This window comes from Kitasatospora sp. NPDC043950 (genome assembly GCF_056435345.1).
In genome coordinates, this window is sequence record NZ_JBWKER010000004.1 from 151,728 (window position 1) to 208,544 (window position 56,817).

Sequence of the window (56,817 nt, forward strand, 5' to 3'; positions counted from 1 at the left end):
CTTCCTTCTGTTTGGTGCGGCTGCTGATGCGGTGCCGCCCGTGTGAGGCGCCGACGCCCCCCCCCCCCCCCCACGGCCCCCTCTGACTACCCCACGAAGCAGAACAAAAAAGGACTGAAGCACCATGACTGACGCACTGAAGCGCCTCAGCGACGAAGGCGTGGCGATCTGGCTGGACGACCTCAGCCGCAAGCGGCTGAACACCGGCAACCTCGCCGAGCTGGTGCAGAACAAGCACGTGGTGGGCGTTACCACCAACCCGACCATCTTCCAGAAGGCCATCGGCGGCGGCGACGACTCCTACGACGGCCAGCTGCGCGACCTCGCCGTCCGCAAGGTCACCACCGACGAGGCCGTCCGCATGATCACCACCTCGGACGTGCGCGACGCGGCCGACGTGCTGCGCCCGGTCTACGACGCCTCCAACGGCCGCGACGGCCGGGTCTCCATCGAGGTCGACCCGCGCCTGGCGCACGAGACCGCGGCCACCGTGGCCGAGGCCAAGCAGCTGTGGTGGCTGGTCGACCGCCCGAACGTCTTCATCAAGATCCCCGCCACCAAGGCCGGCCTGCCCGCGATCGCCGAGGTGATCGGCCGGGGCATCAGCGTCAACGTCACGCTGATCTTCTCGCTGGAGCGCTACAAGGCCGTCATCGACGCCTACCTGACCGGCCTGGAGGCCGCCAAGGCCAAGGGCCTGGACCTCTCCCAGATCGAGTCGGTCGCCTCCTTCTTCGTCTCCCGCGTGGACACCGAGATCGACAAGCGCCTGGAGAAGATCGGCGGCGACGCCCGGGACCTGCGCTCCAAGGCCGCCCTGGCCAACGCCCGCCTCGCCTACCAGGCGTACGAGGAGGTCTTCGGCTCGGTCGACGGCAAGTCCGCCGGCAGCGCCCGCTGGCGCTCGCTGGAGGCCGCCGGCGCCAAGCCGCAGCGCCCGCTGTGGGCCTCCACCGGTGTCAAGGACCCGGCTCTGCCGGACACCCTGTACGTCACCGAGCTGGTCGCCCCCGGCACGGTCAACACCATGCCCGAGGCCACCCTGGAGGCCACCGCCGACCACGGCGTGGTCACCGGCGGCACCATCGTCCCCAACTACGCCGACGCCAAGGCCGTGATGGACGCCATCGCCGCCGCCGGCGTGGACTACGACGACGTGGTCCAGGTGCTGGAGGACGAGGGCGTGGAGAAGTTCGAGCAGTCCTGGAACGAGCTGCTCGACACCGTCACCGCCTCGCTCGCCTCCTTCGCCGGCGAGAAGTGACCGTTCGCTCACACAGCCAGCGCACGAAAGCGGAGCCCAACAAGTGAGCACTGATTTCCCCGAGTTGACCTCGGAGTCGGACGCGGACGATCTCCCGCCGGCCCCCGTCAACCCGCTTCGTGACCCGGCCGACCGACGGCTCCCGCGCATCGCGGGGCCGTCCGGTCTGGTCATCTTCGGAGTCACCGGCGACCTGTCCCGCAAGAAGCTCATGCCGGCCATCTACGACCTGGCCAACCGCGGTCTGCTGCCGCCGGGCTTCTCTCTCGTCGGCTTCGCCCGGCGCGAGTGGGACGACGAGGACTTCGCCAAGGAGGTCCACGACGCGGTCAAGGACCACGCCCGCACCCCGTTCCGGGAGGAGGTCTGGCAGCAGCTCGCCAAGGGCATGCGCTTCGTCCACGGCACCTTCGACGACGACGACGCCTTCGACAAGCTCCGCGAGACCATCGACGAGCTGGACAAGGCGCAGGGCACCGGCGGCAACTTCGCCTTCTACCTGTCCGTCCCGCCGAAGTTCTTCCCGACCGTCGTCCAGCAGCTCAAGAAGCACGGCCTGGCCGACCCCCCGCAGGGCTCGTGGCGCCGCGCGGTCATCGAGAAGCCCTTCGGCCACGACCTGGAGAGCGCCCAGGAGCTGAACCGGATCGTCCACGAGGTCTTCCCCCGGGACGAGGTCTTCCGGATCGACCACTACCTGGGCAAGGAGACGGTCCAGAACATCCTGGCGCTGCGCTTCGCCAACCAGATGTTCGAACCGATCTGGAACCGGTCGTACGTCGACCACGTGCAGATCACCATGGCCGAGGACATCGGCATCGGCGGCCGGGCCGGCTACTACGACGGCATCGGCTCCGCCCGCGACGTCATCCAGAACCACCTGCTCCAGCTGATGGCGCTCACCGCCATCGAGGAGCCGGCGTCCTTCCACCCGAAGGCGCTGGTGGCCGAGAAGCTCAAGGTGCTCAGCGCCGTCAAGCTCCCGGCCGACCTCGGCCGGCACACCGTGCGCGGCCAGTACGCGGCCGGCTGGCAGGGCGGCGAGGAGGTGGTCGGCTACCTGGACGAGGACGGCATCGACCCGGACTCCAAGACCGACACCTTCGCGGCGATCAAGCTGGAGATCAACAACCGCCGCTGGGCGGGCGTCCCGTTCTACCTGCGCACCGGCAAGCGGCTGGGCCGCCGGGTCACCGAGATCGCGGTGGTCTTCCAGCGCGCCCCGTACCTGCCGTTCGACTCCTACGCGACCGAGGAGCTGGGGCAGAACGCCCTGGTCATCCGGGTCCAGCCGGACGAGGGCGTGACGGTGCGGTTCGGCTCCAAGGTGCCGGGCACCTCCTTCGAGGTCCGGGACGTCACGATGGACTTCGCCTACGGCGAGTCCTTCACCGAGTCCAGCCCGGAGGCGTACGAGCGGCTCATCCTCGATGTGCTGCTCGGCGACGCCAACCTGTTCCCGCGTCACCAGGAGGTCGAGCTCTCCTGGCAGATCCTCGACCCGATCGAGAAGTACTGGGACACCCACGGCAAGCCCGCCCAGTACTCCGCGGGGACCTGGGGCCCGGCCGAGGCGGACGAGATGCTCGCACGAGACGGCAGGAGCTGGCGCCGGCCATGAAGATCGACCTCACCAACACGACGTCCAGCAAGATCAACGCCGCGCTGATGGAGGCGCGCCGGGCCAGTGGCTCCACCGCCGCCGGTATGGTGCTCACCCTGGTGATCGTGACCGACGAGGGCAGCGCGTACGACGCCCTCAAGGCCGCCAACGACGCCTCCCGCGAGCACCCCTCGCGCACCCTCGCGGTGATCAAGCGCGCCGGGCGCTCGCCCCGGGCCCGCGCCGAGACCCGGCTGGACGCCGAGATCCTCGTCGGCACCGACGCCGGCTCGGGAGAGACGGTCATCCTGCGCATGCATGGCGAACTCGCCGCGCACGCGCAGTCGGTGGTCCTGCCACTGCTGCTCCCGGACGCCCCGGTCGTCGTCTGGTGGCCCGACAACGCGCCGCTGCACCCGGCGCAGGACCCGCTGGGCGCGCTCGCCCAGCGCCGGATCACCGACGCCGTCACCGCCGAGTCCCCGGTCGGCCAGCTCGCCCAGCGGGCCCAGAGCTACACCCCGGGCGACACCGACCTGGCCTGGACCCGGATCACCGGCTGGCGCTCGATGCTGGCCGCCGCGCTGGACCAGCGGCCGGTCACGATCACCTCCGCGGTGGTCGAGGGCGAGTCCTACAACCCCAGCGTCGAACTGCTCGGCCTCTGGCTGCACAACCGGCTGCACGTGCCGGTCGAGCGGATCGTCACCGGCGGCCCCGGCATCACCGCGGTGCACCTGCGCACCAAGGACGGCGACATCACCCTGGACCGCCCGGACGGCCTGATGGGCACGCTCTCCATGGTCGGTTCCCCGGACCGCCAGGTGGCGCTCAAGCGGCGCGAGACCTCGGAGCTGATCGCCGAGGAACTGCGCCGGCTCGACCCGGACGACATCTACGCGACGGCCGTGCGCACGCCCGTCGACCGGCTGCGCGAGCCGGACACCGCCGAGACGGCGGCGGCCGAGCGGGTCGCCCGCGCGGCGGTCACCGAGGCCGCGGTGGCCAACCCCGCCCGGGTGACCGCCAAGGTCGCGTCCGAGGACGTGGCCGAGGCCGAGGCCGCCGAGAAGGCTCCCGCCAAGAAGCCCGCCAAGCGCGCCGCCAAGGGGAGCGCATGACCAACGCGACCCCGCAGCTGGTCGTCCACCGGGACAAGGAGCTGATGGCCCAGGCGGCCGCGGCCCGGCTGATCACCCGGATCGTGGACGCCCAGGCCGCCCGCGGCACCGCCTCGGTGGTGCTCACGGGCGGGCGCAACGGCAACGCCCTGCTGGCCGCGATCGCCGCCTCCCCGGCGCGCGACGCGGTCGACTGGGCGCGGCTGGACCTCTGGTGGGGCGACGAGCGCTTCGTCCCCGCCGGGGACCCGGACCGCAACGCCGTCCAGGCCCGCGCCGAACTGCTGGACTCCGTCCCGCTCGACCCGGCGCGGGTGCACGAGATGCCCGCCTCGGACGGTGCGGACGGCTCGGATGTGGAGGCCGCCGCCGCCCGCTACGCGGAGGAGCTGGCGAAGGCCTCCGGCCCGGGTGACCGGCTCGGCGTCCCGGCCTTCGACGTGCTGCTGCTCGGCGTCGGCCCGGACACCCACGTCGCCTCGCTCTTCCCCGAGCACCCGGGCGTGCGGGAGACCGAGCTGACCGTGATCGGCGTGCGCGGGGCCCCCAAGCCCCCGCCGACCCGGATCTCGCTCACCCTCCCGGCGATCCGGGCGGCCCGCGAGGTCTGGCTGCTGGCGGCCGGCGCGGACAAGGCGGACGCGGTCGCGATGGCCCTGTCCGGCCCGGGCGAGCTCCAGGCGCCCGCCTCCGGCGCGTACGGCCGCAGCCGCACCCTGTGGCTGCTGGACCGGGCCGCGGCGGAGCAGATCCCGCCCCAGCTGTACCCGCCGGCCTCGGCGTAACGGGCCCGGCAACGCACAAGGGCGCCACCGTCCTCGACGGTGGCGCCCTTCGCTGTCTGTCGTCCGGGTCAGATCTCGCCGCGCAGCTTGGCCAGCGCCTCGGCGAGGATCGCCTCGCCGTCGGCGTCGGTGCGCCGCTCGCGGACGTAGGCGAGGTGGGTCTTGTACGGCTCGTTGCGCGAGGGCGCGGGCGGGTTGTGCTCGTCCTGTCCGGCCGGGAAACCGCACCGCGGGCAGTCCCAGGTGTCCGGGATGACGGCCTCGGCGGCGAAGCTCGGCCGGGTCTCGTGCTTGTTGGCACACCAGAAGGTGATCCGGTTGCGCGGGGCGGACTCGCCGCGCTCCGCCTCGCCCATCGGGCCCGCTCCGACCCTGCTGCCACGGATGGCGTTGCCACTTGCCACGGTCTGACTCCCTGCGTGCTGGTGCGCCGACCCTCCGCGGTGCGCGTCGGTGGCGAAAGTCGTCCTAGTGTAAGCAGGAGTTAAGCGTCCACCGCCATCGCCTCCGCCCCCGACCGTCCCAGGATAGGCGCTCGGGCGACGGGGCGTCAGGGTTACGTCAGCTCTTGTACTTCAGCACCAGGCCCAGCACGATGATGCAGGCGAACCAGGCGAGACCGACCACGATCGTGATGCGGTCCAGGTTGCGCTCGGCCACCGCCGAGCCGCCGCCGGTGGACATCGCGCCGCCACCGAACATGTCCGACAGGCCGCCGCCCTTCCCCTTGTGCAGCAGCACCAGCAGGATCATCAGCAGACTGAAGATGATCAGGGCAATCGAGAACCCGAGAACCACGACGGGACCAACTCTCTCGTATCTTCGGCGACGGGGCCGGACCGCTGACGGCGGTCCGGCCCCAAAGCCTACGTTGCTGCAGCGGCGTTAGCCTACTGCCTGCTCACGGTAGCGCACGATCTTGACGAACTCGTCGGCGTCCAGCGAGGCACCGCCGATCAGGCCGCCGTCGATGTCGGGCTTGGCCATCAGACCGGCCGCGCTCGACGCCTTCACCGAACCGCCGTACAGCACGCGGACCTTGTCGGCCAGCTCGGCGTCGTACAGCTCGGCGATCCGCTTGCGGATGGCGGCGCAGACCTCCTGCGCGTCCTCCGGGGTGGCCACCTCGCCGGTGCCGATCGCCCAGACCGGCTCGTAGGCGACCACGATGGACTCGGCCTGGTGGGCCGGGATGTCCGCCAGGGCGCCGTCCAGCTGGGCGAGGGTGTGCTCGACGTGGGTGCCGGCCTTGCGGACGTCCAGCGGCTCGCCGATGCACAGGATCGGGGTGATCCCGGCCCGGTAGGCGGCCTTGACCTTGGCGTTGACGATCGCCTCGTCCTCACCGTGGTACTGGCGGCGCTCCGAGTGGCCGATCACCGCGAAGGTGCACTTCAGCTTGGCCAGCATCGGGCCGGAGACCTCGCCGGTGTAGGCACCGGAGTCGTGCTGCGAGATGTCCTGCGAGCCGTACTTGATCTTCAGCTTGTCGCCGTCGACCAGGGTCTGCACCGAACGCAGGTCGGTGAACGGCACCAGGACGGCGACCTCGACGGCCTCGTAGTCCTTGTCGGCCAGCGCGAAGGCCAGCTTCTGGGTGTGCTGGATGGCCTCAAGGTGGTTGAGGTTCATCTTCCAGTTGCCCGCCATCAGCGGGAGACGCTCAGTCATTGCTTTCAGCCTTCCAGGGCGGCGAGACCGGGGAGGGTCTTGCCCTCCAGGTACTCGAGGCTGGCGCCACCGCCGGTCGAGATGTGTCCGAATGCGTTCTCGTCGAAGCCCAGGATGCGGACGGCCGCGGCGGAGTCGCCGCCACCGACCACGGTGAACGCGTCGCTGTCCAGCAGCGCCTGGGCCACGGCCTTGGTGCCGTTCGCGTAGTCCGGGTGCTCGAAGACGCCCATCGGGCCGTTCCAGAACACGGTGCCCGCGTCGGCCAGCTTCGCCGCGTACAGCTCGCGGGTCTTCGGGCCGATGTCCAGGCCCTCCTGGTCGGCCGGGATCGCGTCCGCGGCGACGAGCGAGGGGTTGGCCGGGGCCTTGGTCTTGAGGTCGGGGAAGTCCACCGACACCAGGACGTCCACCGGCAGGACGAACTCGACGCCCGTCTCCTCGGCGCGCTTCAGGTAGTCCAGGACGACCGGGATCTGGTCCTCCTGCAGCAGCGAGATGCCGACCTCGTGGCCCTTGGCCTTGAGGAAGGTGTACGCCATGCCGCCGCCGATCAGGATCCGGTCGGCCTTCTTCAGCAGGTTGTCGATCACGCCGAGCTTGTCGGAGACCTTGGCGCCGCCGAGCACGACCACGTACGGGCGCGCGACCTCCTCGGTGAGCTTCTTGAGCACACCGACCTCGGTGGCGATCAGGTCGCCGGCCGCGTGCGGCAGCAGGCCGGGCAGGTCGTAGACCGAGGCGTGCTTGCGGTGCACGGCGCCGAAGCCGTCACCGACGTACAGGTCCGCGAGGGCGGCCAGCTGCTCGGCGAAGGCCTTGCGCTCGGCGTCGTCCTTGCTGGTCTCGCCGGCGTTGAAGCGCAGGTTCTCCAGCAGCGCGACCTCGCCGTCGCCCAGCGCGGCCACGGTGGACTCGGCGCTCTCACCCACGGTGTCGGTGGCGAAGGCGACGTTCTTGCCGAGGATCTCGCCGAGGCGCGCGGCCGCCGGCGCGAGGGAGAACTGCGGGTCCGGCGCGCCCTTGGGGCGGCCGAGGTGGGAGGCGACGACGACCCGGGCGCCGCGCTCGACGAGCTTGGCGATGGTCGGGGCGACGGCGCGGATCCGGCCGTCGTCGGTGATCGTGGTGCCGTCCAGCGGGACGTTCAGGTCGGCACGGACGAACACGCGCTTGCCGGCGACGTCGAGGTCTTCGATGGTCTTCACGGGGATTGGCTCTCCTGGGGAGATGGTTGATGCGCAGAGGCGGCACGGCGCAGGGGCCGCCTGGGAAGTCCTGGTGCGCAGAGCGAGGGCCCGGTCGGCACAGTGCGCCAGCCGGGCCCTCGCCCCTACATCACGTCAGCTCCCGCTGCGTCAGAGCTGGCCGCCGACGAGGGAGGTCAGGTTGACGAGGCGGTTCGAGTAGCCCCACTCGTTGTCGTACCAGCCGAGCACCTTGACCTGGTTGCCCTGGACCATGGTGAGCTGGGAGTCGAAGATGCAGGAGGCCGGGTCATTGACGATGTCCGAGGAGACGATCGGGTCCTCGGTGTAGGTCAGGATGCCCTTGAGCGGGCCCTCCTGCGAGGCCTTCTGGAAGGCGGCGTTGACCTCGTCCTTGGTCACCTCGCGCTCCAGGGTGACGACCAGGTCGGTGATGGAGCCGGTCGGGACCGGGACGCGCAGCGAGGTGCCGTCCAGCTTGCCCTTCAGCTCCGGCAGGACCAGGGCGGTCGCCTTGGCGGCACCGGTCGAGGTCGGGATGATGTTCTGCGACGCGGCACGGGCGCGGCGCAGGTCCTTGTGCGGGAAGTCCAGGGTCACCTGGTCATTGGTGAACGCGTGGACGGTCGTCATCAGGCCCTTGACGATGCCGAAGTTCTCGTGCAGCACCTTGGCCATCGGCGCCACGCAGTTGGTGGTGCACGAGGCGTTGGAGATGATCGAGTGGTTGGCGGCGTCGTACTTGTCCTCGTTGACGCCCAGGACGATGGTGACGTCCTCGTCGCTCGCGGGCGCCGAGATGATGACCTTCTTGGCGCCGGCGGTGAGGTGCTTCTTCGCGGCCTCGGCCTTGGTGAAGATGCCGGTGGACTCGACGACGATGTCGGCGCCCAGGGCGGCCCACGGCAGGTTGGCGGGGTCACGCTCGGCGCTGACCTGGAAGGTCTTGCCGTCGACGGTGATGCTGTCCTCGGTGTGCGAGACCTCGCCCGGGAAGGTGCCCAGGGTGGTGTCGTACTTGAGCAGGTGAGCCAGGGTCTTCGTGTCAGTGAGGTCGTTGACACCGACGATCTCGATGTCCGCGCCCTGCGCCTTGACCGCGCGGAAGAAGTTGCGGCCGATGCGGCCGAATCCGTTGATGCCTACCCGGATCGTCACGAACCGATCTCCTCGTTAGGTACGCCGGAGCTAAGCCGACGGGGGTGAGATTTGGGAAGTCCCCGACCGCCTATGACCCTACCCCTCCCAGGCCTGGGAGGGCACATCGCGCCACGTGCGACGACCTGGCGTGGCGCGAAATCAGGCCGACCGTCCTTGGCCGTCAGGGCAGTTGGTCCCGGTCAGTGGTCTCTACCAATTTGCGCACACCGGGCGCGTCCGGGTATCCCCTCCGGACACGGCGGCGGCCGGTGCCCGGAATCCGGACACCGGCCGCGGAACAGCCACTCGGTGCGGCGGTCAGTTCATCGCCATCTCGTCGGTGAGGTTGGCCTCGGTGCTCGGCAGGCCGAGCTCGGAGGCGCGCTTGTCCGCCATCGCCAGCAGGCGGCGGATCCGGCCGGCCACCGCGTCCTTGGTCAGCGGCGGGTCGGCGAGCGCGCCCAGTTCCTCCAGCGAGGCCTGCTTGTGCTGCATCCGCAGCTGACCGGCCGCGGCCAGGTGCTCGGGCACCTCCTCGCCGAGGATCTCCAGCGCCCGCGCCACCCGGGCGCCGGCCGCCACCGCGGCGCGGGCCGAGCGGCGCAGGTTGGCGTCGTCGAAGTTGGCCAGGCGGTTGGCGGTGGCCCGGACCTCGCGCCGCATCCGGCGCTCCTCCCAGGCGAGCACCGACTCGTGCGCGCCGAGCCGGGTCAGCAGCGCGCCGATAGCGTCGCCGTCGCGGATCACCACCCGGTCCACGCCGCGCACCTCGCGGGCCTTGGCCGGGATGCCGAGCCGGCGGGCCGCGCCGACCAGGGCGAGGGCGGCCTCGGAGCCGGGGCAGGTGATCTCCAGCGAGGAGGAGCGGCCCGGCTCGGTGAGCGAGCCGTGCGCCAGGAAGGCCCCGCGCCAGGCCGCCTCGGCATCGCAGGTGGCCCCGGAGACGACTGCCGGGGGCAGCCCCCGGATCGGCCGGCCCCGGCCGTCCACGAGGCCGGTCTGGCGCGCGAGCAGTTCGCCGTCCTTGACCACCCGGACGACGAAGCGGCTGCCGCGCCGCAGTCCGCCGGGGGCCATCACCACGAGGTCGGAGGAGTGTCCGAAGATCTCCAGCAGGTCCTTGCGCAGCCGCCGCGCCGCCGCGCCGGTGTCCAGCTCCGCCTCGATCACGATCCGGCCGCTCACGATGTGCAGCCCGCCCGCGAACCGCAGGATCGCCGACACCTCCGCCTTGCGGCAGCAGGCCCTGGTGACCGGGAGCCGGCTGATCTCGTCCTTCACCGCTGGAGTCATCGCCATGGCCCGATCCTTCCATGTGTCCGGAAAATCCGGTCGTACGCTGCCGCCAACAGCTCCGGGTCGTGTCGCGGGGTGCCGTCGGTGCGGGCCACCCGGCCCAGGACCAGGGCGGCGCCCATCCGCTCGGCGGCCTTCTCCAGACCGGCCAGATCCGCCTGGCCGAAGGCGCCGCCGGTGACGGCGCGCTCGTCCACCAGGATCGCATCCACCGCGAGGCCCGGGGCGTGGTCGGCGATGACCTCCAGGTGGCGCTGCGGGGTGAAGCCCTCGGTCTCGCCGGGCTGGGGGGCCAGGTTCAGGGTGAGCAGGCGGCGGGCGCGGGTCTCGGTGAGCGCCTTGGCCAGCTCCGGGACCAGCAGGTGCGGCAGCACGCTGGTGAACCAGGAGCCGGGACCGAGCACCACCCAGTCCGCCTCCCGGACGGCGGTGACCGCCTCCGGGACGGCCGGCGGCCCGTCCGGCAGCAGCCGGATCGACTGCACGGTGCCGGGCGTGACCGCGACGCTGGCCTGGCCGCGGACGGCCGACAGCTCGCCGGGGCGCTCCGGGTCGTGGCCGCGCACGGTCGCCTCGATGTCCAGCGGCACCGCCGACATCGGCAGTACCCGGCCCTGGACGTTCAGCAGCCGGCCGACCCAGTCCAGGGCGGCCACCGGGTCACCGAGCTTCTCCCAGAGCGCGACGATCAGCAGGTTGCCGACCGCGTGGCCGCCCAGCTCGCCGGTGCCGGTGAAGCGCTGCTGGATCACCTCGGACCAGGTGCGCCCCCAGTCGTCGTCCCCGCACAGCGCGGCCAGCGCCTTGCGCAGGTCGCCGGGGGGCAGCACGCCCAGCTCGGTGCGGAGCCGGCCGCTGGAGCCGCCGTCGTCGGCGACAGTGACCACGGCGGTCAGGTCGCTGGTGAGCCGGCGCAGCGCGGAGAGCGAGGCGGACAGGCCCTGGCCGCCGCCGAGCGCGGTGATCCGAGGGGCCGGGTTGGCCCGGGCGGGGCTGCTGCGCGGCCGGCTCGGGACCGGCGGCCGGGCCGGGCCACCCGCCCGGTCGGCACTCCTGTTCTGCGGCTGCCGCCCGGGCACATATCCCGCCACACTCACCTCGCGTTCCTCGCCGCGGCCGCCGGCCCCGCCGGCGGCCCGGCTAGGAGGCGGCGGTCACTCCCGTCCCATGTCACGGTGGACGAGCACCGTCTCCACTCCGTCGGCGATGAGACGCTTGGTCAGGCGCTCGGACATCGCGACGCTGCGGTGCTTGCCACCGGTGCAGCCTACGGCAAGCGTCATGTAGCGCTTCCCCTCGCGGCGGTACCCCTCGGTGATGATGCGCAGGAGCTCGGCGTAGCCGTCCAGGAACTCGTTGGCGCCGGGCTGCTGGAACACGTAGTCGGCGACGTCCGCGTCGGTGCCGGTGCGGGCGCGCAGCTCGGGCACCCAGTGCGGGTTGGGCAGGAAGCGGCAGTCCACCACCAGGTCGGCGTCGACCGGCAGGCCGTACTTGAAGCCGAAGGACATCACGGTGGCGCGCAGCTCGGGCTCGTCGTGGTCGGCGAACTGGGCGTCCAGCTTGGCGCGCAGCTGGTGCACGTTGAGGTTGGAGGTGTCGATCACCAGGTCGGCCTCGCCGCGCAGGTCGCGCAGCAGGTCGCGCTCCTGGGCGATGCCGTCGACGATCCGGCCGTCGGCCTGCAGCGGGTGCGGGCGGCGCACGCTCTCGAAGCGGCGGACCAGCGCGTCGTCGGAGGAGTCCAGGAAGACCACGCTGAGCCGGACGCCGCGCTTCTCCAACTCGTCGAGCGAGGTGAGCAGGTCGTCGAAGAACTGGCGGCCCCGGACGTCCACGACCACGCCGATCCGGGCGACGTTGCCCTGGGAGCGGGCGCCCAGGTCGACCATGGTCGGGATCAGGGCCGGTGGCAGGTTGTCCACCACGAACCAGCCCAGGTCCTCCAGGCACTTCGCGGCGGTGGAGCGGCCGGCTCCGGACATGCCGGAGATGATCACCAGCTCCGGCGCGTTCTCGGCCACGTCTGACACGGTCACTTCGGTTCCCCGCTCTCGGTCTTTCTGCTGGGGAGAACGCGCACGGCGCGATCGCCCTTCCCCTGCCCGGACAGGCGGGCGGGGGCTGGGCGCGCCGTCTGACGGTCGGCGTCGACCGTCATGGCGTCTCCTGGGATGGTGCGGTCTGGGATGCTGCGACCACCGGCTCGGCGGCCGGTTCGGCCCCGTCCTCGATGATCTCGCCGGTAGCGGTGTTCACCGCTGGTGCGACGGGTGTACGGGAGGACAACGCCGCCGCAACAGTCTCCGCCGTGCGGCGTCCGATGCCGGGTACGGCGCAGAGTTCGTCGACGGTGGCGGCCCGGAGCCTCTTCAGCGAGCCGAAGTGCTTGAGCAGCGCCTGGCGGCGAGTCTCGCCGAGGCCCGGGACGGAGTCCAGTTCCCCGGCGGTGAGTCGCTTGGAACGCTTGCTGCGCTGGTAGGTGATCGCGAAGCGGTGGGCCTCGTCGCGGACCCGCTGGAGCAGGTAGAGGCCCTCGCTGGAGCGCGGCAGCACGACCGGGTCGTCCTCACCGGGCAGCCAGACCTCCTCCAGCCGCTTGGCCAGGCCGCACAGCGCGACGTCGTCGATGCCGAGTTCGTCCAGGGCGCGCTTGGCGGCGGCGACCTGCGGCTGGCCGCCGTCGACGACCAGCAGTTGGGGCGGGTAGGCGAAGCGGCGCGGACGGCCCGTCTCCGGGTCGATCGGGCCGGCCGGGGCCCCGGTGCCGTCGGCGGCGGCGCCCGGGTCGTCGGCCTCGGGGACGACCCACTCGCCGGTCTGCTCGCGCTCCTGGAGGTAGCGGCGGAAGCGCCGACCGATCACCTCGTGCATCGAGCGGACGTCGTCCTGGCCCTCGAAGCCCTTGATCTGGAAGCGCCGGTACTCGCTCTTGCGGGCCAGGCCGTCCTCGAAGACGACCATCGAGGCGACCACGTCCTCGCCCTGGAGGTGGGAGATGTCGAAGCACTCGATGCGCAGCGGCACCGAGTCCAGCTCCAGCGCGTCGGCGATCTCCTGCAGGGCGCGGCTGCGGGTGGTGAGGTCGGAGGCGCGCTTGGTCTTGTGCAGTGCCAGCGCCTGCTGGGCGTTGCGCTGCACGGTGGCCATCAGGTCCTTCTTGTCGCCGCGTTGCGGGATCCGCAGGTCGACCTGGCTGCCGCGCAGGCCGCTCAGCCAGTCCCGGACCGGACCGGCCGGCTCGGGCAGCGCGGGGACGAGCACCTCGCGCGGGACGGACTCGTTGCGCTCGTCCGGGCCGCCGGCACCACCGTAGAGCTGCTGGAGGGCGTGCTCGACCAGGCCGGCGGTGTCGACGTCCTCGACCTTGTCGGTGACCCAGCCGCGCTGGCCGCGCACCCGGCCGCCGCGGACGTGGAAGATCTGGACGGCGGCCTCCAGTTCGTCCTCGGCGACGGCCAGCAGGTCGGCGTCGGTGGCGTCGGCGAGCACGATGGCGTTCTTCTCCATCGCGCGCTTGAGGGCGCCGATGTCGTCCCGCAGCCGGGCCGCCTTCTCGTACTCCATCTCCTCGGCGGCCTCCCGCATCTGCTCTTCCAGCCGGCGCAGGTAGTTGCCGGTGCGCCCGGCCATGAAGTCGCAGAAGTCCTCGGCCAGCGCCCGGTGTTCGTCCGGCGAGACCTTGCCGACGCAGGGCGCGGCGCACTTGCCGATGTAGCCGAGCAGGCAGGGCCGGCCGACCTGCCGGGCGCGCTTGAACACGCCGTTGGAGCAGGTGCGGACGGGGAAGACGCGCAGCAGCAGGTCGACCGTCTCGCGGATCGCCCAGGCGTGCCCGTACGGGCCGAAGTATCGCACGCCCTTCTTGTGCGCCCCGCGCATCACCTGGACCCGCGGGTACTCCTCGTCGAGGGTGACGGCGAGTTCCGGATAGCTCTTGTCGTCGCGGTACTTGACGTTGAACCGCGGGTCGAACTCCTTGATCCAGGAGTACTCCAGCTGGAGCGCCTCGACCTCGGTGGCCACCACCGTCCACTCCACCGAGGCGGCGGTGGTGACCATGGTCGCGGTGCGCGGGTGCAGGCCGGCCAGGTCCTGGAAGTAGGACGACAGGCGCGGCCTCAGGCTCTTGGCCTTGCCGACGTAGATGACCCGTCCGTGGGCGTCACGGAACTTGTAGACGCCCGGTGAGGTCGGGATCGCGCCCGGCGCCGGGCGGTAGGTGCTCGGGTCAGCCATGGGTCCACCGTACCGAGTGGGGCCGGGGCCGCGAAGGAGAGATCGACGGGGCGGAGATCAACGGGGCGGGGATCGACTGGGCGGAGATCAACTGCTTCAGCTCGGGGTCACCTTGAGGTTCCCGCCGTCGACCGTGACGGCGTAGGCGGGCAGCGGCCTGGGGGCCGGGCCGTCCTGGACGGCGCCGTCGGTGATGGCGAACCGGCTGCCGTGGCAGGGGCACTGGATCTGCTGGCTCTTCACCTGGTCGACGACGCAGCCGGCGTGGGTGCAGACGGCGCTGAAGGCCTTGTACTCCCCCGCGGTCGGCTGGGTCACGACGATCTTCTGGTTGCGGAAGACCTTGCCGCCGCCCTCCGGCACCGCCGAGGCCGGGCCGAGGTCCACCGGGCTCTTGGCCGCGCTGCCGGCGCCGGAGGAGCCCGAGGAGGAACCGCAGCCGGCGACCGCCACGGTGCCGCCGGCCGCCAGTACGGCGGCGGCGCCGCAGAGCACGGTGCGGCGGGAGGTGGCGGGGCTGGTCTCGGGGGCCTCTGACATCGGTGCGCTCCTGCGGTTCGGCTTCCTACGAGGGACCACGGAAGTCTATGCGGCACCCGCTCCGCCGCCCCGGGGGGCGGGGCGGCGGAGCGGGTCGCTTCTCCCTCTTCGCTACTTCTTCGCCGCGGCGGCGCGCTTGCGCGGCGCCTTCTTCACCGGGGCGACCGGGGCGTCCGCGAACTCGCCCGGAAGGATGTCCCGGAGGAACTTGCCGGTGTGGCTCTCCGGGACGGCGGCGATCTGCTCCGGGGTGCCCTCGGCGACCACCATGCCGCCGCCGGAACCGCCCTCGGGGCCCATGTCGACGACCCAGTCGGCGGTCTTGATCACATCGAGGTTGTGCTCGATGACGATCACCGTGTTGCCCTTCTCCACCAGCCCGCTGAGCACCTTGATCAGCTTGCTGATGTCCTCGAAGTGCAGGCCGGTGGTGGGCTCGTCCAGCACGTAGACCGTCCGCCCGGTGGAGCGCTTCTGCAGCTCGGAGGCGAGCTTGACGCGCTGCGCCTCGCCGCCGGAGAGCGTCGGCGCGGACTGGCCGAGCCGGACGTAGCCGAGGCCGACGTCGTTGAGCGTCCTGAGGTGCCGGGCGATCGCCGGGACGGCCTCGAAGAAGGCCAGCGCCTCCTCGATCGGCATGTCCAGCACCTCGGAGATGGACTTGCCCTTGTAGTGGACCTCCAGCGTCTCCCGGTTGTACCGGGCGCCGTGGCAGACCTCGCACGGCACGTAGACGTCCGGCAGGAAGTTCATCTCGATCTTGATGGTGCCGTCGCCCGAGCAGTTCTCGCAGCGGCCGCCCTTGACGTTGAAGGAGAACCGGCCGGGCAGGTAGCCGCGGACCTTCGCCTCCTGCGTCTCCGCGAAGAGCCGGCGCACGTGGTCGAACACCCCGGTGTAGGTGGCCGGGTTGGAGCGCGGGGTGCGCCCGATCGGCGACTGGTCGACGTGCACCACCTTGTCCACCAGGTCGGTGCCGGTGATCCGGGTGTGCCGGCCGGGCACGCTGCGGGCGCCGTTCAGCTCCCGGGCGAGGTGGGTGTAGAGGATGTCGTTGACCAGCGTCGACTTGCCGGATCCGGAGACGCCGGTGATCGCGGTGAAGGTGCCGAGCGGGAAGCCGACCGTGACGTCCTTGAGGTTGTGCTCGCGGGCGCCGTGGACGGTCAGCTGGCGCTTCTTGTCCCGGTCGCGGCGGCCCGCCGGGATCGGGATGGACCGCTTGCCGGAGAGGTACTGGCCGGTCAGCGACTCCTTGTTGGACAGCAGCCCCTTCAACGAGCCGGAGTGCACCACCTTGCCGCCGTGCTCGCCGGCGCCCGGGCCGATGTCGACCACCCAGTCCGCCGTCTTGATGGTGTCCTCGTCGTGCTCGACCACGATCAGCGTGTTGCCGATGTCGCGCAGCCGCACCAGCGTCTCGATCAGCCGGTGGTTGTCCCGCTGGTGCAGGCCGATGGACGGCTCGTCCAGCACGTACAGCACGCCGACCAGGCCGGAGCCGATCTGGGTGGCCAGCCGGATGCGCTGGGCCTCGCCGCCGGACAGGGTGCCGGCCGCGCGGTTCAGCGAGAGGTAGTCCAGGCCGACGTCGACCAGGAAGCGCAGCCGCTCGTTGACCTCCTTCAGGACGCGCTCGGCGATCTGCTTGTCCCGGTCGTTCAGCTTCATCGCGCCCAGGAACTCGGCGCAGTCGCTGATCGACATCGCCGAGACGTCGGCGATCGACTTCTCCTCGACGGTGACCGCGAGCACCACCGGCTTGAGCCGGGTGCCCTCGCACGTCGGGCAGGGCACCTCGCGCATGTAGCCCTCGAAGCGCTCGCGGCTGCTGTCGCTCTCCGCCTCGGTGTGCCGGCGCTGGATGAACGGGACGGCGCCCTCGAAGCCGGTGCTGTACGAGCGCTCGCGCCCGAAGCGGTTGCGGTAGCTGACCTGCACCTGGTGCTTGTGCCCGTACAGCAGCGCCTTCTTGGCGCGGGCCGGCAGCCCGGCCCACGGGATGTCGGTGCGGAAGCCGAGCTCCCCGGCGAGCGCGTCGATCAGCCGCTGGAAGTACTCCTTGGCGTGGCCCGCCGACCACGGGTGGATCGCGCCCTCCTCCAGCGAGCGCTCGGGGTCCGGGACGACCAGCTCCGGGTCGACCTCCATCCGGTTACCCAGGCCCGAGCAGTCCGGGCAGGCGCCGAACGGCGAGTTGAAGGAGAACGAGCGCGGCTCCAGCTCCTCGAACGACACGTCGTCGTACGGGCAGTAGAGGTGCTCGGAGTACATCCGCTCGCGCTCCGGGTCGTCCTCCGCGAGGTCGACGAAGTCGAGCACGACCATGCCGCCGGACAGCCGCAGGGCCGTCTCCACCGAGTCGGTGAGCCGCCGCTTGGCGCTCTCCTTGACGGTCAGGCGGTCGATGACCACCTCGACGGTGTGCTTCTCCTGCTTCTTGAGCTTCGGCGGCTCGGCGAGCTGGATCGTCTCGCCGTCCACCCGGGCGCGCGAGTAGCCCTTGGACTGGAGGTCGGCGAAGAGGTCGACGAACTCGCCCTTGCGCTCGCGCACCACCGGGCTGAGCACCTGGAACCGGGTGCCCTCGGCGAGCTCCAGCACCTTGTCGACGATCGCCTGCGGCGACTGCTTGGCGATCGGGCGGCCGCAGTGCGGGCAGTGCGGCTTGCCGATCCGGGCGAACAGCAGGCGCAGGTAGTCGTAGACCTCGGTGATCGTGCCGACGGTCGAACGGGGGTTGCGGTTGGTGGACTTCTGATCGATCGAGACGGCCGGGGAGAGGCCTTCGATGAAGTCCACATCGGGCTTGTCCATCTGCCCGAGGAACTGGCGGGCGTAGGAGGACAGCGACTCGACGTAGCGGCGCTGGCCCTCGGCGAAGATCGTGTCGAAGGCGAGCGAGGACTTGCCGGAGCCGGAGAGGCCCGTGAAGACGATGAGGGAGTCGCGGGGCAGGTCGAGCGAGACGTTCTTGAGGTTGTGCTCGCGAGCACCGCGGACGATGAGGCGGTCGGCCACTGCTTCTGGCGCCTTTCTCCGGGGCGAGAGGACTTGCGGGGAGATGTGTGCTTCTTCCAGGATGCGGCAGCCAGCCTACTAGCTCAGACGTTCGAATATCGACCGTGTCCAGTGGAGTCCACCCGAACGAGTGAGAGCGCCCCTCGGACCCTCCGTACCCGGACCGAAAAAGGCCCTGCTCAGCGGTCGGATTCGGCGATAGCGTCAGCTGGTCAACGAGCGGAGCCCCCCGCGGGCAACGCGCCGTCTCCCACAGAAGGCCGATCCGATGACCGACCCGCAGACCGCCGCCGAGGCCGCCGCGCAGTACCTGGCCCTGGTCGAGGAGAGCACCCGGCACCTGCTGCACACCGTCGCCGAGCTGAAGCCCGAGGCCGTCGCCGAGCCCTCCGCCCTGCCCGGCTGGACCCGCGGTCACGTGCTGGCCCACCTCGCCCGCAACGCCGACTCCCTGGTCAACCTGCTGGACGGCGCCCGCACCGGCACCGACATCCCGCAGTACGCCAGCACCGAGGCCCGCGACCGGCAGATCGAGGAGGGCGCGCCCCGCCCGGTCGACGTCCAGCTCGCCGACCTGCGCGACTCCCGCGAGCGCTTCGCCGCGGCCGCCGCGCTGCTGCCCGCCGATGCCTGGACGGTCGAGGTCCGCCACCGCACCGGCTACGTCTTCCCCGCCCACGACCTCCCGTGGAAGCGCCTCGCCGAGGTCGAGTACCACCACGTCGACCTGGACGCCGGCCACACCCCCGCGCACTGGCCGGAGGTCTTCGCCGTCACCGAGTTCCACAAGATCGCCAACAAGCTGCACGGCGCCGCCCTGCCCGGCGTCGAGCTCGTCGCCGAGGACACCGGGGACATCGGCCTGATCGGCACCGGCGAGCCCGCCCTCACCGTCCGGGGCCCCCTCCGCTCCCTGCTCGCCTGGCTCTCCGGCCGCTCCGACGGCGCCGACCTCCGGGCCACCCCCGACACCGCCCTCCCCCAGCTTCCCCCGCTGGGCTGACGGCGCGAAGATGATCCTGAACCCCTTCACCGGACGAGGAGCGGACGGATGACGTACCACGGAGCGGTCAAGGTCGGCGGGCCGCCGGACGTGCGGGAGCTGGCGCACCTGATCATCACCAAGGTGGCCGTCGGCCCGTACGACAACAACGCCTACCTGCTGCGCTGCCGGGCCACCGACGAGCAGCTGCTGATCGACGCGGCCGCCGACGCCCCGGTGCTGCTGGAGACCATCGGCGACGAGCTGGCCACCGTGGTCACCACCCACCGGCATCACGACCACTGGGCCGCGCTCGCCGAGGTGGTCGCGGTGACGGGGGCTCGCACCGCCGCCGGCGCGCACGACGCCGAGGGCGTCGACGTGCCCACCGAGCTGCTGCTCGCGGACGGCGACAAGCTGCGGGTCGGCGACGTGGAACTCACCGTCCGGCACCTGGTCGGACACACCCCGGGCGCGATCGTGCTGGTCTACGACGACCCGCAGGGCCACCCGCACGTCTTCACCGGCGACTGCCTCTTCCCCGGTGGCGTCGGCAACACCTGGGGCGACCCGGAGGCCTTCCGCACGCTCTTGCGAGACGTCACCGAGAAGGTCTTCGACGTGCTGCCGGACGAGGCCTGGGTCTACCCCGGCCACGGCAACGACACCACCCTCGGCGCCGAGCGCCCGCACCTCGACGAGTGGCGCGAGCGCGGCTGGTGACCTCGGCCTCCGGGCACCGGGCACCGGGCACGACGAGGCCCCCGCGACCCCTTTCGGGTCGCGGGGGCCTCGGCCGTCACGCGGGGGTCAGGCGTCCAGCTTCTGGGCCTCGCGCTCGGCCCGCTCCTGCTTCTTCGAGGCGATCAGGCTGGTCACCGTGGTGACGGCCAGCACGACCACGATGACGCCCAGCGAGAGCGGGATGCCGATCTCCGGCACGTTCGCGCCCGCCTCGTGCGCCGCGTGCAGCACCAGCTTCACGCCGATGAAGCCGAGGATCACCGACAGGCCGTACGACAGGTGGACCAGCTTCTTCAGCAGGCCGCCGATCAGGAAGTACAGCTGGCGCAGGCCCATCAGGGCGAAGGCGTTGGCGGTGAAGACGATGTACGGGTCCTGGGTGAGGCCGAAGATCGCCGGGATGGAGTCCAGCGCGAACAGCACGTCCGTGGTGCCGATCGCCAGCATCACGATCAGCATCGGGGTCATCAGCCGGCGGCCGTTCTCCCGGATGAAGAGCTTGGTGCCGTGGTACGTGTCGGTGGACGGGAAGCGCCGCTCGATCGACTTGAGCAGGCGGTTCTCCTCGAACTCGTCCTCCTCCTCGCCGGCCCGGGCCTCCTTGATCAGCTTCCAGGCGGTCCAGATCAGGAAGGCGCCGAAGATGAAGAACACCCAGGAGAACTGGGTGACCAGCGCCGCGCCGCCGGCGATGAAGACCGCCCGCAGCACCAGCGCGATGATCACACCGAACATCAGCACGCGCTGCTGGTAGATCCTCGGCACCGCGAACTTGCCCATGATCAGGATGAAGACGAACAGGTTGTCGACACTGAGCGACTTCTCGGTGATGTAACCGGCGAAGAACTCACCGGCCGGCTGCGCGCCGGAGTGCCACCAGAGGAACCCGCCGAAGATCAGCGCCAGCACGATCCAGACCGCGGTCCAGATCCCGGCCTCCTTGACCGAGACCTCGTGCGGCTTGCGCCCTCCGATGAAGAAGTCCGCCACGATCAGTGCGATCAACACACCGATCGTGGTGACCCACATGGCTATGGAAACGTCCACTACTGCTCCTCCGGCAGGTAGGCGAGACAGTCATCGTCACTGCCGGAGGTCTCTTCCGCCCGTCGGGCCCGCTCTCGGGGCGTCCGCACGGACCAGCGCCCCGGGGCGCCGCTCGTGGGCGCCCGTGATGACGGGGACAACTGCGGGGGAATACTCCCCTCCGCTGCCATCGAGAGTAACAGGAAGCCCAAAGAAAGGTAAAGAAGGTAAAGAACCGTCAGAGGTACGGCTCGATCGCCGGCAGCAGGTCCTGGAAGGTCCGCCCCTTGGCCGGCGCGCCGATCGCCTGCATCTCCCAGCCGCCGGCCCCGTCACGGAACACCTTCGCCATGATCTGCCCGGTGTGCGACCCTCCCCCGGCCAGCTCGTACCGGGCCAGCTCCTCGCCCGTGGTCTCGTCCACCAGCCGGCAGTGGGCGCCCCGCACCTCCGCGAAGGTCTGCCCGGTGTACGAGCTCACCGTGAACACCACCTGGGTGATGTGCGCCGGCACGTGCAGCAGGTCCACCAGGATCGCCTCGTCGTCCTCCGTGCCCGAGCCGCCCTCCAGGTTGTCCCCGGTGTGCCGGACGGAACCGTCCGTGCTCTCCAGGTGCTGGAAGAACACCACGTCGGACGGGGTCTTCTCGGCGTACAGGAGCGCCGACGCGTCCAGGTCGATCGTCCTGGTGCGGCTGCCGAACAGGCCCCGCTTCGGCGCGGCCTGCCAGCCGAGCCCCATCCGGACCACGGTCAACGCGCCGCCCGGCCCCTTCTGGAGACTGACCCGCTGTCCCTTGGCAAGGTTCACCGACACGGCGTTGTCCTCTCTACCCGGCCACGCGGTCGCTCCCCGCGCGGCGCCACGGTGGAACACCCCGTGCCGTCCCCCGGCTGAGGCCCCCTGTTGCTGTCTGTCGCACCACCCCGTCCCGAGGTCGATGCCGCAGGCCAGCCTAGGGCCTGCGGCACCCCGCACCTCCCGGCGGTCGCCGCATTGTGGCAAGGCTGAGACACCGCCGGGCTTGACCGGTGTCACACCGGCCCGGCCCGGCGGCCGTCTCGACCCGCCTCAGACCCCCGTCGGCCCCTCGGCCCCTCGGCCCCTCGGCCCCCGCTCAGGCCACGCCGGCCTCCCTCATCTGGCGCAGCTCCCGCTTCAGCTCCTTCACCTCGTCGCGCAGCCGGGCCGCGACCTCGAACTGGAGGTCGGCGGCGGCCGCGTGCATCCGGTCCGTCATCGACTGGATCAGCTCCGCCAGCTCGGCGGCCGGCAGGCTCTCGCCCTGCTTGCGCTCCATGCCCAGGGCCGGCACCGGGGCCTTGCCCTTCCCGGCGGCCCCGCGGTAGCCGGTGGACAGCAGCTCGTCGGTGTCCACGTCCTCGCGGGCGAGGGTGTCCAGGATGTCGCCGATCTTCTTCCGCAGCGGCTGCGGATCGATCCCGTGCTTCTTGTTGTACGCCTGCTGCACGACCCGGCGGCGGTTGGTCTCGTCGATCGCCTTCTCCATCGACGGGGTGATCCGGTCCGCGTACATGTGCACCTGGCCCGAGACGTTTCGGGCGGCCCGCCCGATCGTCTGGATCAGCGAGGTGCCGGAGCGCAGGAAGCCCTCCTTGTCCGCGTCCAGGATCGCCACCAGCGACACCTCCGGCAGGTCCAGGCCCTCGCGCAGCAGGTTGATGCCGACCAGCACGTCGTACCTGCCCGCGCGCAGCTCGCGCAGCAGCTCCACCCGGCGCAGGGTGTCCACGTCGCTGTGCAGGTACCGGACCCGGATGTCCAGGCCGAGCATGTAGTCGGTGAGGTCCTCGGCCATCTTCTTGGTCAGCGTGGTCACCAGGACGCGCTCGTCCCGCTCCACCCGCTTGCGGACCTCGTGCACCAGGTCGTCGATCTGGCCCTCGGTCGGCTTGACGATCACCTCCGGGTCGATCAGACCGGTCGGGCGGATGATCTGCTCGACCTGGCCGTCGCCGCGGGACAGCTCGTACGGGCCGGGCGTCGCCGACAGGTACACCGTCTGGTCGATCCGCCCCAGGAACTCCTCCCACTTCAGCGGGCGGTTGTCCATCGCGGAGGGCAGCCGGAAGCCGTGCTCCACCAGGGTGCGCTTGCGCGAGGCGTCGCCCTCGTACATCGCGCCGATCTGCGGGACCGTGACGTGCGACTCGTCGATGACCAGGAGGAAGTCCTCCGGGAAGTAGTCGAGCAGGGTGTTCGGCGGGGAGCCGGGCTCGCGGCCGTCGAAGTGCATCGAGTAGTTCTCGACGCCCGAGCAGGTGCCGATCTGGCGCAGCATCTCGATGTCGTAGGTGGTGCGCATGCGCAGCCGCTGGGCCTCCAGCAGCTTGCCCTGCTTCTCCTGCCGGGCGAGCGTCTCCTCCAGCTCCTTCTCGATGCCGGTGATCGCCCGCTCCATGCGCTCCGGGCCGGCCACGTAGTGCGAGGCGGGGAAGACGTACACCGACTCGTCCTGGCTGATGATCTCGCCGGTGAGCGGGTGCAGGGTGTACAGCGCCTCGATCTCGTCGCCGAACATCTCGATCCGGACGGCCAGCTCCTCGTAGACCGGGAAGATCTCGATGGTGTCGCCGCGGACCCGGAAGGTGCCCCGGGTGAACGCCACGTCGTTGCGGGCGTACTGGATGTCCACGAAACGGCGCAGCAGGACGTCCCGGTCGATCTCCTCGCCGACCTTGAGCGGGACCATCCGGTCCACGTACTCCTGCGGGGTGCCGAGGCCGTAGATGCAGGACACCGACGCGACCACGATCACGTCCCGCCTGGTCAGCAGCGAGTTGGTCGCCGAGTGCCGCAGCCGCTCGACCTCCTCGTTGATCGAGGAGTCCTTCTCGATGTAGGTGTCCGTCTGCGGGACGTACGCCTCGGGCTGGTAGTAGTCGTAGTACGAGACGAAGTACTCGACCGCGTTGTTCGGCAGCAGCTCGCGGAACTCGTTCGCCAGCTGGGCGGCCAGCGTCTTGTTCGGCGCCATCACCAGGGTGGGCCGCTGCAGCCGCTCGATCATCCAGGCCGTGGTGGCCGACTTCCCGGTACCGGTGGCACCGAGCAGGACGACGTCCTTCTCCCCGCCCTTGATCCGCCGCTCCAGCTCGGCGATCGCCGCCGGCTGGTCCCCGTTCGGCTGGAAGGGACTGACGACCTCGAAGGGCGCCACTGACCGCTCAATACTCGTGATGGGTCGCACGAGTCCACCGTACGACCCACCACCGACAAGCGGTGCGGCTCCCTCAGGCCGCGTGCCCCTCGAACCTCATGGCCGGCTCGCGGGCCGGGTCGATGCGGACGACCGAGTCGAAGTCGGCGGCGAGGCGTTCGATCAGCGGCAGGGCCGGATCGACGCCGCTCTCCTCGATGCTCTCGACCGTCGCCTCGTCCAGCCCGGACCGCTCCGCGAGTTCGGCGAGCGTCCAGCCGAGAGCGGAGCGGCGGGCGTACACGGCCTCGGCCGGCGCCATCCGCCGCCCGGCCGGCCGGTACTGCTCGCTCTCCCGATGCTCCGGCGGCACGACCCACCGCGTGTGACAACCGCTGCTCACCGCTGCTCCTCCCGGTCGTAGACGTCGTGGTCGGCAGCGGGCAGATGCTCGGCCTCACGCTCTGCTCCGCCGGGCCCTGTCCGGCTGATCTTGCCGGACAGGGCCCGGGAGCAGCGCCCGGCCGGGGCGGGGGTCACGGGCTCAGGTCTTCGCGCTGTCGCGGGCGAGGGCTACCAGCCGGGAGATGGCGCGGAGGTACTTCTTGCGGTAGCCGCCGCGGAGCATGTCGTCGGGGAAGACCTGGTCGAAGGGGAGGCCGGAGGCGGTGATGGGGAGCTCGCGGTCGTACATGCGGTCGGCGAGGACGACCAGGCGCAGGGCGGTGGACTGGTCGTCGACCTGGCGGACGCCGCGCAGGCAGACGGCGGTGACGTCGTCGAGCAGCGCGCCGTAGCGGCTGGGGTGGACGGCGGAGAGGTGGGCGAGGAGGGTGTCGAAGTCGTCCAGGGAGGCGCCGGGGGTCCGGGCGGCGACGGCGTCGACGGCCGCGTCGGGGTAGGGCGGCGGGGCGTCCGGGAGGCCGCGGTGGCGGTAGTCCTGGCCGTCGATCCGCATCGGGCGGAAGTGCGCGGACAGGCCCTGGATCTCGCGCAGGAAGTCGGCGGCGGCGAAGCGGCCCTCGCCGAGCTTCTCCGGCAGGGTGTTCGAGGTGGCGCAGAGCTTGACGCCGTTGTCGACGAGGCGGCCGAGCAGCGTGGAGACGAGGACGGTGTCGCCCGGGTCGTCGAGCTCGAACTCGTCGATGCACAGCAGCGTGTGCCCGGAGAGGGTCCGGACGGCCTGCTGGAAGCCGAGCGCACCGACCAGGTTGGTCAGCTCGACGAAGGTGCCGAAGGCCTTGGGGCCGGGGGCGGCGTGCCAGAGCGAGGCGAGCAGGTGGGTCTTGCCGACGCCGTAGCCGCCGTCGAGGTACACACCGGCCGGGCCGGTGGGCGCCGGGGCGGAGCGGCGGAACCAGCTGCGCTTGGGTGCGGAACCGTTTCCCCCGCCGAGGGTGGTGGCGAACTGCTCCAGGACCTGGACGGCCTCGTACTGGCTGGGCTGGTTCGGGTCCGGAATGTACGTCCCGAAGCTCACGTCGGAGAACCGGGGCGGCGGGACCATCTCGGCGACCAGCCGCTCGGCGGGCACGACGGGGCGGCGGTCGGCGAGCGCGATCGGGGAGCCGGCCGCGCTCGCGGCGGCTATGGACTCGGTCGCGGTGTCGGGGCGGGGGGCTGCTGGCACGTTAGTAGAGGGTACGCCTGGTCCCAGGCCCCTCGGGACGGCGGCCGGTGGAAGACTGAGGGCATGCAACAGTTGATCAGCCCGCTGGGCGAGCCGGTCGTGGACCCGGCCTCGCTGGAGTCGCTCGCCGCCGTCTACGCGTACCCCGACCAGGTGAATCGGGGGCGGCCCTGGCTGCGCGCCAACATGGTGGCCGGTCTGGACGGCGGGGCGAGGCTGGAGGGCCTCTCGGAGGGCCTGTCCGGGGACGCCGACAAGCGGATCTTCGGTGTGCTGCGCGCGCTGTCGGACGTGGTGCTGGTGGGCGCGGAGACGGTCCGCGCGGAGGGCTACCGGCCGGCCCGGGCCCGGGCCGAGTTCGCGGCGGCGCGGGCGGCGGCCGGGCAGGCCCCGGCTCCGGCGATCGCGATCGTGAGCCGCTCGCTGACCCTGGACCTGACCGCGCCGCTGTTCACCGCCCCGCTGGTCAGAACGGTGGTGATCACCACCGCGGACGCGCCCGAGGAGCGCCGCCGGGCGGTCGCCGAGGTGGCCGACCTGGTGCTCGCCGGGGAGGGGGCGGTGGACCTGCGGGCGGGCGTGTCGGCGCTGGCGGAGCGGGGCTGGACGCGGTTGCTGAGCGAGGGCGGCCCGCGGCTGCTGGGGCAGCTGGCGGCGGCGGGTCTGCTGGACGAGTTGTGCCTGTCGCTGGCTCCGTTGATCACGGGCGGCGACGCGCCGCGCATCATCCGCGATGCGGAAATGCCTGACGTGCAGCGGATGCGGCTGGTCTCATTGATCGAGCAGAAAGGATTCCTCTTCACCCGCTACATGCGTCCGCCGACCCCGTGACCGACGGGTCGTGATCCCGTTAATGCGATGCCGGGGCCCGGGGGCCGGCCACTGGAAGGGACTCACGTGTTCAAGACGGTACTGATGATCGAAAAGGCTCTCTCCGACGCGGACGTGGAACTCGTCACCACGCTCCACAGCGACGAGAAGGTCTCCTTCGTCGTCCTGATGCAGCCGCGCGGCAAGCAGGACGAGCTGCTGCGGGCGCTGGACGACGTGGCGCTCGGCCACCTCGACAAGGTGGTGCACGAGCACGACGAGTCCGAGTCCGGGCCGACCGTGGCCTCCGAGTCGCTCGAACACAGCCTGCGCCACCTGCGCGCGGCCGGGGCCGAGGCGGTCGGCGAGCTGGTCGAGGAGAAGCCACTGGACCGGCTGCGGGCGGCGGTCGAGGAGCACCGCGCGGACGAGGTGGTGGTGCTCACCTCACCGCACTTCGTCGAGGAGTTCTTCCACCGCGACTGGGCCTCCCAGGCCCGGCACAAGGTGGGGGTCCCGGTGCTGCGGCTGTTCGCCAGCGACTCCTAGGGATCCCGGCCGGTGGTGCAGAATCGTCCTTGCGGTCCGCCCGCGAGGACGATTCCCCATCCCGTCCGCCCGACCATTCCGCCCCCGCCCTACGGAGCCCCGCCTTGAACGACGCCGCGCACGACCTGCACGCCCCGCACTTCATCGGCATCGGCGGCGCCGGGATGTCCGGCCTGGCGAAGATCCTCGCGGTGCGCGGCGCCAGCGTCTCCGGCAGCGACTCCAAGGAGTCCGAGACCGTCCTCGCGCTGCGCGCCCTCGGCGCGACCGTGCACGTCGGCCACGCCGCCGAGCACGTGCCGGACGGCACCAGCAGCGTGGTGGTCTCCAGCGCGATCCGCGCCGACAACCCGGAGCTGGCCGCCGCCCACGAGCGCGGCATCCCGGTGGTGCACCGCTCCGACGCGCTGGCCGCCCTGATGGGCGGCCGCCGGGCGCTGGCGGTGGCCGGCACCCACGGCAAGACCACCACCACCAGCATGCTCGCCGTCGCCCTCGGCGAACTGGGCCTGGACCCGTCCTACGCGATCGGCGGCGACCTCGACACGCCCGGCTCCAACGCCCACCACGGCGCCGGCGAGATCTTCGTCGCCGAGGCCGACGAGAGCGACCGCAGCTTCCACAAGTACGCGCCCGAGGTGGCGATCGTGCTCAACGTGGAGCTGGACCACCACGCCAACTACGCCTCGATCGAGGAGATCTACGAGTCCTTCGAGACCTTCGTCGGCCGGATCACCCCCGGCGGCACCCTGGTGGTCTCCGCCGACCACGACGGCGCCCGCGAACTGACCGCCCGGGTGGCCGGCCGCGAGGGCCTCACCGTGGTGACCGTCGGCGCCGCCGAGGACGCCGACGTCCGGGTCCGCTCGGTGGTCGCCCGCGGCATGACCAGCGAGGTCACCGTCGAGCTGGACGGCGCCGAGCTGTCCTTCACCGTCTCGGTGCCCGGCCGGCACTACGCGCACAACGCGGTCGCCGCGCTGGCCGCCGGCGTCGCACTGGGCGTCCCGGCCGCCGACCTGGCCAAGGCCCTGGGCGCCTACACCGGTGTGCGGCGCCGCCTCCAGCTCAAGGGCGAGGCCGGCGGCGTCCAGGTGATCGACTCCTACGCCCACCACCCCACCGAGATGACCGCCGACCTGGAGGCGATCCGGGAGGGCCTGGAGGGCGAGGGCCGGGTGCTGGTGGTCTTCCAGCCGCACCTGTTCAGCCGCACCCAGCAGCTCGCCGAGGAGATGGGCCGGGCCCTGGCGCTGGCCGACGCCTCGGTGGTGCTGGACATCTACCCGGCCCGCGAGGACCCGATCCCCGGCGTGACCAGCGAGCTGATCATCGACGCCGCCCACCGGGCCGGCGCCGACGTCACCGCCGAGCACTCCTTCGCCGCCGCCCCCGCCGTGCTGGCCGGCCTGGCCCGCCCCGGCGACCTGCTGCTCACCATGGGTGCCGGCGACGTCACCAACCTGGGCCCCGCCATCCTGGAGGAGATCCGGGGAAGCGTGCAGCACCTCTCGAACGTTGCCTCCAACGTCTGACGTACCCCGACCGGGAGCCGTGATGAGCTACGAGATCGAGAAGACCGAGGCCGAGTGGCGGGACGAGCTGAGCCCCGAGGAGTACCACGTGCTCCGCGAGGCCGGCACCGAGCGCCCGTTCACCGGTGAGTACACCGACACCAAGACCGTCGGCGTCTACGGCTGCCGGGCCTGCGGCGCGGAGCTGTTCAGCTCCGAGACCAAGTTCGACAGCCACTGCGGCTGGCCGTCGTACTACGCGCCGCTGGCCGGGGACCGGGTCCAGTACATCGAGGACACCACGCTCGGCATGCGCCGGGTCGAGGTGCGCTGCGCCCGCTGCGGCGGGCACCTGGGCCACGTCTTCGAGGGCGAGGGCTACGGCACGCCGACCGACCAGCGGTACTGCATCAACAGCGTCTCGCTGACGCTGAAGCCGGCCGAGTAGGGCCGGCCGGTCGCGCCGCGAGGGCCCGGGTTTCCGTACGGACGGACGCCCGGGCCCTCGTGCGTCCCGGGCCGCCGGGGCCCGGACCAGCAGGGTCCGGGCCGCCGAGGGGCGGGCCGCCGGGGCTCAGGCCGTCGGGGCTCAGGCCGTCGGGGCTCAGGCCGCCGGGGCTCAGGCCGCCGGGGCTCAGGCCGTCGGGGCTCAGGCCGTCGGGGCGAAGCGGACCGGGAGGTGGACCAGGGCCCGGTGGAACGGGCCGGGGCGCCAGAGCAGGTCCTCGGCCGGGGTGGCCAGCTCCAGGTCGCTGAGCCGGCTGGTCAGCTGCTCGATCGCGGTGATCGCGATCAGCAGCGCCGGGTCACGGGCCGGGCAGCCGTGCGGGCCGGCCGCCCAGGCCAGGTGGGCGCTCTCGCCGCTGCGCAGCTCGGTGCCGTCGGTGGGCGGCGCGGCCTGCGAGTTGGCGGCCGCGTAGGAGACCAGCACCAGCGTGCCGGCCGGGATCTCCCGGCCGTGGAAGGTGATGTCGTAGCGCGGGTAGTGGGCGGAGAGGTTGGCCAGCGGCGGCTCGTGCCAGAGCACCTCGTCGATCGCCTGGTAGGCGGTCATCGCGCCGCCGATGAGGGAGCCGGCGTAGCGGGCGTCGGTGAGCAGGCGCAGCAGGGCGTTGCCGATCAGGTTGGTGGTCGGCTCGTGCCCGGCGATCATGGTGAGGGTGATCTGCCGGATCACCTCGTCGTCCTCCAGCCCGGCCGGGTGGGTGACGAACCAGGAGGTGAGGTCGTGCCGGGGCCGCTCGCGCCGCTCGGCGACCATGGCGGTGACCACCGCGACGAGGTCCCCGTACGCGACGACGGCCTTCTCGGTGGACTCGATCATCCCGGCGATCCCGGCGACCAGCCGGGCGCTGTGCTCCTCCGGCACGCCGAACCAGGTGGTGAGGACGAAGGCCGGCAGCTGGCGGGCGTACTCGGCGATCAGGTCGGCGGTGCCGGCCGCCTCGAAGCGGTCGACCAGCTGGTGGGCGACCTCGGCGACCCGGCGCTGGAGCCGGTGCGGTTCGAGCAGGGCGAGGCCGTCGGTGATCACCGCGCGGTAGCGCGCGTGCACCTCGCCGTCACTGAACAGGGCGGTCGGGCGGTAGCCGAGCACCGGCAGCAGCGGGTTGTCGGGGGCGACGGTGCGCTGCCAGGCGCGGGAGTCCTTGGAGAAGGTGTCGGTGTCGCGCAGCAGGTCCAGGGCGGCCTGGTAGTCGGTGACCAGCAGGGCCTCGACGCCGGGCGCGATCTCCACCGGGGCGACCGCGCCGTAGCGGCGCAGCCGGTCGTAGACCAGCTGCGGGTCGGCGGCGAAGACCGGGCCGTAGATGGGGGTCGGGCGGGTGTCGGTGGTCACGGGCGCTCCTCGGCGGCGGAGGCGGCAGGGGCGGTCGCTGCCGGGACGGCGGGCTCGGTGACGTCCGCCGGGGTGGCGAGGTCGGCGGCGTCCGCGGGGGCGGCGGGCAGGCCGTCGAGGACGTGCTCGGCCAGCGCGATCAGCGCGTCCAGGCTGGCACCGCGCTCGCGGGCGTCGCAGAGCAGCAGCGGGGTGGTGGGGTGCAGGTCCAGGTGGGCGCGTAGCACCTCGATCGAGTGGACCGGCGCGTCCGGGAAGCAGTTGACGGCGACGGCGTAGGGCAGGCCCCGCTCCTCGACCATGTCCATGATCTCGAAGGAGTCGGCGAGCCGGCGGGTGTCGGCGAGCACCAGCGCGCCGAGGGCGCCGCGGGCGATGTCCTGCCAGAGCGGGAAGAAGCGGCGCTGGCCGGGGGTGCCGAACATGTAGAGCACGAGGTTGCCGGGCAGGGTCAGCCGGCCGAAGTCGACGGCGACCGTGGTGGTGGCCTTCTCGGGCAGGCCCGCCAGGTCGTCCACCGGCCGTCCGGTCTCGGTCATCGCCTCCTCGGTGTGCAGGGTGGCGATCTCGGAGAGGGTGCGGATGAGCGTCGTCTTGCCGACCCCGAACGGGCCGGCCACCACCAGCTTCATCAGCGTCTGGTCCCGGTCGGGCAGGTAGCCCACCCGGCTCGGCCGGTCGGCCGGGCTACCGGAGCGCACGGAGTCCAACGAGGAGCCTCTCGACGATGGAGCGGTCGGTCTGCTGGGCGCGCGGGATCGGCGCGCGGGCGCGCAGGCAGCCCGCCTCGACCAGATCGGCCGCGAGGAAGACGGTGGCGCTGACCGGCAGGCGCAGGTGCGCGGCGGCCTCCACCACGGTCAGCGCGCCGGGGCGCAGCAGTTCCCAGAGCCGCTGGTGTTCGGGTTCCAGCTCGCGGGGCGGTTCGACGCGGTCCGCGAACAGCACGGTGAGCCGGTCGAAGCCGGCGGTACCGGGGCGGCTGCGGCCGCCGGTGGCCAGGTAGGCGGGCACCATCCGCCTGCGGGGTACGGCGGTCATGATCGGACGGTGGTGTCCTGCTGCCGGGTCGGACTCGCGAGGGCACGGCCCAGGGCGGCGACCTGTACCTGCATCTGGTAGGCCACGTTGCCGAGTTGGGCCTCCGGGGAGGTGAACACTGCGAGCGAGGTGTTCTCCCCGGCCGGGACGACGACGGCGTAGCCGAGGTCGGACTCGACCACGGTCTGGGCCAGCCGGGGCCGTTCGGTGTCGGTGAAGGCGCTGGTGAACGCGCGGGCGGCGGCGTGCACGGTGGCGGTCATCGCGGCGACCCGCTCGGCGGAGGCGCGGTCGAGCCCGTCCGAGGCTCCCTCGACGAGGCCGTCACCGGTGGCGATGACCGCGTGCAGCACCCCCGGCAGCTCCAGCAGCGGGGTCAGCACCCACGAGATCTCGTCGGCGGTGGTCGGGCTGGGCGTGCTGGTCACTGCTCGGCTCCTTCGGGGGTCGGGGCGGTCGGGCGGACGGTGGTGCGGGCACCGGTGTCGCGGGCGGCCGCGGTCGGGCCGGTCGCGCTGGTCCCGGCGGTCGCGCTGGACTCGCCGGTCGTGCTGGTCCCGCGGGCGGCCTGTGCCACGGCGGCGCGGCCGGAGTCGGTGCCCTCCTGGAGCGCCTGCCAGTGGGCGGCGGCGCGCTCGGGCGTCCGCTCGGGGGCCCGGGCGGGCGGCTCGGCCGGTGCGGCGGACGGCCCGGCGGCGGGCTCGGGGGCTCCGGGGCCGTCGGCGGTGACCGGTCGGCGGCGTCGCCGACTGGGCAGGCCGGTGCCGTCATCGACCGGGTCGGCGGGGCCGGCCGGTGCGTCGGGCACCGCGTGGATGGCGGGCGCGGGGTGCGGGCCCGGCTGGTTGTGCCGGTCGGCGAGCGGGGGCGGCCCGTCGCCCTCGTCGGCGTCGCGCATCGGCGGGACGGCCTGGACGGTGGGCGCGGGGGCCGGGCCGGCGCCGGCCCGCAGCGGCAGCGGGGTGAGCACCGACAGCGGCTGCTCGTCGTCGACGACGGTCACCAGCGCGGCCGGGATGCGCAGGATGGTGCGCATCCCGCCGTACGGCGAGGGCTCGATGTGGCAGGAGAAGCCGTACTGGCGGGCCAGTTTGCCGATCACCGCGAAGCCGGTCTTGGGCGGGTTGCCGAGTTCGGTGAGCAGGACGTCGGGCGGGCCGGCCAGCAGTCGGCGGGCCCGGCGCAGCTGGTCGTCGTCCATGCCGATGCCGCTGTCGTCGATGATCACCAGCGCGCCGCGGCCGCCCTGCTGGACGGTGACCGGGATGTCGGTCTCCGGGTGCGAGTAGGCGGAGGCGTTGGCGAGGAGTTCGGCGACGGTGATGGCCAGCGGCTCGGCGGCCCGGGCGACCACGGCGAGCCGCTGCTCGCGCAGGTGGTTGGCGACCTTGATCCGGGCGTAGCCGGGCACCCGGGAGAGCGCGCCGACCACCACTTCGGCGAGCGGCGAGTCGGTGCGGGCCAGGCCGGGCCAGGCTTCGCAGAGCACGGCGACGGTCTGGATCCGGCGCAGCGCGACCTCGTTGCGGAAGTCGACCTCCAGCAGCCGGGGGTCGTCGTTGTCGTGCTGGAGCTGCTGGACCAGGCTCTGGATCTGGTAGAGCAGGGTCTGGATCCGGGAGGTGGCGCCGCGCATGGCGGCGCGGGCGGCGGCGTCGACGCGTTCGCGCTCGTCGGTGAGGGCCGCGGAGGCGGCGTCCAGGACGGACTGCAGCGCCCGGACGGCCTCGGGGCCGACGGCCTGCCCGTCCAGCGGGCCGACCAGCGGGGCGTTGGCGTGGCTGAGCCGGACGGCGGTGGCGGCCACCCGTTCCTGGGCGAGGTGGCCGATCTCGGCGAGCACGGCGGCGGTGTGCTCCTCGGCGGCGGTGAGCCGCCGTTCCGCCTCCCCGGCCCGGGTGTTCGCGGCGGCGGCCCGCTGGTCGGTCTCCCGGGTGGCGTCCTCGGCGGTGCGGGCCCGGCTCTCGGCCTCCCGGGTGCGCTCCTCGGCGGCCCGGTAGCGGCTCTCGGCGTGGTGGGTCTCCTCGGTGGCGCGCCGGGCGGCGTCCTGCGCCTCGCGCAGTTGCTGCTCGGCGCGGGCCAGCCGGCCTTCGGCGGCGCGGGCGCGTTCCTCGCCGTGTCCGCGGGCGGTCTCGGCGGCGACCGCCCGGGTGAGGGCCCGGGCCCGGCCGCGGGCGAGCACGCCCGCCGTCGCGGCGGCGACCAGCGCCAGGGCGATCAGCGCAATCTGCGCGATCTGCGTCATCGAAGTCCTCGGAAGTCCTCTGGGGGTCCGGTTGGTCGGCTGCTGCCGGGGCCGGGGCCGGCGGTGGTCCGGCCCGGGCGCGGCGGGCGGTCGGTCCCGGGCGGTCAGTCCCGGGCGGCGGCGCGCGGGCGCGGGCTGCGGGCGGCGTCCTCGGCCAGTTCGCGGGCCACCTGGGCGACCTGGCCCATGGCCACCAGGACGTTCGGCACCTCGGTGCCGTCCAGGTGTCGGTACTCGGCGGCGACGGTGAGCACCAGCCGCTCGGGCAGGCCGAGTTCGGGGTGGCGCTGCTCGGCTATCACCCGCCGGGCGGCGTCCAGCGCGGGGATCCCGGCGGTGTGCAGGGCGTGCGCGCGCTCCCGGACGTACGTCAGGTAAGCGATGTGGTGGCGAACCCCGTCGCGGTCGAGCACAGGGCCGTGGCCGGGGACGAAGATCTCGGCGCCGGTGGCCAGGATCCGCTCACAGGCGGTGATCACGTTCTCCAGCGGGCCGGCCCAGTGCACCGGGTGGTCGCCGGGGTACTCGGGGGTCGAGCCGAAGATCACGTCGCCGGTGAAGACGGCGCGCTGGTACGGGAGGTGGACGATCAGGTCGCCGCCGGTGTGGGCGGCGGGCAGGCCGGTCACCTGCACCGGGTACTCCCCCACCCGCAGTTCCAGCTCGCCGGTGAAGACGGTGTCGGGGTGCACGGGGTCGGTGGCGGACCAGTCGAACCGTCCGAAGTGCTCCCTGAGGTAGCCGCCGAGCGGGGAGTCCGGGTCGCCGCCGACGACGAGGGCGTGCTGCTGCTGCGGGGTGGGCTCGTAGTGGATGTGCTCCAGCGCCTCACGGGTGGAGATCACCTCGGCGTCCGGGACGACTCCGGCGCCCCACAGGTGGTCGCCGTTGGCGTGGGTGACGATCACCCGGTCGACCTCGACCCCGGCCGGCAGCAGGCGGCGGCTGGCGGCGAGGAACTTCCCGGCCAGGGTGGGGTCGTAGGGGGTGTCGATCCAGAGCGCGGTCTTCGCCGAGGCCAGCAGCCCGCAGTTGGCCAGGCCCCAGCCCCGCTTCGGGGGGAGCCACACGTACAGGTCCTCGGCAATCGCGCTCACGTTCGCACGGTTGATCGTCATGTGCGCGATTATGCCCAAAGTGTGTCAGGGGCGGGGCAAAACCTGTACGGCTGCCAGGAGTTGCTGCCCCAGACTCTCCCGAGCTGTCCGGTTTCGCCCCTCGTGGTCGAGACCAATCGTCTCAACCGTCGGGACGACCCGTGGACACCTCGCCCCGGAATCCCGACGGGACGTCGGACCGGGGCGCGGGCAGGGTGCGGCAGACCTCGACCGTGACGTCGACGGTGTCCAGGCCTATGACCCGCCCCTCCACCGCGACGAATCCTTTCTCCCCCGAGCGGAAGAGCGCCGCCAGCGGGGAGTTGCGGCTCGCCGCGGTCAACGCCTCCACCGCCATCGCGGAGCCGAAGGCGAACACCCCGCAGAGCACGATGCAGGGCGCCTGCCGGGGCGTGCGGGTCACGAAGATGAAGCCGTGGTCGCGGATCAGCTCCCCGGCTGGGTTGTACAGCGCCTCGAAGGTCATTCCGCCCCACCGGGCGCGGGCCTCGTCCGGGTACTCGATGGCGAAATCCGGGAACACCGCGTCCAGCACGCCGCCGGAATAGGAGTTGACGCTCGGGCCCCCGATCGAGAACGTCGGCATCCGGGGATCCTGCGCGCCGGCCACCACCAGTTCGATCGTCGCCTTCCGGTTGACCTTCCGCAGCAGGTCGGTGAGCCCCGCTATCGCCCTGGCCTCGGCCATCGGCATGAACAGCACGTTCTTCGGCCCGCGGCTGGTCAGCTGGCAGCCGTCCGTGGTGAAGGCGAACTCCGCGACCTCGATGCTCGGCGTGATGATCTGCACCCGGCTGTACGGCGCCAGCAGCGCCCGCAGGAAGCCGTAGCGCAGGAACAGTCTGGTCCGGGCGAGGGAGCGGGCCGCGAGGAATCCGATCACGGCCGGAACCGATGCGATGAACACCTGGAGCAGGATCTCCATATCATCCCCACGGAGGAAGACTCGACCACGAACTGTGTGCCCTGGTTAAGTCCCCTCCGTGGCCGGAAATACCCCCCTCGCGGCAATTCCCACCGTCAGGATCGCCGCACCCGGCGTCACTTCAAGCGCTTGATCCCCTTGCGTTCCCCCGCGCACCGCTCGTACCCCAGCCACGCGTTGATCGCGAGCATCGGCGCATTGGTCTCGTCGTTGGAGGTGTACGCGCGCCGGTAGCCCGCCGCGGCCGCCAGGCGCAGCGACTCCAGCTTGGCCAGCTTGCTCAGCCCTCGCCCGCGGAACTCCCGGCGGCAGGCGGTGAACGCGGACCAGTAGCGGTCCACCCCGTCGGTCTGCGCCATGCTGAACGCGGCCGGTTCGCCGTCCACCACGGCGACGACGGTCAGCGCCCGGTCCAGGTCCGGCCGGGCCCAGTCGCCCCGCAGCCAGTCCTCGTAGTCCAGGGCGTCCATCGGCACCTCGCCGGGCTCGTCCTGGATGGCGTCCGCCTCGACCAGGAACAGCGGGCGTGGGTCGGCCGCCCAGTCTCCGGCCGGGCGCAGCTCGACGCCGGCCGGCCGTACGGGCGCCTGCGGCAGCGGCAGCGCCAAGTCCCGTCCGCCGAACTGCGCCGCGCGCCCGAGCTCGTAGCCACGGGCGGCGGCGAAGGCCAGCGAGGCGGGCTCGTCGTCCAGCCAGGTGTGCAGCTCGCTCACTCCGTGCCCGGCCAGGTGCCGTTCGGCCGCGGCCAGCAGCGCGGTGGACGCGCCGCGCCGCCGGAACTGCGGCAGCACGCTGCCGTTGGCGTACCCGACGCCGGTGGTCGTCGTCCCGAGCACCACCGCGCAGCGCACCGCGCCGACCACCCGGCCGTCCAGCTCGGCGACGAAGGTGCGGAAGTGCTCGCCCGGGCTCTGCCGGCCGTTAAGCCAGAGCAGGGCCTCGGAGGTCATCACCAGGTGCTCGCGCCCGGCCCGGTGGGCGGCGGCCACGGCCTCGGCGTCGTCGGGGCGGAAGTCACGGATCGTCAAAGAAGTCATGGGTTCCCACGCTAACCCCGACGCCCGTCCGGCGCCTTCGAATTTCCCCTCGCCGGTGCGCCTCACCTGCGGCAACGGCCCCGGCTCGGGACCAAAGTCCCTCACCCCCGCAGCGGCAAGCTCAAATAATGCTCTGAGAAGACCGGGCGGGGCTTGGCAGCCGTCCCACCCGGGGACATCCTCAGCACACGGCCGCGCGGTCCTGGCGACGAAGCCCGCACCACCCGGCGGCCTCCCCACCCGGCCCTCCGAAAGGGGGCGAACCGATGACCTCCCCTGCCCTGGACCTGCCCGGCTCCGCCACCCCGGCGCGGGACGGCGCGCCCCGCCTCGGCGTCGGCCTCGGCTGGCGCAGCGAGATCGACACCGTCGTCGAACGCCAACCCGGCCTGGACTGGGTCGAGGTGGTCGCCGAGAACATCTGCGCCGACCACCTGCCCGAGTCCCTGACCGTCCTGCGCGCCCGCGGCGTCACCGTCGTCCCGCACGGCGTGGCGCTCGGCCTCGGCGGCGCCGACCTGCCCGACCCCGCCCGGCTCGCCAAGCTCGCCGAGGCGGCACTCGCCCTCGACTCCCCGTTGGTCACCGAACACCTGGCGTTCGTCCGGGCCGGCGGCCTGGAGGCCGGCCACCTGCTGCCCGTCCCCCGCACCCGGGACTCGCTGCGGGTGATCGCCGAGAACGTCCGGATCGCCCAGGACCAGCTCCCGGTGCCGCTCGCCCTGGAGAACATCGCCGCCCAGCTGGCCTGGCCCGACGAAGAGCTGACCGAGGGGCAGTTCCTCGCCGAACTGGTCGAGCGGACCGGCGTCCGGCTGCTGATCGACGTCGCCAACCTGCACACCAACCGGGTCAACCTCGGCATCGACCCGGCCGCCGAACTGGACCGCCTGCCGCTGGAGGCGCTCGCCTACGTCCACGTCGCCGGCGGCACCCTGGTCGACGGCGTCTGGCACGACACCCACGCCCACCCCGTCACCGAACCGGTGCTGGAGGTCCTGGCCGAACTCTGCGCACGGGTCGCACCACCCGGCGTCCTGCTGGAACGGGACGCCGACTTCCCGCCGCCCAGCGAGCTGGCCGGCGAACTGGACGCCGTCCGCCGGGTGCTGGAGGGGAGCACCCCGCGGACGGCCCCACCGGCCCCCCGCGCCGAGCCCCGGGGGACCGCGGCGGGAGCGTGCCCGAGCGGCACCCGCGCCCGGCTGGCGCGGCGCCAGGAGGACCTGCTCGCCGCCCTGGTGGCCGGCGGGCCCGTCCCGCCCGGCTTCGACCCGGACCAGGTCCGCGCCCAGTCCACCGGCCTGGCCACCAAACGGCGGGACACCGTCGCCAAGGTGGCCCCCGAACTGCCCCGCCTGCTCGGCCGGCCGTACGGGCCGCTGTTCCTCGACTACGCCCGCCGGCACCCGCAGACCGGCGGCTACCGCGCCGACGCCCGGGCCTTCGCCGCCTGGGCGCTCGCCGACGGCGGCCCGCTCGCCGCCGACCACCGCCGGTCCCTGGAGCAGTGGCTCCACCCGGCCGCCGAGCGGCCGCCCGGCGCGTTCGCCCGTCTGCGCCGAGCCCTGCGGCGCTGAGCACCCGCCTTCACCGCACACCTTCGGGGGGAACCCGCCCATGTGGCACAACACCTACTTCGTCATCCCCGCCGTCCTGCTGGTGGCGGCCTCGCTGTACGCGTCCCGGACCAAGCAGCGGGTCGGCCACGTCCCGCACGTCCAGGGCCTGCCGGGCCGCGGCCTGCCGCTGATGGACGCCGCCTTCCTGTCCGGCGGCCCCGGCCGGGTCTTCGACACCGCCCTGATCCGGATGCACCTCTCCGAGCGGGCCGTGATCAGCCGCGCCGGCCTGGTCACCCTCACCGGGCACAAGCCGTACGACGCCGTCGACCAGGCCGTCCTGGACGCCGTCGGCCCGGGCGGCAGCCGTGAACTCGCCCCGCTGCGCCGCGCCGTGATGCGCTCCGCCGCCGTGCAGGAGATCGGCGACCGGCTCGCCGACCGCGGCCTGATGCGCCACCCCGAGCGGCTGCGGCGGGCCCGCACCGCCCGGCGGCTGCTCTGGCTCGCGCTGCTCGGCGTCGCCGTCTCGACCGTCCTCTCCCACGTGCTGGACGAGGGCGGCGCCGGCTCCGACCGCCCCGCGCTGTGGATCCCGGTGGTGCTCCTGGTCTTCGGCGGGATCAGCCTGCTCGTCACCTGGCCGGCCAAGGGCCGGATCACCCCGGCCGGGCGGCGCCAGCTCTCCCTGATGAAGGTCGGCACGCCGTGGACGCCGAGCGCCGGCCTGTCGCCGAAGGCGACCGGCGGCGTGCTGCTGGGCGCCCTCGCGCTCGGCGGGCTGGCCACCGCCGGGCTGGAGGACGACGAGCTGCGGTCCGCGATGCTGGCCGCGTCCGCCCAGGACGAGGCGATGAAGTCGGCCGCCGCGAGCTCCTACGCCGCCTCCTCCTCGACGGGCTCCTCCACCAGCTCTCCCCCCAGCTCGTGCAGCTCGTCCGGGTCCTCCTGCGGGGGCTCCACGGCCTGGTGCGGCTCCTCCCACTCCGGCTCCTCCGGCTGCGGGGGAAGCGGCAGCAGCTGCGGATCCTCGTCCTCCAGCTGCGGCTCCGGCTCCAGCAGTTGCGGCTCCTCCTCGTCGAGCTGCGGGTCGTCCTCCTCCAGTTGCGGGTCGTCCTCGTCGAGCTGCGGTGGTGGCGGCGGCTGCGGCTCCTGACGTCACAGTTCGGTATCGCGGTCCGGGAAGCCGTTCCCCGCGCCATCGGCCCAGGCATACAACAAGCCCATGTGGTTGCTGTTCCTGATACCGGCGTGCGTCGCGGCGGTCCTCTCGTGTCTCCGGCTCGTCCGGACGACCGCCACCGCCGACGCCCTGGCCGAGGCGGACGGCCTGCGCCCGCCCGAGGCCGTCGGGATCGGGCTGTACGAGACGGCCTACCTGGCCGGCGGCCCGGACCGGGTGGTCGAACTCGCCCTCGTCCTGATGGCCGGCCGGGGCCGGCTGCACCTGGCGCACACCGGCTGGACCACGGTGGTCGACCCCCGGGGCCGCAGCCGCCTGGAGCGCGCGGTCATCGTCACCGTCGGCCCCGACGGCCAGTGCCGCACCGACGGGCTGCGCCGGGCGATGGCCGAGCACCCGACCGTCCTGGAGATCGGCGCCCGGCTCTCGCTGGCCGGCCTGGCCACCCCGGCCCTGGTCCAGCGCAGCACCGTCCTGGTGGTCCGGCAGGTGCGGCACGCACTGCTGCTGACGCTCCTCCTGCTGGCCGCCGCGCTGACCCTCACCGGCTTCACCGGCGGTGACACCGTCGCCCCGCTCGCCTGGTTCTCGCTGCCGCTGGTGCTCACCTCGGGCACCCTGCTGATGGCCCGGGTCGACGTCTACCCCTACACCCGCTGGGCGTCCCCGGTCGGCCAGGAGGTGCTGCGCGAGGTCCGACCGGCCCGCCAGCACGGCCTCGCGGACGACGAGGAGCGCGAACTGCTCACCGCCGTCGCCATGAACGGCCCCGCCGTCCTCCCCGACCCCCGCCTGCGCGCCGCCCTCCGCCCCCACCGGACGTGACACGCAAACGGGGCCCGCCGAAGCGAACCCCGTTCACCGATCCCGCGGAACTCAGGCCAGGCCGTTGAGCAGCTCGCTGACCGGCTTGCGGCGGCCGGTGAAGAACGGCACCTCCTCGCGGACGTGCAGCCGGGCCCGGGAGGGGCGCAGGTCGCGCATCAGGTCGACGATGCGGTGCAGCTCGTCCGCCTCGAAGGCGAGCAGCCACTCGTAGTCGCCGAGCGCGAACGAGGCCACCGTGTTGGCCCGCACGTCCGGGTAGCCGCGGGCCATCTGGCCGTGCTCGGCGAGCATCGCGCGCCGCTCGGCGTCCGGCAGCAGGTACCACTCGTAGGAGCGGACGAACGGGTACACGCAGACGTAGTCGCGCGCGCGCTCGTCGGCGAGGAACGCCGGGATGTGCGACTTGTTGAACTCGGCGGGGCGGTGCAGCGCCATGTTGGACCAGACCGGCTCCAGCTGACGGCCCAGACCGGTGCGGCGGAAGCGGTTGTACGCCTCCTGCAGGTCGTCCGAATCCTCGGCGTGCCACCAGACCATGAGGTCGGCGTCCGCGCGCAGACCGGACACGTCGTACGTGCCGCGCACCGTCACGTCCTTCGCGGCCAGCTGGGCGAACAGCTCGTCCACCTCGGCGGCCAGCGCCGTCCGGTCCTCGGGCAGCGTGCCCTTGAGCTTGAACACCGACCACATGGTGTAGCGGATGACCTGGTTCAGGTCGCGCGCCTTCTTCTTCTCGGGCTGCTGCTCCGGCTGCCGCTCAACGGTCTCAGTCATGCGCCCATTGTCCTCTCCGTGGAACCTTCCCCGGTTGCCGGGGTCAACAGTTTGTCGAGGGCGGCCACCGCGGCGGCCGCCGAGCCGATGCAGGCCGGAATGCCGACCCCGTCGTACGCGGCGCCGCACAGCGCCAGTCCCCCCACCCCGGCCGCCGCCGCCCGGACCCGGGCCACCCGGTCCAGGTGGCCCACCGGGTACTGCGGCAGGCCCGCCCGGAAGCGCGAGACGGCGGTGTCGTACGGCCGGGCGGTCAGGCCGATCGCCTCCCGGAGGTCCGCCAGCGACCGTGCCACCAGTTCCTCGTCCGGCAGCTCCAGTGCCTCCTCCTCGCGGTAGCGGCCCAGCGAGGTGCGCAGCAGGAACGCGTCCGGGGCGGAACGCCCCAGCCAGCCCCACTTGTTGGAGGAGAAGGTCGACGCCTTGATCCGCCGCCCGTCCACCGGCGGCACCAGGAACCCGCTGCCGGCCGGCAGCTCCGCCAGGTCGGCCCGGCGGAACGCCAGGGTCACCAGCGCCATGCCCGCGTACTCGACGGCGTCCAGCTCGGCGGCCGCCGCCGGCGCGTCCGCGCGCAGCAGCCGGGCCGCGGCCGGCGCCGGGACGGCCAGCACCACGGCGTCCGCGTGCAGCACCTCGCCGTCGCCGGTCACCACCCGCCAGCCCCCGGGGGTGCGGTGCAGCCCGTCCACCGGCGCACCAGTGCGCAGGTCCACGCCCGCCTTCCGGCAGGCGGTGGCGACGGCCTCCGGCAGGGTGCCGAGCCCGCCGCGCAGGCCCTGGAACACCGGTGTGCCGACCACCTTCGGCCGCGAGGCCAGCTCGTGCACCCCGTCGACCAGCGAGCCGCCGCCCCGCGCGATCGCCAGCAGCTGCGGCACGGCGGCGCGCAGCGAGATCTCCTCGGCCCGCCCGGCGTAGACGCCGCCCAGCAGCGGCTCGACCAGCCGGTCCACCACTTCCTGGCCCAGCCGGTCGGCGACGTAGCGGCCGATCGCCACGTCGTCCCCGACCTCGGTGGCGCCCTCGTGCCGGGCCCGCTCCAGCCCCGCGGCGGTGAGCACTCCGGAGGCCGCCAGCGCGTCCAGGTCGCCCGGGACGCCCATCACCTGCCCGCCCGGCAGCGGGCGCAGTGCGCCCCGCGTCCAGATCGAGGCCTTCGCGGTGGTCGGCGGCTCCAGTTCCTCGCCCAGCCCGACCGCCCGTGCCAGCTCCACCGCCTCCGGCCGCCGCGCGAGCATCGACTCGGCCCCCAGGTCCACCCGGACCCCGCCGACCTCGCCGCCCCGCAGCTTCCCGCCGACCCGCTCAGACGCCTCCAGCAGCGTCACCCGCGCCCGCGCCGGCCCCCCGGCGGCCCCGCTCAGAAAGGCGGCCGCAGCCAGCCCCGCGATCCCACCACCGACGACGACGACCTGTGCATCCGACATGCCTCGCAGTCTCGCAGGTCTTTACACCGGGCCCTCAATCCGCCAGCGCGTTCAGGTCGATCATGATCGGGAACGGCACCGGGCGCTCCAACGACTCCCGGAAGATCCCGGCGGGCACGTACGCCGAGGTCGCCTGGTCCAGCTCGTAGACGTGTACGGCTGGCCGACCGCCCTCTTCCTCCTCGACGATCCAGTAGTGCGGGATCCCTGCCTCGGCATACTTGCGGACCTTGACGAAACGGTCACGGTCTACGGACTCAGGCGAGACGACCTCGATGACGAGCAGGACTTCATCAGGAGTGAACTGCGTGCGCTTTCTCTCGAAATTGGCCTTGACGACGAGAACGTCCGGCTCGGGACGGTTCCGCCTGTCGAGCTTGATCGACATCTCCCGCCCGACCCTGGCCCCTTCCGGGACCTGGGGAATCAGCGCCATCTTCAGGTTGTCGACAACTTCACCGTGCCACCAGCGCTGCGGAGACATCACGAAGACCAGTGCCCCATCGATCAGTTCGGTGTGGCGCGGCGCCTGCGGCAGGTGGTCGAGGTCATCGGCAAACCAGCCCTCGTCTCTGGGCGCGTACATCCAGTCCGGCAGCTCGCTCATGCTCCCAAGATAGCGAGTTCCGAGGCCCTGCGAGCCGCTGCCTAGGCTGTGTGCTATGGAACCGATCGTGGTGAGTGCGTGTCTGGCCGGGGTGCCGTGCCGGTACGACGGGCGGGCGAAGACCTCGCCGGACGTGGTGGGGCTGGTCGAGGCGGGGCGGGCGGTGGTGGTGTGCCCGGAGGGGGCCGGCGGGCTGCCGACCCCGCGCCCTGCGGCGGAGATCGTCGGCGGGGACGGGGCGGACGTGCTGGACGGGCGGGCCCGGGTGGTGGACGCGACGGGCGCGGACTGTACGGCGGAGTTCGTGGCCGGGGCCCGGGCGGCGCTGGCGGCGGCCGAGGCCGCGGGGGCGCGGCGGGCGGTGCTGATGGCGCGCAGCCCGTCCTGCGGCTGCGGGCGGGTGTACGACGGGACGTTCACCGGGGAGCTGCGCCCCGGGGACGGGGTGACGGCGGCGCTGCTGCGGCGGGCGGGCATCGAGGTTGTCCGGTCCGCTGCCGAGCTGTGATCGAGTCGCGACCTCCCGGCGGGGTCCGCTCGGGGCGTTCCTTCGTCCAATGGGCAGATCTCACAGCGGACTTGGGGAGGGCTTCGGAATGGGGAGACGGGCAGGAACGGGGGCGCTGGCGGTAGCGACCGCGGGCGTGCTGCTGGTCGGGGCGTGCAGCGCCGGCGGTGCGGGCCGGGCGGGGGAGGCGGCGAAGGCGGACGCCGTCGCCCCGGCGGCACCGGCCGCCGCGCCGAGCGCCGCCGGGACGGCTCCGGCGGCGGGGGCGAGCGCCCAGCCGGTCGCGGACAACCGGCTGATCGCGTACACCGCGCAGTTGACGCTGCGGACCGGGGACGTCGCCCAGGTGCTGGCGAAGGCCCGGGAGTTGACGGCGGCCGCGGGTGGCTACGTCGGCACCGAGTCGGTACCCGGCGCGGTGGAGGGCGGGCCGGGGAGCACGGCGGGGGGCGAGGCGGGCGGCCAGCTGACGCTGAGGATCCCCTCCGCCGCCTACCAGCAGACGCTGGACCAGCTGGCCGCGCTGGGCCAGGTGGTGTCCCGCAGGAGCCAGGCGGACGATCTGACCCAGCAGGTCGCGGATGTGGCGAGCCGGGTGCAGACCCAGCAGGCGAGCGTGGAGCGGGTGCGGGCGCTGATGGGGCAGGCGAAGTCGCTGAGCGAGGTGACCACGCTGGAGGCCGAGTTGAGCCGCTGGGAGGCCGACCTGGAGTCGCTCCAGAAGCAGCAGAAGGAGCTGGCCGGCAAGACCTCGTTCTCGACCGTCACGCTGGACGTGCGCCGTGCGGCCGCCTCGCCGACGCCCACCCCGGCACCGCCGAAGGGCGGCGGCGAGGACTTCGGGGCGTCGGTCGGCTCCGCGCTGGGCGGCGGCTGGCACGTGCTGGTGGCGATCGTGCGCGCCCTGGCGGTGGGGCTCGCGGCGGTGGCGCCGTTCCTGCTGGTGCTGGGCGTCCCGGCGGCGCTGGTGTACCGGCTGCGGCGCCGGCGCCGCCCGGCGACCGCGCTGCCCCCGGAGTCCGGCCCGCGGGAAGGGCCCGCGGAGGACTGAGCGAGGACTGAGCACGGCGTGCCCCCGCCCGGTCGGGAGGGGGCACGCCGCCGGGGTCAGCGGGCGCTGGCCTCGTGGACGAAGGCGACGAGGCGGGAGAGGGCGTCCGGGTCCATGGACGGCAGGACGCCGTGGCCGAGGTTGAAGATGTGGCCGCTGGTGCCGAGGGCCTGGGCGGCGTGCAGCACCTCGCGGGCCTTGGTCTCGACGACCTTGGTGGGGGCGAACAGCACGGCCGGGTCGAGGTTGCCCTGGAGGCCCTTGCCGGGGCCGACGCGCTCGGCCGCGACGTTCAGCGGCACCCGCCAGTCGACGCCGACGATGTCCGCGCCGGCCTGGCCCATCAGGCCGAGGAGTTCGCCGGTGCCGACGCCGAAGTGGATCCGCGGCACGCCGTAGGAGGCGACGGCGTCGAAGACCTTGGTGCTGGACGGCATGACCGAGCGGCGGTAGTCGTCGGGGGCCAGCGAGCCGACCCAGGAGTCGAAGAGCTGGACGGCCGAGGCGCCGGCCTCGATCTGCACCTTCAGGAAGGTGGAGGTGATGTCGGCGAGCCGGTCGACCAGGGCGGCCCACAGCTCGGGCTGGCCGTACATCATGGCCTTGGTGTGCTCGTGGTTCTTGGACGGGCCGCCCTCGACCAGGTAGCTGGCCAGCGTGTAGGGGGCGCCGGCGAAGCCGATCAGCGGGGTCTCGCCGAGTTCGTCCACCAGCAGGCCGACGGCCTCGGTGATGTAGGGGACGTCGTCGGGCTCCAGCGGGCGCAGCCGCTTGAGGTCCTCGGCGGTGCGGATCGGGTCCGCGATGACCGGGCCGACGTTGGGCTTGATCTCGACGTCGATGCCGACGGCCTTGAGCGGCACCACGATGTCGCTGAAGAAGATCGCCGCGTCCACCTTGTGCCGACGGACCGGCTGGAGGGTGATCTCCTTGACCAGCTCGGGCCGCATGCAGGACTCCAGCATGGGGATGCCCTCGCGGACCTTCAGGTACTCGGGCAGCGAGCGGCCGGCCTGGCGCATGAACCACACCGGGGTGTGCGGCACGGGCTCGTGCCGGCAGGCGCGCAGGAACGCGGAGTCGTGCGCGGCGCCGCGGCGCGCGGGGGTGGGCCTGCCGTCGGGGGTGGCCGCCGTGGTGTCTGCCGTAGTCTCGCTCACGGTCCAAATCTTCGCATGCGCCTCGGGGCGCTCTTCCCGGCCGGTCTCGTCGGTTCCTCCAAGATCTGGCCGGGTTTGCCGTTCCGGCACGCCGCTCGGACGGAAGTTGCGGCCTTAACCGCGGTTTTCGACCTAGTCTTCGGGTCATGGCAGCGGTCGGCGGGCACCCCGCGCAGGGTGGCGGAGCAGGTGGCGGAACAGGTCGGGAGGGGGCTCCGAGCGAGTTCCGGGCCGCCGTGGAGGCCCTCGACGGAGCACGTCTGCGGCCCGAGATCCAGCTCTCCCCCGCGCCGGCCCCGCGCCGGCTGGCCCCGTACGCGTTCGCGGTGACCGCCTCGGTGGAGGTGGACGGCGAGGAGCTGGCGGACGGCCGGCTGGTGCTGCTGTACGACCCGGCCGGGCAGGAGGCCTGGAACGGGGAGTTCCGGGTGGTGACGATGACCCGGGCGGAGCTGGAGCCGGAGATGGCCGGCGACCCGATGCTCTCGGAGGTCGGCTGGGCCTGGCTGCTGGACTCGCTGCAGGCACACGGGGCCGGGTACGCGGAGCCGTCCGGCACGGTGAGCCACTGCGCCTCGCAGTACTTCGGCGGGCTGGCGGACCGCCCGTCCTCGACCGAGATCGAGATCCGGGCCTCCTGGACGCCGGCCGACGGCCGGTTCGAGCGGCACCTGGCGGCCTGGGGGGACCTGCTGTGCATCAGCGCCGGCCTGCCGCCGGCCGCGCCGGCCCCGCAGGCGCCGGCCGATGTGCCGTCACTCGGTGGGGTGGTCCCGATGCCCGCGCGGCGGCGTCCTCGTTCGCACTGAGGAGTGGCGCACCGGGCCGGGCGGCCCCGACCGCCCCGATGCCACCCCCAGGGCTGACGGAGTGTGACTTCGAACCCGCTCTGGGTCAATTAACCGGCTGAAACCGACCGATCAGCACCAGATCTGATCGATTTTGTGCGAATTCAGGACGGGTCGTATCACTCATATGCGCGATTTGTCCGTATTGTTACTCACTAGATCGTGATCTTTCGCTAAAGCCGGGCACGGTAGCTGCCGAAGCAGACTGTGACCCTTTCCGAACGCGGAACACTCCGACCGCCCCCTCGGGGTTCCGTCCGCCACTCCCCGCAGGAGGCCTGGTGTCGGTCCTTCTTGAGCACCCCGCAAACGTGGTCGCCTACCGGCCGACCAAGCCCACCGCCATGGTGGTCATCGCCGATCCCCGTGTCCGAAACACCGTCACCCGCCACCTGTGGGCGCTCGGCGTCCGGGACGTGATCGAGGTGTCCTCGATCGCCGAGGCCCGCCCCCGGGTCTCCACTCCGCGCGACATCTGCGTCGCCGACGTACACCTGCCGGACGGCTCCGGCCTGACCATCCTGGCCGAGACCCGCGCCGCGGGCTGGCCCAACGGCCTGGCCCTGTCCGCCGCCGACGACATCGGCGCCGTCCGCAGCGCGCTGGCCGGCGGCGTCAAGGGATACGTCGTCACGGGCACCCGCACCAACGTGGCGATGCCCGGCCGCCCGGGTCTGCCGCTCGGCGCCGCCGGGCTGGCCGGGCGGATGCGCCGCCCCGGCATGCCGGGCATGCCGGGCGCCGTGGGTGCGCCGGGCGCCCACGGAACCCACGGAGCCCCCGGTGCGCCCGGTGCGCCGGGCACGCAGCAGTCCGCCTACCGCGAGCTGTCGGGCCGTGAGGTCGAGGTGCTGCGGCTGGTCGCCGAAGGACAGTCGAACAAGGCGATCGGGGTGGCGATGGGCCTGTCCGCGCTCACCGTCAAGAGCCACCTCGCCCGGATCGCCCGCAAGCTGGGCACCGGCGACCGCGCCGGGATGGTCGCGGTCGCGCTGCGCACCGGCATCATCCACTGAGTCCTCGGACGGACCCGCCACGGCGGTCGAGGAGGAACGTTTCCTCCTCGGCCGCCGTAGCCGTGCCCCTCGGCCACCGCCCGGGCCCCGTGGCATAGTCACGGACCCGGTCTGACCAGTCCGACAACACTCCCGGCCGCGAGGACCGTCGTACCCTTGGTGGGTGACCGACGCCGTAGCAGCCATCCCAGAAGAAGCAGCCCCGGTCCCGCTCCTCGAACCGAAGGAGGGGATCCCGCCCGTCGTGGCGGACGAGCAGGCGCTGGCCGCCACCGTCGCCGCCTTCGCCGGGGGCACCGGACCGGTCGCCGTCGACGCCGAGCGGGCCTCCGGCTACCGCTACGGGCAGCGCGCGTACCTCATTCAGCTGCGCCGTGCGGGCGCCGGCAGTGCGCTGATCGACCCGATCGCCTGCCCCGACCTCAGCGGCCTGGGCGACGCCCTCGCCGACACCGAATGGGTGGTGCACGCGGCCACCCAGGACCTGCCCTGCCTGGCCGAGGTCGGCATGAGACCCCGGCAGCTGTTCGACACCGAGCTGGCCGGGCGGATCGCCGGCTTCGCCCGGGTCGGCCTCGGGCCGATGACCGAGAGCGTGCTCGGGCTGAGCCTGGCCAAGGAGCACTCCGCGGTCGACTGGTCCACCCGCCCGCTGCCCGAGCCGTGGCTGCGCTACGCCGCTCTGGACGTCGAGGTGCTGGTCGAGCTGCGCGACGCACTCGAACAGGAGCTGGACGCCCAGGGCAAGCTCGGCTGGGCCCTGGAGGAGTTCGCGGCGATCGCCGCCGCACCGCGCCCGGCTCCGCGCACCGACCCGTGGCGCCGCACCTCGCAGCTGCACAAGGTCCGCCGGCGCCGCCAGCTGGCCGTGGTGCGCGAGCTGTGGCTGGCCCGGGACCGGCTGGCGCAGGAGCGCGACGTCTCGCCGGGCCGGGTGCTCTCGGACGCCGCGATCGTCAACGCCGCACTGGCCATGCCGCTGAACATCGCCGCGCTGCAGGGCGTCCAGGGCTTCGGGCCGCGGGTGCACCGGCGCCAGCTGGAGCAGTGGCTGGCGGCCGTCCAGCGGGGCCGGGAGGTCCCGGAGAACCAGCTGCCGCCGGCCTCCGCGCCGCACGACGGGCCGCCGCCGCCGCGGGCCTGGGCCGAGAAGGACCCGGTGGCCGCCGCCCGGCTGTCCGGGGCGCGCGCCGCGGTCGCGGACCTCGCCGAGCGGCACAACCTGCCGGCCGAGAACCTGATCACCCCGGACCTGGTGCGCCGGGTCTCCTGGGAGCCGCCGGCCGATCCGGCCGCCGCGGGCGTGGCCGCCGCGCTGCGCCGGCTCGGCGCCCGGCAGTGGCAGGTCGACCTGGTGGCGCCGGTGGTGGCCGCCGCGTTCGCCGAGGCCGCGGCCGCCCAGGACTGACCTGGAGCGCGTCCGGAGGGGGTGCCGTCCTCGTGACGACACCCCCTTCGGCGTATTCGGGGTCCGTCTTTCGAACTCCGCCGGTCGGACGTGTCGCGGGACACACGGGGTGAACCCTCCGTGAGGCCTGGGCAGGTTGGTTACCGACCGGTAGCATGACGGTGAAGCGGCGCCGCTCGGGTCTTCACCGGCGGCAGCCTGCCCACCTCAAATGTTGGTCCCTGGGAGGAGAGCCCCCGTGCCTCGTACCGTGAGGGACGTCGTCTTCGTCGATGGCGTCCGCACCCCGTTCGGCAAGGCCGGCCCGAAGGGCATCTACCACGAGACGCGCGCCGACGACCTGGTCGTCAAGTGCATCCGGGAGCTCGTGCGCCGTAACCCGAACCTGCCCGTCGAGCGCATCGACGAGGTCGCCATCGCGGCCACCACGCAGATCGGCGACCAGGGTCTGACCATCGGGCGCACCGCCGCCCTGCTGTCCGGCCTGCCCAAGTCCGTCCCCGGCTACTCGATCGACCGCATGTGCGCCGGTGCGCTCACGGCCGTGACCGCCACCGCCGGCGGCATCGCCTTCGGCGCGTACGACGTGGTCGTGGCCGGCGGCGTCGAGCACATGGGCCGCCACCCGATGGGCGAGGGCGTCGACCCGAACCCGCGCTTCGTCTCCGAGAAGCTGGTCGACGAGTCCGCCCTGTTCATGGGCATGACGGCGGAGAACCTGCACGACCGGTTCCCGCACCTGACCAAGGAGCGCTGCGACGCCTACGCCGTGCGCTCGCAGGAGAAGGCCGCCAAGGCGTACGCCAACGGCGACATCCAGCCCGACCTGGTACCGATCTCGATCCGCAACACCAACCCCGAGGTCGGCGAGACCGGCTGGGGCCTGGCCACCGTGGACGAGCCGATGCGCCCGGGCACCACGATGGAGAGCCTGGCCGGTCTGAAGACCCCCTTCCGCCCGCACGGCAACATCACCGCGGGCAACTCGGCCGGCCTCAACGACGGCGCCACCGCCTCGCTGCTGGCCGCCGAGGACGTCGCCGAGGAGCTCGGCCTCCCGGTCAAGATGCGCCTGGTCTCCTACGCCTTCGCGGGCGTGGAGCCCGAGGTCATGGGCATCGGCCCGGTGCCGGCCACCGAGAAGGCACTGGCCAAGGCCGGTCTGACCATCGACGACATCCAGGCCTTCGAGGTCAACGAGGCCTTCGCCGTCCAGGTGCTGTCCTTCCTCGACCACTACGGCATCGCGGACGACGACGAGCGGGTCAACCCGTACGGCGGCGCGATCGCCTTCGGCCACCCGCTGGCCTCCTCCGGCGTGCGCCTGATGAACCAGCTGGCCCGCCGCTTCGAGCAGCGCCCGGACGTCCGCTACGGCCTCACCACGATGTGCATCGGCTTCGGCATGGGCGGGACCGTCATCTGGGAGAACCCGCACTGGAGCGGAGCGGAAAAGTCGTCCGAGCTCGAGGGTGGTAAGTGAACATGACGAGCACCACTGAGCTGCTGCAGCACGGCGCCGAGCTGTTCCCCGGCGAGGTCGTCACGACCGCGCACGTGCGCCACCTGGACCTGCCGCTGCAGGCCGGCAAGCTGGCCCTGATCACCCTGGACAACGGCTTCGACCACACCAAGCCGACCACCTTCGGCCCGGGCTCGCTGCTGAAGCTGTCCACCGCGCTGGACCAGGTCGAGGCCGAGGCCGCCGAGGGCAAGGTCGTCGCCGTCGCCGTCACCGGCAAGCCGTTCATCTTCGCGGTCGGCGCCGACCTCAAGGGCGTCGAGCTGCTCAAGGAGCACGCGGACGCGCTGGCCATCGGCAAGGGCGGCCACGAGGTCTTCAAGCGGATCGCCGCGCTGCCCGTCCCCTCCTTCGCCTTCTACAACGGCGCGGCGATGGGCGGCGGCGTCGAGGTCGGCCTGCACGCCACCTACCGCACGGTCAGCGCGGGCGTCCCGGCGTTCTCGCTGCCGGAGGTCTTCCTGGGCCTCGTCCCCGGCTGGGGCGGCTGCACCCTGCTGCCGAACCTGATCGGCCCCTCGAAGGCGATCAAGGTCATCATCGAGAACTCGATGAACCAGAACAAGCAGCTCAAGGGCAAGGACGTGTTCGAGCTGGGGATCGCCGACGCGATCTTCGAGCCGGCCGACTTCCTGGAGCAGTCGCTGCTGTGGGCCGCCAAGGTCCTCAAGGGCGACGTCGTCGTCGAGCGCGAGGAGATCGACCGCGGCAAGGCCTGGGACGACGCCGTCGCCTGGGGCCGCCTGGTCGCCGACGCCAAGGTGCACGGCGCCGCGCCGGCCGCCTACAAGGCGCTGGACATCATCCAGCAGGTCAAGGACTCCGACCTCCAGGCCGGCTTCGACGCCGAGGACGCGGCCCTGGCCGACCTCATCATGAGCGGCGAGCTGCGCAGCGGCATCTACGCCTTCAACCTGGTGCAGCGCCGGGCGAAGCGCCCGGTCGGCGCGCCGGACAAGTCGCTGGCCCGCCCGGTCAGCAAGGTCGGCGTCGTCGGCGCCGGTCTGATGGCCTCGCAGCTGGCGCTGCTGTTCGCCCGCCGTCTGGAGGTGCCGGTGGTCCTCACCGACATCGACCAGGAGCGCGTCGACAAGGGCGTCGGCTACGTCCACGCCGAGATCGACAAGCTGCTCGGCAAGGGCCGGATCGGCCAGGACAAGGCCAACCGTCTCAAGGGCCTGGTCAGCGGCTCGCTCGACAAGGCCGCCGCCTTCGGCGACGCGGACTTCGTGATCGAGGCCGTGTTCGAGGAGATGGGCGTCAAGCAGACCGTCTTCGCGGACCTGGAGAACGTGGTCTCGCCGACCTGCGTGCTGGCGACCAACACCTCCTCGCTGTCGGTCACCGAGATGGCCTCGAAGCTGAAGCACCCCGAGCGGGTCGTCGGCTTCCACTTCTTCAACCCGGTCGCGATCCTGCCGCTGCTGGAGATCGTCCGCGGCGAGCAGACCGACGACGCCTCGCTGGCCACCGCCTTCGGCGTCTCGAAGAAGCTGAAGAAGACCTCGGTGCTGGTCAAGGACGCCCCGGCGTTCGTGGTGAACCGGATCCTGACCCGCTTCATGGGCGAGATCCAGACCATCATCGACGAGGGCACCCCGATCGCCACCGTCGAGAAGGGCGTCGAGCCGCTCGGCCTGCCGATGTCCCCGATCGTGCTGCTGGAGCTGGTCGGCCCGGCCATCGCGCTGCACGTCTCGGAGACCCTGCACGGCGCGTTCCCGGAGCGGTTCGCCGTCTCCGAGAACCTCGGCAAGGTGGTCAAGGCCGGCAAGCGCGGCTTCTACACCTGGGTGGACGGCAAGCAGGTCCTCGACCCCGAGGTGCTGGAGCTGCTGACCTTCGGCGACACCGTGCTGACCAAGGAGCAGGTCCTGGACCGCGCCCTGGAGGCCGTGGCCCAGGAGATCGGCCTGATGCTGGAGGAGGGTGTCGTCGCCGAGGCGCAGGACATCGACCTCTGCATGATCACCGGCGCCGGCTGGCCCTTCCACCTGGGCGGGATCACCCCGTACCTGGACCGTGAGGGCGTCTCGGAGCGGGTGAACGGCAAGCGCTTCCTCGCCCCCGGCGTGGCTTCGGTGCCCGCGTAACGCGTAGCGCCCCCGCACATGCCGGAGCCCCGGTGACCTGGACGGTCACCGGGGCTCCGGCATGTGCGGGGGCGGTCAGCTCTTCTTGAGGCGGTAGACCACGGTGTCGGCGAAGACGCCGACCATCTCGTAGTGGGTGTCCAGCAGGTTCTCGATCCGCGGGACCAGCACCGGCTGGTACGGGGCGATGCCGGAGTCGTCCACCACGACCTCGGGCAGGTTGTCGGCGAGCTCCTTGTCGAAGGTCTGCCAGGCGTTGCTGACGCTGAACTGCTCGCCCACGTTGGCGTTGCCGTCCTTGCCGCCGCTGTAGTTGGTCAGGAAGCCGGCGGTCAGGTAGCGGGTGGCGGGCTTGCGGTCGGCCAACCAGTACAGCTCGGGGTGCATGCCCCAGACCAGGACGGTGTCCTTGGGGGTGGTCTGGGCGGCGACCGCGGTGGCGACCTCGGTGGTGCGGTCGAGCCGCTCCCCCGGCCAGGCCAGGGCCAGCGCCCAGAAGACCGTCGAGGCGACCGTGGTGTACACCAGGACGGGCTTCCAGCGGACCGCCGAGGTGGCCACCGCCCCGGTGCCCAGCAGCACCAGCGGGGGGATCAGCTGTAGGTAGTAGTGGCCGAAGAAGTGGAAGCCCACGCTGACCGCGACGACCGAGGAGGCCAGCCAGACCCACAGGTCGCCGGTGGAGCCGTGCTCCTCCCCGGCGACGGGCAGCGGACGGTGGCGGTGCTTGAGCCAGAGCCGGCGCCCGACCGGGAGCAGGAAGCCCAGCCCGGCCGCGACCAGGATGGCCGAGTTGCCGAGCGCGCGGCCGATCATCTGGAGCCAGGCGCCGCCGAAGGAGGCATAGTCCCCGCTGCCGGTGACCACCCAGAACAGGAAGCCCTTGGGCTTGGTCAGGATGACCGCGACCAGCGCTATCGGCAGGATGAAGCCGAAGCCGATCTTGAACAGGGCGGGCGGCCAGCGCACCCCGCGCCGGCGGGCGTCCTGGAACAGCATCCAGAGCACGGGCAGCAGCACCGCGCCGCCGGTCTGCTTGGTCAGCGAGCAGAGCGCCACCGCGATGCCCGCGGCCAGCCAGCGGCGGCGCTCGGCGTACCGGAACGCGGCCACCATGGCGGGCAGCATGAAGACCTCGAAGGTCGCCGCCTGGGTGTCCTCCGGGGAGAGCCCGATGGAGACCAGCAGGTAGAGCAGCCCCGCACCGGCCCCGGCCCGGTTGCCCCAGCGGCCGCGGGCGATGGACGCCAGCAGGATCGCGGTGACCAGGTGGGCGCCCACCGCCAGGGTGCGCAGCGGCCACAGCGAGGCGGAGCCGAAGATCGTGAAGCAGGCCTGGTAGAGCCAGGGGAGCAACGGCGGCTTGCGGTCCACCACGGTGTCGTACAGCACTCCGCCGTCGGCCAGCATCCGGGCCTGGGTGGCCAGGAACCCCTCGTCGGGGCTCCAGACGGGCCGGGCGAAGGACGGGATGTGGGTGAGCAGTGCGACCAGCGCGAGCACCGGCACCAGCCTCGTCCAGTACCCGGTCTGCACATGGGTACGGACGCGCTCGGGCAGGCGCTCGGCCATTCCGGCGAAGCGGAAGCGGGTGGGGGTGGGCACGGATGACAACCTACCGGGCGGGATCGGCGCGGGCGGCGCCGGTCCCGCCTTTCGGTGCGATTGTCAGCTTGTTTCGTGACGAACTGTTACGGAGTTACGACGAACGGTCGTCGGTGGAACGCGTTCCGGGCCCGTTCTCAGGCCTCGACCCGAGCCGCGTCCAGGCCGGCGACCAGGGCCGTCACCTTTCGGGCGATGTCCGGGGCGTTCAGGCCGATCTCGGCCAGGATCTCGTTCCGGCTCGCGTGGTCCAGGAACTCCTGCGGAATCCCGAAGTCGCGCACCGGCAGATCCACGTCCGCGTCGCGCAGCGCCTGCGCCACCGCGGCGCCGACACCGCCCACCCGGCCGTTGTCCTCGATCGTGACGACCACCCGGTGCTCGGCCGCCAGGCCCGGCAGGGCGGCGTCCACCGGCTTGACCCAGCGCGGGTCCACCACGGTGGCGGTGATGCCCTGGGCGGCCAGCAGGTCCGCGACCTCCAGGCTGGTGGCGGCCATCGCGCCGACCGAGACGACCAGCACGTCCGCGCGGTGCGTGCCGCCCGGCTCCTCGGCGGCGCGCAGCACGTCCATGCCGCCGATCCGGCCGACCGCCGGGACGGCCGGGCCGACGGTGCCCTTGGAGTAGCGGACCACGGTCGGGGCGTCCTTGACCTCGACGGCCTCGCGCAGCTGGGCGCGGACCTGGTCGGCGTCGCGCGGGGCGGCCAGCCGCAGGGTCGGGACGATCTGCAGCATCGACATGTCCCACATGCCGTTGTGCGAGGCGCCGTCGTCGCCGGTGACGCCGGCCCGGTCGAGCACGAAGGTGACGCCCAGCCTGTGCAGGGCGACGTCCATCAGGACCTGGTCGAAGGCCCGGTTCAGGAAGGTCGCGTAGACCGCGAAGACCGGGTGCAGCCCGTTGGTGGCCAGGCCGGCGGCGCTGGTGACGGCGTGCTGCTCGGCGATGCCGACGTCGAAGATGCGGTCCGGGAAGGCCTCGGCGAAGGGCGCGAGGCCGACCGGGTGGAGCATGGCGGCGGTGATGCCGACGATGTCGTCCCGCTCGTGGCCGAGCGCGACCATCTCCTCGGCGAAGACCGAGGTCCAGCTCCGGCCGCCGGCGTTCTTGATCGGCAGGCCGGTCTCCGGGTGGATCTTGCCGACCGCGTGGAAGCGGTCCTCGTCGTTGTTCTCCGCGGCGTGGTAGCCGCGGCCCTTCTCGGTGAGGCAGTGCACGATCACCGGGCCGCCGAAGCCGCGCGCCTTGGTCAGCGCGGACTCCAGGGCGGTCAGGTCGTGGCCGTCGATCGGGCCGATGTACTTGAGGCCGAGGTCCTCGAACATGCCCTGCGGGGCGATGAAGTCCTTGAGGCCCTTCTTGGCGCCGTGCAGCGTCTCGAACAGCTGCTGGCCGACCACCGGGGTGCGCTGCAGCGCGTCCTTGCCCCAGGAGAGGAAGCGCTCGTAGCCCTGGGTGGTGCGCAGGGTGGCGAGGTGGTTGGCCAGGCCGCCGATGGTCGGCGAGTAGGAGCGCTCGTTGTCGTTGACGACGATGACCAGCGGGCGGTCCTTGGCGTCGGCGATGTTGTTGAGCGCCTCCCAGGCCATGCCGCCGGTGAGCGCGCCGTCGCCGATGACCGCGACGACCGGGTCCGGCTTGCCGAGGATCTTGTTGGCCTTGGCCAGGCCGTCGGCGTAGGAGAGCACGGTGGAGGCGTGCGAGTTCTCGATCACGTCGTGCTCGGACTCGGCGCGGGACGGGTAGCCGGACAGGCCGCCCTTCATCCGCAGCATCGAGAAGTCCTGGCGGCCGGTGAGCAGCTTGTGGACGTAGCTCTGGTGGCCGGTGTCGAAGAGGATGCGGTCGCGCGGCGAGTCGAAGACCCGGTGCAGCGCGATGGTGAGCTCCACCACGCCGAGGTTGGGGCCGAGGTGGCCGCCCGTCTTGGCGACCTCGGTCACCAGGAAGGTCCGGATCTCCTGGGCCAGTGTGGCCAGCTGTCCCGGCGTGAGCCGGTCGAGATCACGCGGTCCCCGAATGCGGGTCAGCAGGGCCACCCGTTCCTCCTCGTTCAGTGTTCGCGGACCGCGGGCGGTCCGACGGGCGTCGCTGCCCGGTCTGGCGGCGGGCCGGCGGTCGCGGCCGGTGCCGACCGGTCGAGTCTAATGTCCGCTTGCCGGACACCGAGCGGCGCGCCCGGTGCCACCGACCCGTTACCGCCATTCCCGGAGGTCGGCCCGGGGGTCGCGCGTCACCCTGGATTGACGAATGGACGTTCGGGAACGATCCGGGCCGCAGCGGCTCAGCCCCGCCCCAGCGCCCCGGACTCCCCCATCTCGCTCATCACCAGGGCCAGCGCGCCGAGCACCTCGGCCCGGCCGCCCAGCGTGCCGGGGACCACCGAGAGCTGGCGGGCGGCGCTCGGGATGGCGTAGCGGGCCACCGAGTCGCGGATCGGGGAGAGCACCAGCTCACCGGCCTCGGCGAGGTCGCCGCCGAGGATCACCCGGCGCGGGTTGAGCAGGTTGCACAGGGTGGCGACGCCGGTGCCGATCTGCCGGCCGGCGTCGGCGATCACCCGGCGGCAGCCGAGGTCACCCTGATGGGCCAGCTCGACCACCCGGGGCAGGGTGAGGTCCGGGCCGAGGGTCGGGGTCAGCAGGGAGAGCAGGTAGCGGGAGCCCACGAAGGTCTCCAGGCAGCCGCGGTTGCCGCAGCGGCAGA

General features: G+C 72.5%; 52 protein-coding genes (1 of these 52 cut by a window edge). 20 read left to right on the top strand and 32 right to left on the bottom strand.

The window, feature by feature from the left end; all coding sequences use genetic code 11:
- Window positions 1–124 precede the first annotated feature (124 nt).
- From tal to pgl, 4 genes are all read left to right on the top strand, one after another.
- Window positions 125–1,264 carry a transaldolase gene (gene tal / locus AC07BF_RS04275; RefSeq protein WP_063349514.1) on the top strand — a complete coding sequence of 380 codons (1,140 nt, stop codon included), beginning with the start codon at window positions 125–127 and terminating at the stop codon, window positions 1,262–1,264.
- Window positions 1,265–1,328: 64 nt separating this feature from the next.
- Window positions 1,329–2,885 (top strand): glucose-6-phosphate dehydrogenase, encoded by a 1,557-nt coding sequence (gene zwf, locus AC07BF_RS04280; protein ID WP_363580670.1) that lies wholly within the window; start codon window positions 1,329–1,331, stop codon window positions 2,883–2,885.
- Window positions 2,882–3,988: a glucose-6-phosphate dehydrogenase assembly protein OpcA gene (gene opcA / locus AC07BF_RS04285; protein ID WP_363627954.1), complete on the top strand. Its 1,107-nt coding sequence runs from the start codon at window positions 2,882–2,884 to the stop codon at window positions 3,986–3,988. The genes zwf and opcA overlap by 4 nt, the downstream gene beginning before the upstream one ends.
- Window positions 3,985–4,773 (top strand): 6-phosphogluconolactonase, encoded by a 789-nt coding sequence (gene pgl / locus AC07BF_RS04290; protein WP_363580439.1) that lies wholly within the window; start codon window positions 3,985–3,987, stop codon window positions 4,771–4,773. Before opcA ends, pgl begins: the two co-directional genes overlap by 4 nt.
- A gap of 68 nt (window positions 4,774–4,841) precedes the next feature.
- Here pgl and AC07BF_RS04295 read toward each other — a convergent pair whose 3' ends face one another.
- From AC07BF_RS04295 to uvrA, 11 genes are all read right to left on the bottom strand, one after another.
- A complete protein-coding gene (locus AC07BF_RS04295) occupies window positions 4,842–5,129 on the bottom strand; it encodes an RNA polymerase-binding protein RbpA (RefSeq protein WP_063349510.1) in 288 nt (95 codons plus the stop codon).
- Window positions 5,130–5,334: 205 nt separating this feature from the next.
- Entirely contained in the window at window positions 5,335–5,571 is a 237-nt protein-coding gene (secG, locus tag AC07BF_RS04300; protein WP_063349509.1) for a preprotein translocase subunit SecG, read from the bottom strand.
- 87 nt (window positions 5,572–5,658) lie between these two features.
- On the bottom strand, window positions 5,659–6,444 hold the full coding sequence (gene tpiA / locus AC07BF_RS04305) for a triose-phosphate isomerase (RefSeq protein WP_363627956.1): 786 nt from the start codon (window positions 6,442–6,444) through the stop codon (window positions 5,659–5,661).
- 5 nt (window positions 6,445–6,449) lie between these two features.
- Window positions 6,450–7,652 (bottom strand): phosphoglycerate kinase, encoded by a 1,203-nt coding sequence (locus AC07BF_RS04310; RefSeq protein WP_363580436.1) that lies wholly within the window; start codon window positions 7,650–7,652, stop codon window positions 6,450–6,452.
- Window positions 7,653–7,802: 150 nt separating this feature from the next.
- Complete coding sequence (gene gap / locus AC07BF_RS04315; RefSeq protein WP_363580434.1) at window positions 7,803–8,810, bottom strand: type I glyceraldehyde-3-phosphate dehydrogenase; 1,008 nt, start codon at window positions 8,808–8,810, stop codon at window positions 7,803–7,805.
- Between the two features lie 300 nt (window positions 8,811–9,110).
- Window positions 9,111–10,091, bottom strand: a complete 981-nt coding sequence (gene whiA, locus AC07BF_RS04320) for a DNA-binding protein WhiA (RefSeq protein WP_063349505.1) — start codon at window positions 10,089–10,091, stop codon at window positions 9,111–9,113.
- Entirely contained in the window at window positions 10,082–11,179 is a 1,098-nt protein-coding gene (locus AC07BF_RS04325) for a gluconeogenesis factor YvcK family protein (RefSeq protein WP_350885867.1), read from the bottom strand. Before AC07BF_RS04325 ends, whiA begins: the two co-directional genes overlap by 10 nt.
- Window positions 11,180–11,242: 63 nt before the next feature.
- On the bottom strand, window positions 11,243–12,127 hold the full coding sequence (rapZ, locus tag AC07BF_RS04330; protein WP_350885802.1) for an RNase adapter RapZ: 885 nt from the start codon (window positions 12,125–12,127) through the stop codon (window positions 11,243–11,245).
- A 118-nt stretch (window positions 12,128–12,245) separates the two neighbouring features.
- Window positions 12,246–14,327 carry an excinuclease ABC subunit UvrC gene (gene uvrC / locus AC07BF_RS04335; protein ID WP_363580432.1) on the bottom strand — a complete coding sequence of 694 codons (2,082 nt, stop codon included), beginning with the start codon at window positions 14,325–14,327 and terminating at the stop codon, window positions 12,246–12,248.
- A 96-nt stretch (window positions 14,328–14,423) separates the two neighbouring features.
- Entirely contained in the window at window positions 14,424–14,867 is a 444-nt protein-coding gene (locus AC07BF_RS04340; protein WP_363580430.1) for a Rieske (2Fe-2S) protein, read from the bottom strand.
- Window positions 14,868–14,978: 111 nt separating this feature from the next.
- The gene (gene uvrA, locus AC07BF_RS04345; protein WP_350885808.1) at window positions 14,979–17,888 is read right to left on the bottom strand and encodes an excinuclease ABC subunit UvrA; all 2,910 of its coding nucleotides are present in this window, start codon (window positions 17,886–17,888) and stop codon (window positions 14,979–14,981) included.
- A 268-nt stretch (window positions 17,889–18,156) separates the two neighbouring features.
- On the opposite strand from uvrA, the gene AC07BF_RS04350 reads away from it, so the two are divergent.
- Window positions 18,157–18,891: a maleylpyruvate isomerase family mycothiol-dependent enzyme gene (locus AC07BF_RS04350; protein ID WP_363580428.1), complete on the top strand. Its 735-nt coding sequence runs from the start codon at window positions 18,157–18,159 to the stop codon at window positions 18,889–18,891.
- 48 nt (window positions 18,892–18,939) lie between these two features.
- Window positions 18,940–19,593 (top strand): MBL fold metallo-hydrolase, encoded by a 654-nt coding sequence (locus AC07BF_RS04355; RefSeq protein WP_363580426.1) that lies wholly within the window; start codon window positions 18,940–18,942, stop codon window positions 19,591–19,593.
- Window positions 19,594–19,680: 87 nt separating this feature from the next.
- Here the strand turns inward: AC07BF_RS04355 and AC07BF_RS04360 are convergent, their stop codons facing one another.
- From AC07BF_RS04360 to zapE, 6 genes are all read right to left on the bottom strand, one after another.
- Complete coding sequence (locus AC07BF_RS04360) at window positions 19,681–20,661, bottom strand: TerC family protein (RefSeq protein ID WP_363580424.1); 981 nt, start codon at window positions 20,659–20,661, stop codon at window positions 19,681–19,683.
- A 217-nt stretch (window positions 20,662–20,878) separates the two neighbouring features.
- Window positions 20,879–21,457, bottom strand: a complete 579-nt coding sequence (locus AC07BF_RS04365; RefSeq protein WP_363580422.1) for a TerD family protein — start codon at window positions 21,455–21,457, stop codon at window positions 20,879–20,881.
- 301 nt (window positions 21,458–21,758) lie between these two features.
- Complete coding sequence (gene uvrB, locus AC07BF_RS04370; protein WP_363580420.1) at window positions 21,759–23,852, bottom strand: excinuclease ABC subunit UvrB; 2,094 nt, start codon at window positions 23,850–23,852, stop codon at window positions 21,759–21,761.
- A 43-nt stretch (window positions 23,853–23,895) separates the two neighbouring features.
- A complete protein-coding gene (locus AC07BF_RS04375) occupies window positions 23,896–24,174 on the bottom strand; it encodes a helix-turn-helix domain-containing protein (protein WP_363627958.1) in 279 nt (92 codons plus the stop codon).
- Window positions 24,175–24,200: 26 nt separating this feature from the next.
- Entirely contained in the window at window positions 24,201–24,341 is a 141-nt protein-coding gene (locus AC07BF_RS04380; protein ID WP_363627959.1) for a hypothetical protein, read from the bottom strand.
- Between the two features lie 4 nt (window positions 24,342–24,345).
- The gene (zapE, locus tag AC07BF_RS04385) at window positions 24,346–25,392 is read right to left on the bottom strand and encodes a cell division protein ZapE (protein ID WP_350885869.1); all 1,047 of its coding nucleotides are present in this window, start codon (window positions 25,390–25,392) and stop codon (window positions 24,346–24,348) included.
- Between the two features lie 102 nt (window positions 25,393–25,494).
- On the opposite strand from zapE, the gene AC07BF_RS04390 reads away from it, so the two are divergent.
- The 4 genes from AC07BF_RS04390 to msrB all read left to right on the top strand — a co-directional run bounded on the left by AC07BF_RS04390 (window position 25,495) and on the right by msrB (window position 28,752).
- The gene (locus AC07BF_RS04390) at window positions 25,495–26,262 is read left to right on the top strand and encodes a pyrimidine reductase family protein (protein WP_363580416.1); all 768 of its coding nucleotides are present in this window, start codon (window positions 25,495–25,497) and stop codon (window positions 26,260–26,262) included.
- 66 nt (window positions 26,263–26,328) lie between these two features.
- Window positions 26,329–26,790 (top strand): indole-3-glycerol phosphate synthase, encoded by a 462-nt coding sequence (locus AC07BF_RS04395; protein WP_350885822.1) that lies wholly within the window; start codon window positions 26,329–26,331, stop codon window positions 26,788–26,790.
- A gap of 104 nt (window positions 26,791–26,894) precedes the next feature.
- Window positions 26,895–28,325, top strand: coding sequence for a UDP-N-acetylmuramate--L-alanine ligase (murC, locus tag AC07BF_RS04400; protein WP_400986526.1), 1,431 nt, complete (start codon window positions 26,895–26,897; stop codon window positions 28,323–28,325).
- 22 nt (window positions 28,326–28,347) lie between these two features.
- Entirely contained in the window at window positions 28,348–28,752 is a 405-nt protein-coding gene (gene msrB, locus AC07BF_RS04405) for a peptide-methionine (R)-S-oxide reductase MsrB (RefSeq protein ID WP_063349491.1), read from the top strand.
- A 201-nt stretch (window positions 28,753–28,953) separates the two neighbouring features.
- Here the strand turns inward: msrB and AC07BF_RS04410 are convergent, their stop codons facing one another.
- From AC07BF_RS04410 to AC07BF_RS04445, 8 genes are all read right to left on the bottom strand, one after another.
- Window positions 28,954–30,144, bottom strand: a complete 1,191-nt coding sequence (locus tag AC07BF_RS04410) for a cytochrome P450 (protein WP_063349490.1) — start codon at window positions 30,142–30,144, stop codon at window positions 28,954–28,956.
- Window positions 30,141–30,776: a GTP-binding protein gene (locus tag AC07BF_RS04415; RefSeq protein ID WP_478332931.1), complete on the bottom strand. Its 636-nt coding sequence runs from the start codon at window positions 30,774–30,776 to the stop codon at window positions 30,141–30,143. The genes AC07BF_RS04410 and AC07BF_RS04415 overlap by 4 nt, the downstream gene beginning before the upstream one ends.
- Before the next feature lie 55 nt (window positions 30,777–30,831).
- Window positions 30,832–31,185 carry a DUF742 domain-containing protein gene (locus AC07BF_RS04420; protein ID WP_350885830.1) on the bottom strand — a complete coding sequence of 118 codons (354 nt, stop codon included), beginning with the start codon at window positions 31,183–31,185 and terminating at the stop codon, window positions 30,832–30,834.
- Window positions 31,182–31,613, bottom strand: a complete 432-nt coding sequence (locus AC07BF_RS04425; protein ID WP_363580410.1) for a roadblock/LC7 domain-containing protein — start codon at window positions 31,611–31,613, stop codon at window positions 31,182–31,184. The genes AC07BF_RS04420 and AC07BF_RS04425 overlap by 4 nt, the downstream gene beginning before the upstream one ends.
- Complete coding sequence (locus tag AC07BF_RS04430) at window positions 31,610–33,430, bottom strand: ATP-binding protein (RefSeq protein ID WP_363580408.1); 1,821 nt, start codon at window positions 33,428–33,430, stop codon at window positions 31,610–31,612. The genes AC07BF_RS04425 and AC07BF_RS04430 overlap by 4 nt, the downstream gene beginning before the upstream one ends.
- A 104-nt stretch (window positions 33,431–33,534) precedes the next feature.
- Window positions 33,535–34,548: an MBL fold metallo-hydrolase gene (locus AC07BF_RS04435; RefSeq protein ID WP_363627961.1), complete on the bottom strand. Its 1,014-nt coding sequence runs from the start codon at window positions 34,546–34,548 to the stop codon at window positions 33,535–33,537.
- 121 nt (window positions 34,549–34,669) lie between these two features.
- Entirely contained in the window at window positions 34,670–35,473 is an 804-nt protein-coding gene (locus AC07BF_RS04440) for a hypothetical protein (RefSeq protein WP_363580404.1), read from the bottom strand.
- Window positions 35,474–35,589: 116 nt separating this feature from the next.
- Complete coding sequence (locus AC07BF_RS04445; RefSeq protein WP_363627962.1) at window positions 35,590–36,510, bottom strand: GNAT family N-acetyltransferase; 921 nt, start codon at window positions 36,508–36,510, stop codon at window positions 35,590–35,592.
- Between the two features lie 266 nt (window positions 36,511–36,776).
- On the opposite strand from AC07BF_RS04445, the gene AC07BF_RS04450 reads away from it, so the two are divergent.
- From AC07BF_RS04450 to AC07BF_RS04460, 3 genes are all read left to right on the top strand, one after another.
- Entirely contained in the window at window positions 36,777–38,090 is a 1,314-nt protein-coding gene (locus AC07BF_RS04450; protein ID WP_363627963.1) for an MbnB/TglH/ChrH family RiPP precursor modification enzyme, read from the top strand.
- A 40-nt stretch (window positions 38,091–38,130) separates the two neighbouring features.
- Window positions 38,131–39,228, top strand: a complete 1,098-nt coding sequence (locus tag AC07BF_RS04455) for a TIGR04222 domain-containing membrane protein (protein WP_363627964.1) — start codon at window positions 38,131–38,133, stop codon at window positions 39,226–39,228.
- 69 nt (window positions 39,229–39,297) lie between these two features.
- On the top strand, window positions 39,298–40,080 hold the full coding sequence (locus AC07BF_RS04460; RefSeq protein WP_363580396.1) for a TIGR04222 domain-containing membrane protein: 783 nt from the start codon (window positions 39,298–39,300) through the stop codon (window positions 40,078–40,080).
- A gap of 51 nt (window positions 40,081–40,131) precedes the next feature.
- On the opposite strand, the gene hemQ is transcribed toward AC07BF_RS04460, so the two are convergent.
- Genes hemQ through AC07BF_RS04475 form a run of 3 tightly spaced genes read right to left on the bottom strand, consistent with a single transcriptional unit; the run spans window position 40,132 to window position 42,894 of the window.
- A complete protein-coding gene (gene hemQ, locus AC07BF_RS04465; RefSeq protein WP_363580394.1) occupies window positions 40,132–40,857 on the bottom strand; it encodes a hydrogen peroxide-dependent heme synthase in 726 nt (241 codons plus the stop codon).
- Complete coding sequence (gene hemG / locus AC07BF_RS04470) at window positions 40,854–42,287, bottom strand: protoporphyrinogen oxidase (RefSeq protein WP_363627965.1); 1,434 nt, start codon at window positions 42,285–42,287, stop codon at window positions 40,854–40,856. Before hemG ends, hemQ begins: the two co-directional genes overlap by 4 nt.
- A gap of 34 nt (window positions 42,288–42,321) precedes the next feature.
- Window positions 42,322–42,894 (bottom strand): Uma2 family endonuclease, encoded by a 573-nt coding sequence (locus tag AC07BF_RS04475; RefSeq protein WP_363618745.1) that lies wholly within the window; start codon window positions 42,892–42,894, stop codon window positions 42,322–42,324.
- A gap of 55 nt (window positions 42,895–42,949) precedes the next feature.
- Between AC07BF_RS04475 and AC07BF_RS04480 the strand changes: the two genes are divergently transcribed.
- On the top strand, window positions 42,950–43,402 hold the full coding sequence (locus AC07BF_RS04480; protein WP_363627966.1) for a 2-thiouracil desulfurase family protein: 453 nt from the start codon (window positions 42,950–42,952) through the stop codon (window positions 43,400–43,402).
- Between the two features lie 88 nt (window positions 43,403–43,490).
- Entirely contained in the window at window positions 43,491–44,453 is a 963-nt protein-coding gene (locus AC07BF_RS04485) for a DUF4349 domain-containing protein (protein ID WP_478332912.1), read from the top strand.
- Window positions 44,454–44,509: 56 nt separating this feature from the next.
- On the opposite strand, the gene hemE is transcribed toward AC07BF_RS04485, so the two are convergent.
- Window positions 44,510–45,613 (bottom strand): uroporphyrinogen decarboxylase, encoded by a 1,104-nt coding sequence (gene hemE, locus AC07BF_RS04490; RefSeq protein WP_063349474.1) that lies wholly within the window; start codon window positions 45,611–45,613, stop codon window positions 44,510–44,512.
- 146 nt (window positions 45,614–45,759) lie between these two features.
- On the opposite strand from hemE, the gene AC07BF_RS04495 reads away from it, so the two are divergent.
- The 5 genes from AC07BF_RS04495 (at window position 45,760) to AC07BF_RS04515 (ending at window position 52,500) form a co-directional block, all read left to right on the top strand.
- Complete coding sequence (locus AC07BF_RS04495; protein ID WP_363368843.1) at window positions 45,760–46,422, top strand: DUF3000 domain-containing protein; 663 nt, start codon at window positions 45,760–45,762, stop codon at window positions 46,420–46,422.
- A gap of 320 nt (window positions 46,423–46,742) precedes the next feature.
- Entirely contained in the window at window positions 46,743–47,477 is a 735-nt protein-coding gene (locus tag AC07BF_RS04500) for a response regulator transcription factor (protein ID WP_063349472.1), read from the top strand.
- A gap of 163 nt (window positions 47,478–47,640) precedes the next feature.
- A complete protein-coding gene (locus tag AC07BF_RS04505; protein ID WP_363580384.1) occupies window positions 47,641–48,885 on the top strand; it encodes an HRDC domain-containing protein in 1,245 nt (414 codons plus the stop codon).
- 238 nt (window positions 48,886–49,123) lie between these two features.
- Entirely contained in the window at window positions 49,124–50,368 is a 1,245-nt protein-coding gene (locus tag AC07BF_RS04510; protein ID WP_363580382.1) for a thiolase family protein, read from the top strand.
- Window positions 50,369–50,370: 2 nt separating this feature from the next.
- Window positions 50,371–52,500, top strand: a complete 2,130-nt coding sequence (locus AC07BF_RS04515; RefSeq protein WP_400807418.1) for a 3-hydroxyacyl-CoA dehydrogenase NAD-binding domain-containing protein — start codon at window positions 50,371–50,373, stop codon at window positions 52,498–52,500.
- 75 nt (window positions 52,501–52,575) lie between these two features.
- Here the strand turns inward: AC07BF_RS04515 and AC07BF_RS04520 are convergent, their stop codons facing one another.
- From AC07BF_RS04520 to AC07BF_RS04530, 3 genes are all read right to left on the bottom strand, one after another.
- Complete coding sequence (locus AC07BF_RS04520) at window positions 52,576–54,105, bottom strand: ArnT family glycosyltransferase (protein ID WP_363580378.1); 1,530 nt, start codon at window positions 54,103–54,105, stop codon at window positions 52,576–52,578.
- Window positions 54,106–54,242: 137 nt separating this feature from the next.
- The gene (gene dxs, locus AC07BF_RS04525; protein ID WP_478332913.1) at window positions 54,243–56,150 is read right to left on the bottom strand and encodes a 1-deoxy-D-xylulose-5-phosphate synthase; all 1,908 of its coding nucleotides are present in this window, start codon (window positions 56,148–56,150) and stop codon (window positions 54,243–54,245) included.
- A gap of 245 nt (window positions 56,151–56,395) precedes the next feature.
- Window positions 56,396–56,817, bottom strand: the 3' end of a protein-coding gene (locus tag AC07BF_RS04530) for an ROK family transcriptional regulator (protein WP_063349467.1). 757 nt of this gene lie beyond the right edge of the window; the window shows 422 of its 1,179 coding nt (coding positions 758–1,179); its start codon lies off the right edge, out of view; its stop codon occupies window positions 56,396–56,398.

Excerpts from the sequence above, each read along its gene's own strand:
- AC07BF_RS04440 (WP_363580404.1), bottom strand. The coding sequence starts at position 35,473 with ATGGAGATCCTGCTCCAGGTGTTCATCGCATCGGTTCCGGCCGTGATC.
- opcA (WP_363627954.1), top strand. The coding sequence starts at position 2,882 with ATGAAGATCGACCTCACCAACACGACGTCCAGCAAGATCAACGCCGCG.
- AC07BF_RS04415 (WP_478332931.1), bottom strand. The coding sequence starts at position 30,776 with ATGAAGCTGGTGGTGGCCGGCCCGTTCGGGGTCGGCAAGACGACGCTC.
- whiA (WP_063349505.1), bottom strand. The coding sequence starts at position 10,091 with ATGGCGATGACTCCAGCGGTGAAGGACGAGATCAGCCGGCTCCCGGTC.
- AC07BF_RS04450 (WP_363627963.1), top strand. The coding sequence starts at position 36,777 with ATGACCTCCCCTGCCCTGGACCTGCCCGGCTCCGCCACCCCGGCGCGG.
- AC07BF_RS04350 (WP_363580428.1), top strand. The coding sequence starts at position 18,157 with ATGACCGACCCGCAGACCGCCGCCGAGGCCGCCGCGCAGTACCTGGCC.
- AC07BF_RS04390 (WP_363580416.1), top strand. The coding sequence starts at position 25,495 with ATGCAACAGTTGATCAGCCCGCTGGGCGAGCCGGTCGTGGACCCGGCC.
- AC07BF_RS04495 (WP_363368843.1), top strand. The coding sequence starts at position 45,760 with ATGGCAGCGGTCGGCGGGCACCCCGCGCAGGGTGGCGGAGCAGGTGGC.
- AC07BF_RS04430 (WP_363580408.1), bottom strand. The coding sequence starts at position 33,430 with ATGACGCAGATCGCGCAGATTGCGCTGATCGCCCTGGCGCTGGTCGCC.
- pgl (WP_363580439.1), top strand. The coding sequence starts at position 3,985 with ATGACCAACGCGACCCCGCAGCTGGTCGTCCACCGGGACAAGGAGCTG.
- hemG (WP_363627965.1), bottom strand. The coding sequence starts at position 42,287 with ATGTCGGATGCACAGGTCGTCGTCGTCGGTGGTGGGATCGCGGGGCTG.
- AC07BF_RS04455 (WP_363627964.1), top strand. The coding sequence starts at position 38,131 with ATGTGGCACAACACCTACTTCGTCATCCCCGCCGTCCTGCTGGTGGCG.
- AC07BF_RS04460 (WP_363580396.1), top strand. The coding sequence starts at position 39,298 with ATGTGGTTGCTGTTCCTGATACCGGCGTGCGTCGCGGCGGTCCTCTCG.
- tal (WP_063349514.1), top strand. The coding sequence starts at position 125 with ATGACTGACGCACTGAAGCGCCTCAGCGACGAAGGCGTGGCGATCTGG.
- tpiA (WP_363627956.1), bottom strand. The coding sequence starts at position 6,444 with ATGACTGAGCGTCTCCCGCTGATGGCGGGCAACTGGAAGATGAACCTC.
- hemQ (WP_363580394.1), bottom strand. The coding sequence starts at position 40,857 with ATGACTGAGACCGTTGAGCGGCAGCCGGAGCAGCAGCCCGAGAAGAAG.
- AC07BF_RS04485 (WP_478332912.1), top strand. The coding sequence starts at position 43,491 with ATGGGGAGACGGGCAGGAACGGGGGCGCTGGCGGTAGCGACCGCGGGC.
- AC07BF_RS04515 (WP_400807418.1), top strand. The coding sequence starts at position 50,371 with ATGACGAGCACCACTGAGCTGCTGCAGCACGGCGCCGAGCTGTTCCCC.
- AC07BF_RS04435 (WP_363627961.1), bottom strand. The coding sequence starts at position 34,548 with ATGACGATCAACCGTGCGAACGTGAGCGCGATTGCCGAGGACCTGTAC.
- AC07BF_RS04420 (WP_350885830.1), bottom strand. The coding sequence starts at position 31,185 with ATGACCGCCGTACCCCGCAGGCGGATGGTGCCCGCCTACCTGGCCACC.
- AC07BF_RS04355 (WP_363580426.1), top strand. The coding sequence starts at position 18,940 with ATGACGTACCACGGAGCGGTCAAGGTCGGCGGGCCGCCGGACGTGCGG.
- AC07BF_RS04475 (WP_363618745.1), bottom strand. The coding sequence starts at position 42,894 with ATGAGCGAGCTGCCGGACTGGATGTACGCGCCCAGAGACGAGGGCTGG.
- msrB (WP_063349491.1), top strand. The coding sequence starts at position 28,348 with ATGAGCTACGAGATCGAGAAGACCGAGGCCGAGTGGCGGGACGAGCTG.
- AC07BF_RS04295 (WP_063349510.1), bottom strand. The coding sequence starts at position 5,129 with ATGGGCGAGGCGGAGCGCGGCGAGTCCGCCCCGCGCAACCGGATCACC.
- AC07BF_RS04480 (WP_363627966.1), top strand. The coding sequence starts at position 42,950 with ATGGAACCGATCGTGGTGAGTGCGTGTCTGGCCGGGGTGCCGTGCCGG.
- uvrC (WP_363580432.1), bottom strand. The coding sequence starts at position 14,327 with ATGGCTGACCCGAGCACCTACCGCCCGGCGCCGGGCGCGATCCCGACC.
- AC07BF_RS04445 (WP_363627962.1), bottom strand. The coding sequence starts at position 36,510 with ATGACTTCTTTGACGATCCGTGACTTCCGCCCCGACGACGCCGAGGCC.
- AC07BF_RS04340 (WP_363580430.1), bottom strand. The coding sequence starts at position 14,867 with ATGTCAGAGGCCCCCGAGACCAGCCCCGCCACCTCCCGCCGCACCGTG.